At 72.6% G+C, this 55,849-nt stretch carries 52 protein-coding genes and 1 tRNA gene (1 of these 53 cut by a window edge); 30 read left to right on the top strand and 23 right to left on the bottom strand.

All coding sequences use genetic code 11. The features are described from left to right. Positions 1-589 carry the 5' portion of a GNAT family N-acetyltransferase gene (locus tag BA175_RS23325; protein WP_069173449.1) on the bottom strand. 335 nt of this gene lie to the left of the window's left edge, so only the first 589 of its 924 coding nucleotides appear in the window; it begins with the start codon at positions 587-589; the stop codon falls past the left edge of the window. A 69-nt stretch (positions 590-658) separates the two neighbouring features. On the opposite strand from BA175_RS23325, the gene BA175_RS23320 reads away from it, so the two are divergent. Continuing rightward, positions 659-1,033, top strand: coding sequence for a GntR family transcriptional regulator (locus BA175_RS23320; RefSeq protein WP_069173448.1), 375 nt, complete (start codon positions 659-661; stop codon positions 1,031-1,033). A 62-nt stretch (positions 1,034-1,095) separates the two neighbouring features. On the opposite strand, the gene BA175_RS23315 is transcribed toward BA175_RS23320, so the two are convergent. Further along, complete coding sequence (locus BA175_RS23315; RefSeq protein ID WP_069173447.1) at positions 1,096-2,190, bottom strand: DUF5925 domain-containing protein; 1,095 nt, start codon at positions 2,188-2,190, stop codon at positions 1,096-1,098. 239 nt (positions 2,191-2,429) lie between these two features. Here BA175_RS23315 and BA175_RS23310 point away from each other — a divergent pair, with 239 nt between their 5' ends. After that, complete coding sequence (locus BA175_RS23310; protein WP_069173446.1) at positions 2,430-3,239, top strand: SGNH/GDSL hydrolase family protein; 810 nt, start codon at positions 2,430-2,432, stop codon at positions 3,237-3,239. 351 nt (positions 3,240-3,590) lie between these two features. Beyond that, entirely contained in the window at positions 3,591-3,854 is a 264-nt protein-coding gene (locus tag BA175_RS23305) for a hypothetical protein (RefSeq protein WP_079159743.1), read from the top strand. 10 nt (positions 3,855-3,864) lie between these two features. On the opposite strand, the gene BA175_RS23300 is transcribed toward BA175_RS23305, so the two are convergent. From BA175_RS23300 to hmgA, 4 genes are all read right to left on the bottom strand, one after another. Continuing rightward, positions 3,865-5,097, bottom strand: a complete 1,233-nt coding sequence (locus BA175_RS23300; RefSeq protein ID WP_069173445.1) for a CaiB/BaiF CoA transferase family protein — start codon at positions 5,095-5,097, stop codon at positions 3,865-3,867. Between the two features lie 163 nt (positions 5,098-5,260). Continuing rightward, positions 5,261-6,490, bottom strand: a complete 1,230-nt coding sequence (locus BA175_RS23295; RefSeq protein WP_069173444.1) for a type ISP restriction/modification enzyme — start codon at positions 6,488-6,490, stop codon at positions 5,261-5,263. A 141-nt stretch (positions 6,491-6,631) separates the two neighbouring features. Beyond that, positions 6,632-7,408 (bottom strand): GntR family transcriptional regulator, encoded by a 777-nt coding sequence (locus tag BA175_RS23290; RefSeq protein ID WP_254667947.1) that lies wholly within the window; start codon positions 7,406-7,408, stop codon positions 6,632-6,634. Positions 7,409-7,452: 44 nt separating this feature from the next. Further along, on the bottom strand, positions 7,453-8,772 hold the full coding sequence (gene hmgA / locus BA175_RS23285) for a homogentisate 1,2-dioxygenase (RefSeq protein WP_069173442.1): 1,320 nt from the start codon (positions 8,770-8,772) through the stop codon (positions 7,453-7,455). Positions 8,773-8,874: 102 nt separating this feature from the next. Here hmgA and BA175_RS23280 point away from each other — a divergent pair, with 102 nt between their 5' ends. The 6 genes from BA175_RS23280 to BA175_RS23255 all read left to right on the top strand — a co-directional run bounded on the left by BA175_RS23280 (position 8,875) and on the right by BA175_RS23255 (position 17,597). Beyond that, positions 8,875-9,510, top strand: coding sequence for a TetR/AcrR family transcriptional regulator (locus tag BA175_RS23280; RefSeq protein ID WP_069173441.1), 636 nt, complete (start codon positions 8,875-8,877; stop codon positions 9,508-9,510). A 166-nt stretch (positions 9,511-9,676) separates the two neighbouring features. Beyond that, on the top strand, positions 9,677-11,857 hold the full coding sequence (locus tag BA175_RS23275) for a molybdopterin oxidoreductase family protein (RefSeq protein ID WP_069173440.1): 2,181 nt from the start codon (positions 9,677-9,679) through the stop codon (positions 11,855-11,857). Between the two features lie 121 nt (positions 11,858-11,978). Then, complete coding sequence (locus BA175_RS23270) at positions 11,979-13,451, top strand: CitMHS family transporter (RefSeq protein ID WP_069173439.1); 1,473 nt, start codon at positions 11,979-11,981, stop codon at positions 13,449-13,451. After that, a complete protein-coding gene (locus BA175_RS23265; RefSeq protein ID WP_079159742.1) occupies positions 13,448-14,755 on the top strand; it encodes an MFS transporter in 1,308 nt (435 codons plus the stop codon). The genes BA175_RS23270 and BA175_RS23265 overlap by 4 nt, the downstream gene beginning before the upstream one ends. Positions 14,756-15,025: 270 nt before the next feature. Continuing rightward, a complete protein-coding gene (locus tag BA175_RS23260) occupies positions 15,026-16,420 on the top strand; it encodes an aldehyde dehydrogenase family protein (protein WP_069173438.1) in 1,395 nt (464 codons plus the stop codon). 82 nt (positions 16,421-16,502) lie between these two features. Continuing rightward, positions 16,503-17,597: a Zn-dependent alcohol dehydrogenase gene (locus tag BA175_RS23255; RefSeq protein ID WP_069173437.1), complete on the top strand. Its 1,095-nt coding sequence runs from the start codon at positions 16,503-16,505 to the stop codon at positions 17,595-17,597. A 72-nt stretch (positions 17,598-17,669) separates the two neighbouring features. Here the strand turns inward: BA175_RS23255 and BA175_RS23250 are convergent, their stop codons facing one another. Genes BA175_RS23250 through BA175_RS23240 form a run of 3 tightly spaced genes read right to left on the bottom strand, consistent with a single transcriptional unit; the run spans position 17,670 to position 20,110 of the window. Further along, positions 17,670-18,647: a DMT family transporter gene (locus tag BA175_RS23250; RefSeq protein WP_069173724.1), complete on the bottom strand. Its 978-nt coding sequence runs from the start codon at positions 18,645-18,647 to the stop codon at positions 17,670-17,672. 44 nt (positions 18,648-18,691) lie between these two features. Then, positions 18,692-19,420, bottom strand: a complete 729-nt coding sequence (locus BA175_RS23245) for an ArsR/SmtB family transcription factor (RefSeq protein WP_069173436.1) — start codon at positions 19,418-19,420, stop codon at positions 18,692-18,694. Between the two features lie 15 nt (positions 19,421-19,435). After that, entirely contained in the window at positions 19,436-20,110 is a 675-nt protein-coding gene (locus BA175_RS23240) for a TetR/AcrR family transcriptional regulator (protein ID WP_069173435.1), read from the bottom strand. Between the two features lie 63 nt (positions 20,111-20,173). Between BA175_RS23240 and BA175_RS23235 the strand changes: the two genes are divergently transcribed. The 3 genes from BA175_RS23235 (at position 20,174) to BA175_RS23225 (ending at position 22,436) form a co-directional block, all read left to right on the top strand. Continuing rightward, positions 20,174-21,325 (top strand): acyl-CoA dehydrogenase family protein, encoded by a 1,152-nt coding sequence (locus tag BA175_RS23235; protein ID WP_069173434.1) that lies wholly within the window; start codon positions 20,174-20,176, stop codon positions 21,323-21,325. A 97-nt stretch (positions 21,326-21,422) separates the two neighbouring features. Further along, positions 21,423-21,713 (top strand): YiaA/YiaB family inner membrane protein, encoded by a 291-nt coding sequence (locus BA175_RS23230; RefSeq protein WP_069173723.1) that lies wholly within the window; start codon positions 21,423-21,425, stop codon positions 21,711-21,713. A 99-nt stretch (positions 21,714-21,812) separates the two neighbouring features. Beyond that, entirely contained in the window at positions 21,813-22,436 is a 624-nt protein-coding gene (locus BA175_RS23225) for a TetR/AcrR family transcriptional regulator (RefSeq protein WP_069173433.1), read from the top strand. Between the two features lie 83 nt (positions 22,437-22,519). Here BA175_RS23225 and BA175_RS23220 read toward each other — a convergent pair whose 3' ends face one another. Beyond that, entirely contained in the window at positions 22,520-22,981 is a 462-nt protein-coding gene (locus BA175_RS23220) for a MaoC family dehydratase (protein WP_069173432.1), read from the bottom strand. A gap of 334 nt (positions 22,982-23,315) precedes the next feature. Between BA175_RS23220 and soxR the strand changes: the two genes are divergently transcribed. Then, positions 23,316-23,789 (top strand): redox-sensitive transcriptional activator SoxR, encoded by a 474-nt coding sequence (gene soxR / locus BA175_RS23215; RefSeq protein WP_069173431.1) that lies wholly within the window; start codon positions 23,316-23,318, stop codon positions 23,787-23,789. Between the two features lie 514 nt (positions 23,790-24,303). Here the strand turns inward: soxR and BA175_RS23210 are convergent. Further along, a complete protein-coding gene (locus tag BA175_RS23210; RefSeq protein WP_069173430.1) occupies positions 24,304-24,915 on the bottom strand; it encodes a hypothetical protein in 612 nt (203 codons plus the stop codon). A 251-nt stretch (positions 24,916-25,166) separates the two neighbouring features. On the opposite strand from BA175_RS23210, the gene BA175_RS23205 reads away from it, so the two are divergent. Together BA175_RS23205 and BA175_RS23200 are read left to right on the top strand one after the other, a co-directional pair. Further along, positions 25,167-27,998 (top strand): penicillin acylase family protein, encoded by a 2,832-nt coding sequence (locus BA175_RS23205; RefSeq protein WP_069173722.1) that lies wholly within the window; start codon positions 25,167-25,169, stop codon positions 27,996-27,998. Positions 27,999-28,229: 231 nt separating this feature from the next. After that, a complete protein-coding gene (locus tag BA175_RS23200; RefSeq protein ID WP_079159741.1) occupies positions 28,230-30,857 on the top strand; it encodes a peptidoglycan recognition protein family protein in 2,628 nt (875 codons plus the stop codon). 85 nt (positions 30,858-30,942) lie between these two features. Here BA175_RS23200 and BA175_RS23195 read toward each other — a convergent pair whose 3' ends face one another. Further along, a complete protein-coding gene (locus BA175_RS23195) occupies positions 30,943-32,202 on the bottom strand; it encodes an exo-beta-N-acetylmuramidase NamZ family protein (RefSeq protein ID WP_069173428.1) in 1,260 nt (419 codons plus the stop codon). 173 nt (positions 32,203-32,375) lie between these two features. Here BA175_RS23195 and BA175_RS23190 point away from each other — a divergent pair, with 173 nt between their 5' ends. The 4 genes from BA175_RS23190 (at position 32,376) to BA175_RS23175 (ending at position 36,810) form a co-directional block, all read left to right on the top strand. Next, complete coding sequence (locus BA175_RS23190; RefSeq protein WP_069173427.1) at positions 32,376-33,140, top strand: SDR family oxidoreductase; 765 nt, start codon at positions 32,376-32,378, stop codon at positions 33,138-33,140. A gap of 587 nt (positions 33,141-33,727) precedes the next feature. Then, on the top strand, positions 33,728-34,321 hold the full coding sequence (locus tag BA175_RS23185) for a TetR/AcrR family transcriptional regulator (protein WP_069173721.1): 594 nt from the start codon (positions 33,728-33,730) through the stop codon (positions 34,319-34,321). Positions 34,322-34,468: 147 nt separating this feature from the next. Then, positions 34,469-35,251, top strand: a complete 783-nt coding sequence (locus BA175_RS23180; RefSeq protein WP_069173426.1) for an isoprenyl transferase — start codon at positions 34,469-34,471, stop codon at positions 35,249-35,251. A 245-nt stretch (positions 35,252-35,496) separates the two neighbouring features. After that, positions 35,497-36,810, top strand: a complete 1,314-nt coding sequence (locus tag BA175_RS23175; RefSeq protein WP_069173425.1) for a M28 family metallopeptidase — start codon at positions 35,497-35,499, stop codon at positions 36,808-36,810. Positions 36,811-36,864: 54 nt separating this feature from the next. Here the strand turns inward: BA175_RS23175 and BA175_RS23170 are convergent, their stop codons facing one another. Next, on the bottom strand, positions 36,865-38,079 hold the full coding sequence (locus BA175_RS23170; protein WP_069173424.1) for an acyl-CoA dehydrogenase family protein: 1,215 nt from the start codon (positions 38,077-38,079) through the stop codon (positions 36,865-36,867). A gap of 8 nt (positions 38,080-38,087) precedes the next feature. Next, positions 38,088-39,110 (bottom strand): phosphotransferase family protein, encoded by a 1,023-nt coding sequence (locus tag BA175_RS23165; RefSeq protein WP_069173720.1) that lies wholly within the window; start codon positions 39,108-39,110, stop codon positions 38,088-38,090. A gap of 185 nt (positions 39,111-39,295) precedes the next feature. Between BA175_RS23165 and BA175_RS23160 the strand changes: the two genes are divergently transcribed. Next, entirely contained in the window at positions 39,296-40,231 is a 936-nt protein-coding gene (locus BA175_RS23160; RefSeq protein ID WP_069173423.1) for an NADP-dependent oxidoreductase, read from the top strand. A 28-nt stretch (positions 40,232-40,259) separates the two neighbouring features. Here BA175_RS23160 and BA175_RS23155 read toward each other — a convergent pair whose 3' ends face one another. The 4 genes from BA175_RS23155 to BA175_RS23140 are packed head-to-tail and all read right to left on the bottom strand — an operon-like array spanning position 40,260 to position 42,379. Beyond that, positions 40,260-40,571: a DUF202 domain-containing protein gene (locus BA175_RS23155; protein ID WP_069173422.1), complete on the bottom strand. Its 312-nt coding sequence runs from the start codon at positions 40,569-40,571 to the stop codon at positions 40,260-40,262. Beyond that, positions 40,568-40,963: a YidH family protein gene (locus BA175_RS23150; RefSeq protein WP_069173421.1), complete on the bottom strand. Its 396-nt coding sequence runs from the start codon at positions 40,961-40,963 to the stop codon at positions 40,568-40,570. The genes BA175_RS23155 and BA175_RS23150 overlap by 4 nt, the downstream gene beginning before the upstream one ends. Beyond that, positions 40,960-41,475: an NUDIX hydrolase gene (locus tag BA175_RS23145; protein WP_069173719.1), complete on the bottom strand. Its 516-nt coding sequence runs from the start codon at positions 41,473-41,475 to the stop codon at positions 40,960-40,962. The genes BA175_RS23150 and BA175_RS23145 overlap by 4 nt, the downstream gene beginning before the upstream one ends. Beyond that, complete coding sequence (locus tag BA175_RS23140) at positions 41,462-42,379, bottom strand: DMT family transporter (RefSeq protein WP_069173420.1); 918 nt, start codon at positions 42,377-42,379, stop codon at positions 41,462-41,464. The genes BA175_RS23145 and BA175_RS23140 overlap by 14 nt, the downstream gene beginning before the upstream one ends. Positions 42,380-42,541: 162 nt before the next feature. Here BA175_RS23140 and BA175_RS23135 point away from each other — a divergent pair, with 162 nt between their 5' ends. The 3 genes from BA175_RS23135 to BA175_RS23125 all read left to right on the top strand — a co-directional run bounded on the left by BA175_RS23135 (position 42,542) and on the right by BA175_RS23125 (position 45,905). Continuing rightward, a complete protein-coding gene (locus BA175_RS23135; RefSeq protein WP_069173419.1) occupies positions 42,542-44,197 on the top strand; it encodes an FAD-binding dehydrogenase in 1,656 nt (551 codons plus the stop codon). A gap of 333 nt (positions 44,198-44,530) precedes the next feature. Next, positions 44,531-45,298: a molybdopterin-dependent oxidoreductase gene (locus tag BA175_RS23130; RefSeq protein ID WP_069173418.1), complete on the top strand. Its 768-nt coding sequence runs from the start codon at positions 44,531-44,533 to the stop codon at positions 45,296-45,298. Next, positions 45,240-45,905 carry a cytochrome b/b6 domain-containing protein gene (locus tag BA175_RS23125; protein WP_079159739.1) on the top strand — a complete coding sequence of 222 codons (666 nt, stop codon included), beginning with the start codon at positions 45,240-45,242 and terminating at the stop codon, positions 45,903-45,905. The genes BA175_RS23130 and BA175_RS23125 overlap by 59 nt, the downstream gene beginning before the upstream one ends. 6 nt (positions 45,906-45,911) lie before the next feature. Here BA175_RS23125 and BA175_RS23120 read toward each other — a convergent pair whose 3' ends face one another. Both BA175_RS23120 and BA175_RS23115 read right to left on the bottom strand, forming a co-directional pair. Then, positions 45,912-47,309 (bottom strand): GntP family permease, encoded by a 1,398-nt coding sequence (locus BA175_RS23120; protein WP_069173416.1) that lies wholly within the window; start codon positions 47,307-47,309, stop codon positions 45,912-45,914. An 11-nt stretch (positions 47,310-47,320) separates the two neighbouring features. Next, positions 47,321-47,830: a gluconokinase gene (locus tag BA175_RS23115; RefSeq protein WP_069173415.1), complete on the bottom strand. Its 510-nt coding sequence runs from the start codon at positions 47,828-47,830 to the stop codon at positions 47,321-47,323. Between the two features lie 142 nt (positions 47,831-47,972). Between BA175_RS23115 and BA175_RS23110 the strand changes: the two genes are divergently transcribed. The 3 genes from BA175_RS23110 (at position 47,973) to BA175_RS23100 (ending at position 50,465) form a co-directional block, all read left to right on the top strand. After that, complete coding sequence (locus BA175_RS23110; protein ID WP_069173414.1) at positions 47,973-48,674, top strand: FadR/GntR family transcriptional regulator; 702 nt, start codon at positions 47,973-47,975, stop codon at positions 48,672-48,674. 76 nt (positions 48,675-48,750) lie between these two features. Continuing rightward, entirely contained in the window at positions 48,751-49,836 is a 1,086-nt protein-coding gene (locus BA175_RS23105) for an S-(hydroxymethyl)mycothiol dehydrogenase (protein ID WP_069173718.1), read from the top strand. Beyond that, positions 49,836-50,465 (top strand): MBL fold metallo-hydrolase, encoded by a 630-nt coding sequence (locus tag BA175_RS23100; RefSeq protein ID WP_069173413.1) that lies wholly within the window; start codon positions 49,836-49,838, stop codon positions 50,463-50,465. The genes BA175_RS23105 and BA175_RS23100 overlap by 1 nt, the downstream gene beginning before the upstream one ends. Before the next feature lie 3 nt (positions 50,466-50,468). On the opposite strand, the gene BA175_RS23095 is transcribed toward BA175_RS23100, so the two are convergent. Then, complete coding sequence (locus tag BA175_RS23095; protein WP_069173412.1) at positions 50,469-51,419, bottom strand: pseudouridine synthase; 951 nt, start codon at positions 51,417-51,419, stop codon at positions 50,469-50,471. A gap of 63 nt (positions 51,420-51,482) precedes the next feature. Continuing rightward, positions 51,483-51,570: transfer RNA gene (locus BA175_RS23090), tRNA-Leu, on the bottom strand. A gap of 195 nt (positions 51,571-51,765) precedes the next feature. On the opposite strand from BA175_RS23090, the gene BA175_RS23085 reads away from it, so the two are divergent. The 3 genes from BA175_RS23085 to BA175_RS23075 all read left to right on the top strand — a co-directional run bounded on the left by BA175_RS23085 (position 51,766) and on the right by BA175_RS23075 (position 54,446). Next, on the top strand, positions 51,766-53,100 hold the full coding sequence (locus BA175_RS23085; protein WP_069173411.1) for a M20/M25/M40 family metallo-hydrolase: 1,335 nt from the start codon (positions 51,766-51,768) through the stop codon (positions 53,098-53,100). Positions 53,101-53,274: 174 nt separating this feature from the next. Continuing rightward, entirely contained in the window at positions 53,275-53,508 is a 234-nt protein-coding gene (gene chpH, locus BA175_RS23080) for a chaplin ChpH (RefSeq protein WP_069173410.1), read from the top strand. A 137-nt stretch (positions 53,509-53,645) separates the two neighbouring features. Continuing rightward, positions 53,646-54,446, top strand: a complete 801-nt coding sequence (locus tag BA175_RS23075) for a chaplin (protein ID WP_069173409.1) — start codon at positions 53,646-53,648, stop codon at positions 54,444-54,446. An 89-nt stretch (positions 54,447-54,535) separates the two neighbouring features. On the opposite strand, the gene BA175_RS23070 is transcribed toward BA175_RS23075, so the two are convergent. Further along, positions 54,536-54,724, bottom strand: a complete 189-nt coding sequence (locus tag BA175_RS23070; protein ID WP_003970138.1) for a DUF5703 family protein — start codon at positions 54,722-54,724, stop codon at positions 54,536-54,538. A gap of 47 nt (positions 54,725-54,771) precedes the next feature. Between BA175_RS23070 and BA175_RS23065 the strand changes: the two genes are divergently transcribed. Beyond that, complete coding sequence (locus BA175_RS23065; protein ID WP_069173408.1) at positions 54,772-55,431, top strand: hypothetical protein; 660 nt, start codon at positions 54,772-54,774, stop codon at positions 55,429-55,431. The last annotated feature ends 418 nt before the right edge of the window (positions 55,432-55,849 follow it).

The following is a 55,849-nucleotide window of genomic DNA, read 5'->3' as shown; positions in this document are numbered from 1 at the left end:
CCTCGTAGTCGGAGAGCTCGGCCGGGGTGTCGCTCGGCTCGTCGGCCGTCACCTCGGCATCCGCGTCGAACAGGGGGCGCGGGTCGTCCGCGAAGTCGGCCCCGGTGCGCAGCTCGGTCCCCGGTGGCGGCTCCTGGAGCGGGGGCAGCGTGCCGTGCGCCAGATCCAGGTGGAGGAAGTGCGCCGACCGGCTCGCCACGTATCCGCGCTTCTCGGCGAAGGCCCGGTTCGCCGGCTCGTCGAGCACCCACGTGTGGACGCTCCTGGCGCCGACGTCGGCCAGATACTCCTCGGCCGCGCTCACCAGCAGCGAACCGGCCCCACGCCCCGTCCGGTCCGGGTGGGTGTACGGGTTGCAGAAACCGAGGCCCGGCTGAGGGCTCTCGTGGGCGAGGCCGACCCGGGCCGTCGCGATCACCTCGCCCTCCTCCTCGGCCACCAGCGGCCGGTACCGCATGGCCGGACCGGCGCAGGCCAGGTCGCCGAGGACCTGGTCCACGGTCGTCACCATGTAGGGCAGTGCGGCGCGCCGCACCCGCACCCAGGCCTCCGCGTCGGCGGGGCGGAAGTCTCGAACGATCACCGTCATGCGGGGGACGGTACGCGGGCGGGCGGGGCGGCCGCCTCCGAATTTCCGGTGATGGGAGAGAATCGGGCCGTGACCCTGACGATCACCGTTGACCCGGACTCCGCCACCGCCCCGTACGAACAGCTGCGTGCCCAGCTCTCCGCGCAGGCGCGCTCCGGTGTGCTGCCCGTCGGCTACCGGCTCCCGACCGTACGCGGCCTCGCCGGCGAGCTGGGCCTGGCCGCCAACACCGTCGCCAAGGCCTACCGTGCGCTGGAGGCCGACGGGGTGATCGAGACCCGGGGCCGCAACGGCACGTTCGTCGCGGCGGCCGGTGACGCCGCGGCCCGCAACGCGGCGGCCGCCGCCCAGGATTACGCCGACCAGGCCCGGCGGCTGGGCGTCTCCCGCGCGGACGCGCTCGCCCTGGCCGAGGACGCGGTGCGCGCGGCGTACGCGCGGTAGCCCTCCGGCTCTCGCTCGCCTTCCGGGCCGTCCGTGATCCGCTGTGCCCGGGCGCCTCCCTCTCAGAGGTACAGCCCCGCGTCCACCCCCGCGTCCTGCTTCGGCACGGAGGCCGGTCCGCTGCCCCGGCGCAGCGCGTACAGCTCCGCGAGGGTCGCGCCCTCCCGGCCGATGCCCTCCTCGGTGCCCAGCCAGGACACCGACTCGGCGCGGGTCAGCGAGCCCACCTCGATGCGGGCGAGACAGCGGCCGGGCCTGACGACCGCCGGGTGCAGCCGCTCCAGGTCCTCGTTGGTCGTCACACCCACCAGTACCTTGCGGCCCTGGCCCAGCAGTCCGTCCGTCAGGTTCAGCAGACGGGACAGCGCCTGACCGGCCGTGTGCTTGGCCTCACCGCGGATCAGTTCGTCGCAGTCCTCCAGGAGCAGCAGCCGCCACCGCCCCTTCGCCGAGCTGTCGTCCTCCCCGATGGCGATGTCCATCAGATAGCCGACGTCGTTGAAGAGCTGCTCCGGGTCGAGCACGCAGTCGACCTGGCACCAGTCGCGCCAGGACCGGGCCAGCGTGCGCAGGGCGGAGGTCTTCCCGGTGCCCGGAGGCCCGTGCAGCAGAAGCAGCCGGCCCGCGATGTCGTCCGGGGTCACCTTCATCAGCCGGCCCATGGCGTCGGCGACCGGAGCGGTGTAGTTGGCGCGGATCTCGTCCCAGGTGCCCGCGGCGATCTGCCGGGTGGTGCGGTGCGGGCCGCGGCGCGGGGAGACGTACCAGAAGCCCATCGTCACGTTGTCCGGCTGCGGTTCCGGTTCGTCCTGCGCGCCCTCGGTCGCCTCGGCCAGCACCTTCTCCGCCAGTTCGGCGCCGGTCGCGGTGACGGTGACGTCGGCCCCGTGGTTCCACCGGGAGACGAGCAGCGTCCATCCCTCGCCCTCGGCGAGCGTGGCACTGCGGTCGCCGTCACGGGCCGCCCGCAGCACCGTGGCCGCCGGTGGCAGCAGGGTCGCCCCCGGCCGCACCCGGTCGAGGGAGCGACTGTGCGAGTAGGGCTGCTCGCCCGTCGTGAAGCGGCCGAGAAACAGCGCGTCCACGACATCGGACGGCGAATCGCCGTCGTCCACGGTGAGCCGGATCGGGAGAGCGGACTCGGGGTTGGCAGACATGGCGCCCATGATCCGGCACGGCGGGTGCCCGTGCACCCAGGTTTCGGCAGCCGTGCCGTGACGGTCGACTGGCGGGCGAGGGCCCCTCTGCCCCTTCTGCACCCATAGGGCAGAAAATCTGATGTGGCATCAGGTTGCCGTATCGGAAACTTCGTTGGACGTTCTTGGCATGAACACTTCCGGAAATCGCGCCGGTGGGCTACCACAGAGTAGGCAGAGATCCTGCCCAAGGAGGTCTCATGAAAATGTCCAGACTCGTGGCGTTCTCGTCCTCGCTCTTCCTCGGCGTCGCCCTCGCACTGACCGGCGCGAGCGTCGCCAGTGCCGGCGAATCCGTTCAGGGCGTCGACTACGTGGCGCTCGGTGATTCGTACTCCTCCGGCGTCGGAGCCGGCAGTTACGACACCGCGAGCGGTGGCTGCAAGCGCAGCACCCGCGCCTACCCGGTTCTCTGGAAGGCGGCCAACGCCCCGTCCTCGTTCGCCTTCACCGCGTGCTCGGGGGCCGTCACGAGCGACGTCACGGCCGGTCAGCTCGGCCCGCTGAACTCCTCGACCGACCTCGTGTCGATCTCCATCGGCGGCAACGACGCGGGCTTCGCCGACGTCATGACCACCTGTGTCCTCCAGTCCGAGTCCACCTGTCTGAGCCGGATCGCCACCGCCCGCGCCTACGTCGACTCCACCCTGCCCGGCAGGCTGGACTCGGTGTACTCCGCGATCAGCGCCAAGGCGCCTGCCGCCCGCGTCGTCGTCCTCGGCTACCCCCGCTTCTACCAGCTCGGCGGAGGCTGCATCGCCGGACTGAGCGAGACGGAACGGGCCGCCATCAACAGCGCCTCCGACTACCTCAACGCGGCGACCGCCAAGCGGGCCGCCGACCACGGCTTCGCCTTCGGCGACGTCACCCAGACCTTCACCGGGCACGAGATCTGCTCGGGCAGCGCGTGGCTGCACAGCGTCAACTGGCTGAACATCGGCGAGTCGTACCACCCCACCGCGGCCGGGCAGTCGGGCGGCTATCTGCCGGTCTTCTCCTCCAAAGCCTGACCGTAGGCCTCCGCACCTCCCCGTTCCTGCCCGCGGTGCGTCCCGGCGCGTCTACGCGCGTCGCCACCGGGTCACCGCCCGGCGTGCCCGGCCCGGAACGGCCACCGGGGAGGAGCCCCTCGGCAAGGGGGCTCCTCCACGGTCCCGGCGTACGTCCCGGCGTGCGCCCGCGTCCAGGCCGGGGGCCCGCCCGTCCCGCCCAACAGGCCCTGGAGCCGGTCGAATTCGGTAACGGACCGTCAACCTCCATGCACGTGTGTGCAATCCTGCGGGCGGGATACACGAGTGTCAGCGCGGGACGATAGGGTTAACCTGCCCGGGCCGGGTGCCCTCGTACGGGTGGGGAGTGACATGGAACAGATAACGGTGCGCAGCAGGCCGCGTGTGCCTGCCATCACATGCGGGAGCAGCGCGAGCAGTTCACGGCTCGACCGCCATCTCGCAGTGCTGGGCGGACCCGCCGTCCCGCAGCGGGAGTCCGCGGAAGCGACGCTGCTGATGCTCGAGCTCACTTCGCGTGACGCCGCGCACAGCCGTGGGAGCAGGAGCGCGCGTGTCTCGCTCTTCGCCCCGCTGCGACGGCTGCGGCGCTCGCTCTTCGGCAGCCGCCACTGACCGACGGCTGTCAGCACAGGTCCGGCCCACCGCTCGGTGCCGGACCAGCGATCACTCCGTCCCGGCGCAGTGCTGCTGTCTGCTCGCCCGTCATCCCCAGGGCATGCAGCGTTGCGTCGGTGTGTTCCCCCAGCGCCGGTACGGCACCCATCGGCGCCGGCGCGCCGCCCGGCAGAACGATCGGCGGCAGCAGCGCGCGCAGCGGCCCGGCCGGCGTCGCCACCTCCCGCCACCGGTCCCGTGCGGCCAGTTGCGGGTGAGCCGCCACGTCCGCGACCGTGTTCAGCCGGGCGCAGGCGATCCCCGCCGCGTCCAGCCTGGCCCGTGCCTCCCCGCTCTCGAGGGCGGCGAGAGCCGCGCCCACCACGGCGTCGGTCCGCGCACGGTTCGCCGTCCGGGCGGCATTCGTCGCGAAGTCCGGGTCCTCGGCCAGTTCCGGCCGCTCCAGCACCAGTTCGGCGAGCCGGCGCCATTCCCGGTCGTTCTGCACGGAGAGCAGCAGCCGCTGTCCGTCCGCCGTGCGGTAGGCGTCGTACGGGGCGATGACCGCGTGGGCGAGGCCCGTGCGCGCCGGGGCTTCGCCGCCGTGCATCCCGTGGTGCAGCGGATGCCCCATCCACTCGGCCAGCGCGTCCAGCATGGAGATCTCGACCGGCCCGCCGTGTCCGGTGGTGGCCCGCCGCAGCAGCGCGGCGAGCACGCCGGAGAACGCGTACATCCCCGCAGCGATGTCCGCGGCGGGCACGCCCGCCTTCACCGGCTGCCCGGGGGTCCCCGTGACGGACACCAGCCCCGCCTCGCACTGGACGAGCATGTCGTAGGCCCGCCGGTGGGCGTACGGGCCGTCCGCCCCGTACCCCGAGATGTCCACGGCGACCAGCCGGGGGTGCGCGGCGCAGAGGGCGGCTGCGTCCAGCCCGAGCCGCGCGGCGGCCCCCTGCGCCAGGTTCTGCACGAACACGTCGGCGTCCGCGACGAGCCGGCGCACCACGTCCAGACCGCGCGGGTCCTTGAGGTCGACCGCCACCGACTCCTTCCCCCGGTTGCACCAGACGAAGTGGGAGGCGAGCCCGCCCGCGGCGGTGTCGTAACCGCGTGCGAAGTCGCCCCCGTCCGGGCGCTCGATCTTGACGACTCTGGCGCCGAGGTCGGCGAGCTGCCGGGTGGCGAACGGGGCGGCGACGGCCTGCTCGACGGCGACCACGGTGATCCCGGCCAGGGGGAGGGGCTGAGTGCTGCTCATGGGACCCGTGCATACCGTCCGCAGGGCGGCTCTGTCACGCGTTCGGACGGCACCGGCCGACGGGCGTCGCCGGCGCCGCGCCCCGGACGTCCCCCGCGACGTCTCCTGGCCCGCCCCGGACGGGCCCCTCGACCCTGGCGGCCCCCGGGCGCGCCCGGGGGGTTCACAGCAGGGCGAACTGCCCCTCCGGGCCCTCCTCGTGGTGGTCCAGCACCGAGGCCGGCCGCCGTGCCGCCGCCGGAACGGGCAGCACCCCGGCCGTGCGCAGGTCGTACCGGGTCAGTGCGTCCGCCCGGTCGAGGTCGTCCCACAAGGCCGCCTGCCGGGGCCGCAGTTCGTCGAGCAGGGCCAGTACGGTGATGAGTTCGAGCAGCTCCGAGGTCCACTCCCGCGGCCAGCCGCGCGGACCCAGGGCCGCCAGACCCTCCGCCCCCTCCCGCAGGGTGCGGCGCTCGCACCAGAGCTCCAGCATCCGCACACCGTTCACCCGGAACTCCCAGGCCCCGGCCGGCACGGGTGAGATCCGTCCCCCGCCGAGCACGAGCGTCTCCTCATCGGCGTCGTAGGCCGGCGCGGCCGGCCGCACCGGGATCGCGGCCCGCACGTAGGGGCGGCGGCCCCCGGGGAGGCGCGGGCGTTCCCCGCCGCGCGCCCCGCGCAGGTGCACCCGCAGCAGTTCCCGGCCCAGCTCCACACCCCGCGCCCACAGGGCGCCGTCCGCGGGCAGCGGCACGACGGGCCCGGCGGGGGAGGGCCGGGCGGTGGCGAGGATCCAGGCCAGCACGGCACCGGCGCCGCCGGCCTCGCCGTACCGGGAGCCCAGCACACCGAGCAGACCCGGGGCGAGGTTGGGCTCACGGCCGCCGGGCCGCCGGTAGAGGGGCCTGATCCGGCCGGGCCGGCCGGCGGGCGAGTGACCGTCGGGCAGCAGCGCCGTGACGGAGAGCGCGGGCCCGGTGTCCCGCGGCAGGACACCGTGCTCGACGGCGAAGAGCTGGTGCCCGTCGGCCACGCGCCACAGTTCCGGGCGGGCCGCGTCGATCAGCCGCTGGTCGGGGACGATCCACTGCGCGTCGAAGGGACCGTGCAGGATCCGTACGGGCTCCGGGTACGGGCCGGGGTCCCGGGCGAACCCGCCCGTCCCGGTGGTGCGGCCCGGCAGCGCGGCTGCCGGAGCCAGGGGCGTACGCGCGCGGCTCGGCCGGAACAGGCGCTCCTGCTCGGCGCCTTCGGCACGTGCGAGCGCGTCCCAGCGGGCGCGGAGCGACCCGGCGTCCGGGGCCGTCACCCAGGGGCGGCCCGGCCTCAGCGGCCGTACGGACCAGGGCATGAGATCGTCCAGCAGTGGGCAGGCCCCGTCCCCGCCGGCTCCGGCCACCACCCGTGCTGCCACCGTGTCGTCCTCCCCGTCGCCACGTCCGCCGCCCAGGGCATCGTAACGACGTCGGGCGGCGTGCGCCGTGGGGCGGGCGGCTCCTGGTGCGGCCTTTTGAGCGTGGGCCCCGCGTGTGCCGTCCCGTGGGCGGGGCGTCCGTCAGTGCGCGTCCACCGTCACCGAGAAGGCGAAGCGGTCCCCCCGGTAGCGGATGCGCGCCACGTCGACGACCCGGCCCTCGTCGTCGTACGTCACGCCCGTGCAGTGCAGGATCGGGCTGAGCAGCGGCACCTGGAGGAGCTCCGCCGTGGCCGGATCGGCGAGGCGGGCCTCGACGGTGTCCGTGATCCGGGAGATCCGTATCCCGACGGCGTCCCGCAGCACCTTCGTCATCGGCCACCGTTCGAGGTCGGTGACGTCGATGCGGGCCGCGGTCTCCGGACGTACGGCGTTCTCCGCCCAGTTGGTGGGCTCGCCGGTGCTCGCGTCGCGGCGCAGCCGCCGGTAGCTGACCACCTCGGGGCAGTCCGGGAAGAACTCGGCGAGCTCCCCAGGGACGGGGGCCGGGCCGTGGCCGAGCACGGTCGTCAGTTCGCCCGACTGCTGGGCGACGATCGTGTCGATCGAACCCAGCAGCCGGACCGGCGACACCCGCCGGGCGCGCGGCTCGATGAACGTGCCGCGCCTGCGGTGCCTGCTGATCAGGCCCTCCGCCTCCAGCTCCTTGAGTGCCTGGCGCATGGTGAGGACGCTGACGCCGTAGTGCACGGCGAGCTGCTCCTCGGTGGGCAGCCGCGGCGACGCGTCCTGCGGGCGGCCCAGTATGGAGGCCCGCAGCGACTGCGAGACCTGGTACCACAGCGGCAGTTTGCGGTTGAGCACCAGGGAGTCGGGGGCGAAGGCGGGCGTACGACTCACCTCGTTCACCTGGTCCATCCCGTCCACCCGGTCTCTCTGCGCCGTGGGCCGGCCGCGCGGTGTCACGCCCGGAAGGTGCGGCTCAGACCCTGCCACACGTCGTCGTACCCGCGCTGCAGGTGGCCCGCGGTCGCGGCCTGGGCCGTCGCCGTGACCGGCCAGCGGGTCTCGAACATGAACGCGAGGCCGTCGTCGATCTTCTGCGGCTTCAGCTCCGCCGCGCTGGCCCGCTCGAAGGTCTCACGGTCCGGGCCGTGCGCCGACATCATGTTGTGCAGCGAACCGCCGCCCGGGACGAAGCCGCCCGCCTTGGCGTCGTACGCGCCCTCGATCAGGCCCATGTACTCGCTCATCACGTTGCGGTGGAAGTACGGCGGGCGGAAGGTGTCCTCGCCGACGAGCCAGCGCGGGGCGAAGACGACGAAGTCGACCCCGGCCAGTCCGGGGGTGTCGGACGGCGAGGTCAGGACGGTGAAGATCGACGGGTCGGGGTGGTCGTAGCTGATGGTGCCGATGACGTTGAAGCGGCCCAGGTCGTAGACGTACGGCGTGTGGTTGCCGTGCCAGGCGACGACGTCGAGCGGCGAGTGGCCGTACGTCGCCGACCAGAGGTTGCCGCAGAACTTGTTGACGACCTCGACCGGCCCCTCGCGGTCCTCGAACGCGGCGACGGGAGCCAGGAAGTCCCGTGCGTTGGCAAGGCCGTTGGCGCCGATCGGACCGAGGTCGGGAAGGACGAACGGCTGCCCGTAGTTCTCGCAGACGTAGCCGCGGGCGGTGGGGTCCAGCAGCTCCACACGGAAGCGGATCCCCCGGGGGATCAGCGCCACGTGGCCCGGTTCCGCCCGCAGCAGGCCGAGTTCGGTACGCAGCAGCAGACCGCCGCGCTCGGGCACGATCAGCAGCTCCCCGTCGGAGTCGCTGAACACCCGGTCCGTCATGGACGTGTTGGCGTGGTAGAGGTGCACGGCCATGCCGGTGCGCCGCGTCGCGTCGCCGTTGCCCCCCAGTGTCCACAGGCCCGCCAGGAAGTCCGTCCCGGGCGGGGCCTCGGGCAGGGGGTCCCAGCGCAACCGGTTCGGGTCGGGGACCGTCTCGGTGAACGGGGCCGAGCGCAGGGCGCCGTTGCCGATGCGCACGAAGGCGGGGTGGGCCGCGGAGGGGCGGATCCGGTAGAGCCAGGAGCGGCGGTTGCGGGCGCGGGGCTCGGTGAAGGCCGAGCCGCTCAGCTGCTCCGCGTACAGACCGAGGGGTGCGCGCTGGGGGGAGTTGCGGCCGTGCGGCAGGGCTCCGGGAACCGCCTCCGAGCTGTGCTCGTTACCGAAACCGGCGGAGTGACCGAGCCGCTCCGCCGTCTTCCTCGCCTGCTCGATGCCGCTCATCCTGCGCTCCCGGTGGAAGGGGGACCCATGGAGCCCCCGACGAAGAATCCTATGGGCAACCGTAGGAATGGAAACGCGGCCCGTCAACGGCATACGGGCATCATGGGGACCGTGTCCCATGTGCATACGAACCTCAGGCGCGTCCCCGTGCAGCAGCGCAGTGCCGAACGCCTCGCCCGGATACTCGACGCCGGCGCCGGACTCCTGGACGAGACCGGCTACGAGCAGCTCTCCACCCGGGCGGTGGCCGACCGGGCCGGGGTGCCCATCGGTTCCGTCTACCGGTTCTTCCCCAACAAGCGGGCGCTGGTCGACGCGTTGGCCGCCCGGAACCTCGACCTCTACGCCGAACGTGTCGTCGCCCGGCTCGTGGCCGTCCCGCACCGGGAGTGGCGCGCCGCCATCGACGCCGTGCTCGACGAGTACCTGGCGATGAAGCGCTCGGTCCCCGGCTTCACCCTCGTCGACTTCGGGCCTCCCGCCCCGGTCGCCGGCCCGCTCGACGAGTCCAACCAGCGGGTCGCGGCCCGCCTGACGGAGCTGCTCGCGGGGCATCTCGGCCAGGGGGAGGCAGGGCCCGTCGCCGACGCCGGTCTCCAGCGGACGGTGCTGGTCTGCGTGCAGGCCGCCGACGCGCTGCTCCAACTCGCCTTCCGCGGCGACCCGTCGGGCGACCCGGACCTGATCGCGGAGACCCGGGTCCTGCTGGAGGCCTATCTGGTCCGGACGCTCGAATGAGGCCGTTCCGGCCGGCCGGATCCCGTGACGCCACCACCTCGCCACCATCCGTACCGGTCGGTATGCTCGGTCGCGCGGGAGACCGGAGACCGCGCCCGCCGCGCGGGCCGGGGTCCGCACCACCGCGTACCCGCGCGCCACCGCTGCCGCCGCCCCGGGAGGGCCCATGTCCAGCGAGACCCGCACCGCCCTGCGCGTCTGCCCGCTCTGCGAAGCCACCTGCGGACTCACCCTCACCGTCGAGGGCACCACCGTCACCGGCGCCCGCGGCGACCGGGACGACGTCCTCAGCCGCGGCTTCATCTGCCCCAAGGGCGCCGCCTTCGGAGCGCTCGACGCCGATCCCGACCGGCTGCGCACCCCCCTCGTGCGCACCGACGGCGTCCTGCGCGAGGCGACCTGGAGCGAGGCCTTCGACACGATCGCCGCGCACATCCCGGCCCTCACCGAGACGTACGGCAGCCAGGCGGTCGGCGTCTACCTGGGCAACCCCAACGTCCACACGACGGCCGGCGCGCTGTACCCGCCGGTGCTGCTGTCCGCGCTCGGCACCCGCAACGTCTTCACCGCGAGCACCCTGGACCAGATGCCCAAACACGTCTCCAGCGGGCTCCTCTTCGGCGACGCCCACGCCATCCCCGTACCCGACCTGGACCGCACCGGGCACCTCCTGCTGATCGGCGCCAACCCGCTGGAGTCCAACGGCAGTCTCTGCACCGCGCCCGACTTCCCCGGCAAGCTCAAGGCCCTGCGCCGGCGCGGCGGCACCCTCACCGTCATCGACCCGCGCCGCACCCGCACCGCGCGCCTCGCCGACCGGCACGTCCCCATCAGGCCCGGCACCGACGCCCTGCTGCTCGCCGCGCTCACCCAGGTCCTCATCGAGGAGAAGCTCACCGACCCCGGCGCACTGGCCGGGCACCTCGACGGCTACGACGAACTCGCCGAAGCCATCGCCGGCTTCACCCCCGAAGCCGTGGCCGCCGCCTGTGACGTGGAACCCGAAGCCGTCCGCGCGATCGCCCGCGAACTCGCCGCCGCCCCCGCGGCGGCCGTCTACGGGCGCATCGGCAGCTGCACCGTCGAGCACGGCACCCTGGCCAGCTGGCTCGTCGACGTACTCAACATCCTCACCGGCAACCTCGACCGGCCCGGCGGCGCGCTCTTCCCGCTCTCCGCCACCGCACGCGCACCCCGCCCCGCGGGCCCCGGGAAGGGCTTCGCCCTGGGGCGCTGGCGCAGCCGCGTCTCCGGGCATCCCGAGGCGAAGGGTGAACTGCCCGCCGCCGCGCTCGCCGAGGAGATCGAGACCCCGGGGGAGGGGCGGATCCGCGCCCTGATCGTCATCGCGGGCAACCCGGTGCTCTCCGCACCCGACGGCGACCGGCTCGACCGGGCGCTCGCCGACGGCCTCGACTTCATGGTCAGCGTCGACCCGTACCTCAACGAGACCTCACGCCACGCGGACGTCGTGCTGCCCCCGCCGCCGCCCTCGCAGAGCGCCCACTTCGACTTCGCGTTCAACTCCTTCGCCGTCCACAACCAGGTCCGCTACAGCCGTCCCGCCGTGCCCCTGGAGGAGGGCCGGATGGACGAGAACGAGATCCTCGCCCGGCTCGTCCTCGCCGTCGGCGCCCGGCACGGCGCACCGCCCGAGTCCGTCGACGACCTGGTCATCGCCACGACGCTCGCCCGGGCCGGCGCACCGGAGTCGCTCGCCGCCGAACTGACCGGCCGCGACGGGGCCGAGCGGCGCCTCGACCTGATGCTGCGTCTCGGCCCGTACGGGCTCACGCTGGAGCAGCTCCTCGAGCACCCGCACGGCATCGACCTCGGACCGCTGAAGCCGCGCCTCCCGGAGTTGCTGAAGACCCGCAGCGGCCGCGTCGAACTGTTCCCCGCACCCCTGGCCGCCGATCTGCCCCGGCTGCGGGCCGCCCTCGACGAGCGTCCCACCGGTCTCGTCCTCGTCGGCCGCCGCCATCTGCGGTCCAACAACAGCTGGATGCACAACGTCGCCCCGCTCCGCGGCGGTTCCAACGTCTGCACCCTGCAGATCCACCCCGACGACGCGGCCCGTCTCGGTCTCGCCGACGGCGACACGGCCCGCGTCACCGCGGCCGGTGGCGAGGTCGAGGCACCCGCCGAGATCACCGACGCGGTACGCCCCGGGGTCGTGAGCCTGCCGCACGGCTGGGGACACAGCCGTCCCGGTACCCGTACGACCGTCGCCGGGAGGGACCCGGGGGTCAACGTGAACCAGCTGCTGACCGGTGCCCTCCTGGATCCGCTCTCCGGCACCGCTGTACTCAACGCCGTGCCCGTCTCCGTATCACCAACTCGCTGACCTGGGGTTTTGCTCGTATTGCTCACACGTCGACATCTTGTTAACACCTCTGCGAGGCCCCTAACGTCATCCGGGCCGCCGAGTCCGGCGCGCGTTCAAAGGTGAACGTTAGGTATCCCATATGCTGACCATCCTCGGATTTGCCATGATCGCGACCTTCCTGGTCCTGATCATGATGAAGAAGATGTCGCCGATCGCGGCGCTGGTTCTGATCCCCGCCCTCTTCTGCGTAGCCGTCGGGCAGGGTGCGAAGCTCGGCGACTACGTCATCGAAGGCGTCGGCAACCTCGCGCCGACGGCGGCGATGCTGATGTTCGCCATCGTCTACTTCGGGGTGATGATCGACGTCGGCCTCTTCGACCCGATCGTCCGGGGCATCCTGCGCTTCTGCAAGGCCGACCCGATGCGGATCGTCGTCGGTACGGCCGTGCTCGCCGCGATCGTCTCGCTGGACGGCGACGGCTCCACCACCTTCATGATCACCGTCTCGGCCATGTACCCGCTCTACAAGCGGCTGAAGATGAGCCTGGTCGTGATGACGGGTGTCGCCGCCACGGCGAACGGTGTCATGAACACCCTGCCCTGGGGCGGGCCCACGGCCCGCGCCGCCACCGCGCTCCACGTGGACGCGGCCGACATCTTCGTGCCGATGATCCCGGCCCTCGCCGTCGGACTGCTCGCCGTCATCCTGCTGGCCTGGGTCCTGGGCCGCCGCGAGCGCGGGCGGCTCGGCACCCTCACCCTCGACGACGTGCTCGTGACCGAGTCCGAGACCGTGCTCGTCGGCGCCGGGGCCGGCGGCGACCGGAAGGGGGCGGCGCGTGGCACCGGATCCTCCCTCGGCACGGCGTCCGCGGGGTCCTCCACCGGCGCCGTCCCCACCGGCGAGGACGGGCTGCGGGCCGAGAGCGGGAAGATCGGCACGGACGGCGCGGACACCGGCGAGGGGTTCAAGGGGCTCGACCCGAACCGGGCCACGCTGCGGCCCAGGCTCTACTGGTTCAACGCCGGCCTCACCCTGGCCCTCCTGACGGCCATGATCCTGGAACTCATGCCGATCCCGGTGCTCTTCCTGATCGGTGCCGCCCTCGCCCTCACCGTCAACTTCCCCCGCATGCCCGACCAGCGGGCCCGCATCGCGGCCCACGCCGACAACGTCCTCAACGTCTCGGGCATGGTCTTCGCCGCCGCCGTCTTCACCGGCGTCCTCACCGGCACCGGCATGGTGGAACACATGGCCGACTGGGTCGTCGGTGCCGTCCCCGACGCCATGGGCCCGCACATGGCGCTCGTCACCGGGCTGCTGAGCCTGCCCCTGACCTACTTCATGTCCAACGACGGCTTCTACTTCGGTGTCCTGCCCGTCCTCGCCGAGGCCGGCGCCGCCCACGGGGTCTCCCCGCTGGCGATCGCCCGCGCCTCCATCGTGGGACAGCCGCTGCACATGTCGTCCCCGCTCGTGCCCGCCGTGTACGTCCTGGTCGGCATGGCCAAGGTCGAGTTCGGCGACCACACCAGGTTCACCGTCAAGTGGGCCGTGCTCACCTCGCTCGTGGTCCTCGGCGCCGGCATCCTCTTCGGCACCCTCGGATGACACCCCCGGATCCACGGCCCGGCAGGGGCTGGCTGCTGCGCCTCGTCATCGCCTTCGCCTTCGCACAGGCGGCGGTGTCGATGGCGCGGCCCGCCGTCTCCTACCGGGCCCTCTCCCTGGGTGCCGACGAGCGGGCGATCGGCGTCATCGCCGGGGCGTACGCGCTGCTCCCGCTCTTCGCCGCCGTACCCCTCGGCCGCCGGACCGACCACGGCCGCTGCGCACCCCTGCTGCCCGCCGGCGTGCTCCTGATCGCCGGCGGCTGCGCGCTCGGCGGTGGCTCGGGGTCGCTCACCGCGCTGGCGGCCTGGAGCGGGGTCATGGGCCTGGGCCACCTCTGCTTCGTGATCGGCGCCCAGTCCCTCGTCGCCCGGCAGTCGGCGCCCGCCGACCAGGACCGGAATTTCGGCCACTTCACCATCGGTGCCTCCCTCGGCCAGCTCATCGGCCCGATCGCCGCCGGATACCTCGTCTCCGGGCGGGACGGCGCGATGGCCCGTACGAGCGCGCTCGCCCTGCTCGTCTCCGCGGCCGTCGCCGCCGTCTCCCTCGCCGCCCTGTGGCGCGTCGAACACCGCACGGGCCGCGGCTCCCGCCCGCCGGCGGCGCGGAAGGTCCCGGTGGGCCGCATCCTGCGGAGCCGCGGCGTACCGGCGGGCATCTTCGTCAGCCTCGCCGTGCTGTCCGCCACCGACATCCTGACCGCCTACCTGCCGGTCGTCGGCGAGCACCGCGGCATCGCGCCCGCCACGGTCGGACTGCTGCTCAGTCTCCGGGCCGCAGCCACCATCGCCTGCCGGGTGGTCATGACCCCGATGCTGCGCCTCCTCGGCCGTACGGCGCTGCTCTCCTCGACCTGCCTGCTCGGGGGCCTGCTCTGCGCGGCTCTCGTCCTGCCCGTACCGGTGTGGGGGCTCGCCCTGATGCTGGCCGTCCTGGGCTTCTGCCTGGGCGTCGGCCAGCCGCTGTCGATGACCACCGTCGTCCGGGCCGCCCCCGCCGGGGCCCGCTCCACCGCCCTCGCGCTCCGGCTCACCGGCAACCGCCTCGGCCAGGTCGCGGCCCCCGCCGCGGCGGGGCTGACGGCGGGGGTCGCGGGGACCGCCGCGCCGTTCGTGATGCTGGGCGCCCTGCTCCTCGCGGCGGCGGGACTGGGCCTGCGCGGGGACGGCGGGGCGGCCGGCCGGGAAGCTGGTACCGGCCCCGAACCGCACCCGAGCCGCCCGCCCGGCTGTCCCGCCGAGCCCGCCGGGGAGGACGTCGCGGGGGAGGGGGCCGTGCGGGAGAGCGGATCCCCTGCCTGACCCGGGCCGCGCGACGCGGCGGCGATCCACCGGAGGAGCGCGCCCCGGCGGGCCACCATGACGCCGGGCGCACTCCCGCCCCGGGACCTCCCGGCCCTCGGCGTGCGCCGGGTGCCGGCAGCCCTGCGTGACCCGCGTCTCCGGCCGTTCCCTGGCGCCTGAAAACTAACAGCGCTAGTTTGGGCGGGGCCGCATCCGTCCAGGACGCAGGACGTGGACGCGGAACGCACGGCTTCGGCGGCAGGCACAGCGAGCCCGGAAGGGGCAGTCATGAAGGCGCATGACGGGATGTACATCGGCGGCGCGTGGCGACCCGCCGCGGGCCAGGACACGATCGCGGTCGTGAACCCGGCGGACGAGCAGGTCATCGGCCACGTCCCGGCGGGCACCGCGCAGGACGTCGACGACGCGGTGCGCGCCGCGCGCGCCGCGTTCCCCGGCTGGGCCGCGACCCCGCCCACCGAGCGCGCCGCGCGGATCGCCGCCCTGCGTGACGTGCTGGCCGCCCGCAGGGGCGAGATCGCCGAGACGGTGACGGCGGAGCTCGGCTCCCCGCCCGGGCTGTCCCAGGTGGTGCACGCGGGCGTCCCCGTCCTGGTCGCCGGCTCGTACGCCGAACTGGCAGCGACGTACGCGTTCGAGGAGAAACTGGGCAACTCGACCGTCCTGCTGGAACCCGTCGGCGTCGTCGGGGCGATCACCCCCTGGAACTACCCGCTTCACCAGATCGTCGCCAAGGTGGCCCCCGCGCTCGCCGCCGGCTGCACCGTCGTCCTCAAGCCCGCCGAGGACACCCCGCTCGTCGCCCAGCTCTTCGCCGAGGCCACCGAGGAGGCGGGCCTGCCGGGCGGTGTGTTCAACCTGGTGACCGGCCTGGGCCCGGTCGCCGGACAGGCCCTCGCCGAGCACGAGGACGTCGACATGGTCTCCTTCACCGGTTCCACGGCGGTCGGCAGGCAGATCGGCGCCACGGCGGGCGCGGCCGTCAAGCGGGTGGCGCTGGAGCTCGGCGGGAAGTCCGCCAACGTGATCCTGCCCGGTGCCGACCTGGCCAGGGCGGTCAACGTCGGCGTCGCCAACGTGATGTCCAACTCCGGCCAGACGTGCAGCGCCTGGACCCGGATGCTGGTCGACGCCGAGCGGTACGAGGAGGCCGTGGCCCTCGCGGCGGCGGCCGTCGCCAAGTACGTGCCCGGGGAGCGGGTCGGCCCCCTCGTCAACGCCAAGCAGCAGGCCCGGGTGCGGGGTTACATCGAGAAGGGCGTCGAGGAGGGCGCCCGCCTCGTCGCCGGCGGCCCCGAGGCGCCCAGGGAACAGGGCTACTACGTCCGCCCCACCGTGTTCGCCGACGTGACGCCCGACATGACCGTCGCACGGGAGGAGATCTTCGGTCCGGTGCTCTGCCTCCTGCGCTACGAAGACGTCGACGACGCCCTGCGGATCGCCAACGACACCGTGTACGGGCTGGCCGGGGCCGTCTGGGCGGCCGACGACGCGGAGGCCGTCGCCTTCGCCCGCCGCATGGACACCGGACAGGTGGACATCAACGGCGGCCGCTTCAACCCCCTGGCGCCCTTCGGCGGCTACAAGCTATCCGGAGTGGGGCGCGAACTCGGCCCGCACGGCCTGGCCGAGTACCTCCAGACCAAGTCCCTCCAGTTCTGAACGCCTCGGCCGCCCAGTCGATCGGCCTTCCCCTACCTCAGCCGTCCAGCCCCTCTCCGATCCTTGACCGAGGAGTCCGTTCGTGGTCCGCGCCGCTGTACTGCCCGCCGTCGGAGCTCCCCTGGAGATCACCGACATCGAACTCCCGGAGCCGGGACCCGGCCAGGTGAGCGTCAGGCTCGCCGCCGCGGGTGTCTGCCACTCCGACCTGTCCCTGTCGAACGGCACCATGCGGCTGCCCGTCCCGGCCGTCCTCGGCCACGAGGGGGCCGGGACGGTTCTGGCCGTCGGCGAGGGCGTCACCCATGTCGCCGCCGGCGACCCCGTCGTCCTCAACTGGGCGCCGTCCTGCGGGGAGTGTTTCCACTGCGGGATCGGTGAGGTCTGGCTCTGCGCCGACGCGCTCAAGGGGGCCGGCAACATCCACGCCCGTACGGCCGACGGCACGGAGCTCCACCCCGGACTCAACGTGGCAGCCTTCGCGCAGGAGACCGTCGTCGCCGCGAACTGCGTGCTGCCCGCCCCGGCCGGCATCCCGCTGGACGACGCCGCCCTGCTCGGCTGCGCGGTGCTGACCGGATACGGGGCGGTGCACCACTGCGCCCGGGTCCGTGAGGGCGAGAGCGTCGTCGTCCTCGGCATCGGCGGGGTGGGCCTCGCCGTCCTGCAGTCGGCGCGCCTCGCGGGCGCCTCGCAGGTCATCGCCGTCGACGTCTCGCCCGAGAAGGAGGAACTTGCCCGGCGGGCCGGAGCCACCGACTACGTGGTCGCCTCCGACACCACCCCGCGCGCCGTCCGCAGGCTCACCGGCGGCCGGGGCGCGGACGTCGCCGTGGAGTGCGTGGGACGGCCCGCCACGATCCGCGGGGCGTGGGAGTCCACCCGCCGCGGCGGCCGCGCGACCGTCGTCGGTATCGGCGGCAAGGACCAGGTGGTGAGCTTCAACGCCCTGGAGATCTTCCACTGGGGCCGCTCGCTGACCGGATGCGTGTACGGCAACAGCGACCCCGCGCGTGATCTGCCCGTCCTGGCGGAACACATCCGCGCCGGGCGGTTCGACCTCTCCATGATGGTGACGGAACGCATCACCCTGGACGGTATCCCCGCGGCCTTCGACACCATGGTCGCGGGCCGGGGCGGCCGCGCGCTGGTGGTGTTCCCCGACGCGGCGGCCTGACCCGCCCGCTCCTTCGCCCGTTGCGGCGAACGCGTCCCGTGCCGGCCGGTCCCGGCCGGCACGGGCGCGGGCTCACTGCGGGGAGTCCGGCCGGGGGACGGACGTCACGGGTGCCGGCCCGCTGCCGGGCAGCCCCTCGTCCCGCGCGGTCCGGGCCCTGGTGCGCGAGACGGCGACACCGGCGAGGCAGAGCAGCCCGCCGCCGACGGTGAGCGCCGCGGGCACCTCGTCCAGCAGCAGCCACGACATCAGGACCACCAGCGCCGGTACCGCGTACGTCGTCGCGCCCATCCGGCCCGCGGTGGTGCGGGCCAGGGCGTAGGCCCAGGTGGTGAAGGCGAGCGCGGTCGGGAAGACGCCGAGATAGATCATGTTCAGCGTCGCGGAGGCGGGGGCGCGGGCCGCCTCGGAGACCAGCACGCCGGTGAACGGCAGGCAGGCGACCGTACCGGTCAGGCAGCCGAGCGTGGTGATCTGGAGCGGAGAGCCGTGCCGGAGCGCGGGCTTCTGGATGACGACCCCGCCCGCGTACGACACCGCGGCCAGCAGGCAGAGCAGCACACCGAGCACGGACGAACTCCCGTGCCCGGACATCGAGAGGCCCACGACGACGGCCCCCGCGAACGAGACGGCCATGCCGGTCAGGAGCCGGCGCGGCAGGCCCTCTCCCAGCAGCCGGGCGCCCAGCAGGGCCATCAGGATCGGCCCGATGTTCACGATCATGGCGGCCGTGCCCGCGTCGACCTGCTGTTCTCCCCAGTTGAGCACCACCATGTACAGCCCGAACCACAACAGCCCGGACCCGATGATGCCGGGCCACGCCCCCTTCGCGGGCAGCCCTTCCCGGCGTACGAGGAGGATCACGCCGAGTGTCAGCGTGCCCGCCAGCAGCCGGCCGAGGGCCAGCGCGCCGGGGGAGTAGGCCTCGCCCGCGCTGCGGATGGAGACAAAGGCGGAGGCCCACAGCACCACCGTGGTGGCGGCCGCCGCCGGGGCACGCCAGTCGCGGGCCGGCGGGGCGGTCGCCGGTGGGATCGGTGTCGTCGTCATGGTCACGACCGTAAGGCCGTCACGTGTCGGCACCCACCGAATTGTCAGGGCCCGTCAAGCGTCGCGGGGTCGACGCCCATGTGCTGCGACAGCGCCCGCCGCCCCTCGGGCGTGGCCCGTACCGCGCGGCCCGAACCGATCCGCTCGCACCAGCCGGCGTCGAGGACATGCGTGCACAGGGCGGCGCCCGCGGCCCCCGCCAGGTGCAACCGTCGTTCGGTCCAGTCCAGGCAGCCGCGCGCCAGGGGCCGCCGGGCCGCGGTGTCCAGGGGGACACCGAGCGTGGCGAACCACCGCACCCCGTCGTCGGTGAGCGCGAAGCCGGTGTCCTGGCGCAGCAGGCCGCGGGCGGTCATGGCGTCGGTGATCGTGATGCCGAGCCGTCCGGCGAGATGGTCGTAACAGGTGCGTCCCCGGGCCAGCGCGCTGCTGAGGCCAGCCGCGCCCAGGGTGCGGGGCCGCGCCTCGTCGGCCCCGGGGACGAGAGGGGCGGCGAGTTCCTCGACCAGCCGTGCCGTACGGGCGCCGGCGAGCCGCACATAGCGGTGGCGGCCCTGCCGCTCCTCGGCCAGCAGTCCGCCCGCGACCAGTTTCCCCAGGTGTTCGCTCGCGGTGGAGGGTGCCACCCCCGCGTGCCGGGCCAGCTCGCCCGCCGTCCAGGCGCGCCCGTCGAGCAGCGCGAGGCAGAAGGAGGCGCGGGTCTCGTCGGCGAGCAGTGCCGCGAACGAGGTGAGCCGGCGCGCGGCCGGATCTCCCGGTGTCCTGCGTGTCATGCCGTCCAGGATGCCTCAGGCACCGTTCGGTGCCGGCCGAACCGTGCCGTCGCCGACCGTCTGCTCGTACTGGAGCACGAGGCCGTCGAGGAGGGCCCGCAGCCCGGTCCCGAAGGCCCCCTCGTCGACCTGCTGGCGCCGGTCGGCGAGCAGGTGGGCCTGGCCGAGGTGGGGGTAGTCGGCGGGGTCGTACGCCGTCTCGTCGTCCACGAAGCCGCGGGCGAAGGAGCCGAGGGCCGAACCGGTGATGAAGTACCGCATCAGCGCGCCGATGTACGTCGCCTGGGCGGGCGGCCAGCCCGCCCGCACCATGGCCCCGAAGACCGCGTCGGCGACCCGGAGACCGGCCGGGCGGCGGCCGGGGCCCTGGGCCAGCACCGGGACGATGTGCGGGTGGGCGGCGAGCGCGGCGCGGTAGGAGACCGCCCAGTCGTGCAGGGCGGCGGGCCAGTCCCGCGGGTCCGACGCCTCGAACATCGACAGGTCGACCTGGGCGGACACCGCGTCGGCGACCGCGTCGAGGATCTCGTCCTTGTTCCGGAAGTGGTTGTAGAGCGAGGGCCCGCTGACCCCGAGCTCGGCCGCGAGCCGGCGGGTCGAGACGGAATCGAGCCCCTCGGCGTCCACGAGCGCGCTCGCCGCCTCGACGATGCGGTCTCTGCTGAGGAGGGGCTTGCGCGGTCGGGCCATGCGGCTCATAGTAGGCCCTGCAAGCATAAAACTAGCAGTGCTAATTAAAGTGGGTGTCACGGGATGAACCTGGAGCTGAGCGAGGAGCAGGAAGCCGTCCGGCAGCTCGCCGAGGACTTCGTCGCACGGGAGATCACTCCGCACGTCGTCGAGTGGGACCGCGCGGAGAGCGTCGACAAGTCGATCGTGAAGAAGCTGGGGGCCCTGGGCTTCCTGGGTCTGACGGTCCCTGAGGAGTACGGCGGCTCCGGCGGCGACCACCTCGCGTACTGCCTGGTGACCGAGGAACTCGGCCGCGGCGACTCCTCCGTGCGCGGCATCGTGTCCGTCTCGCTCGGCCTGGTCGCCAAGACGATCGCCTCGTGGGGCACCGAGAGCCAGAAGCGGCAGTGGCTGCCGAAGCTCACGGCGGGAGAGGCCGTCGGCTGCTTCGGGCTCACCGAGCCGGGCACCGGATCGGACGCCGGGAACCTGACGACCCGGGCCGTGCGGGACGGCGACGACTACGTCGTCAACGGCTCCAAGATGTTCATCACCAACGGCACCTGGGCCGACGTGGTCCTGCTCTTCGCGCGGACCGGAGACACCCCGGGCCACCGCGGCGTCTCCGCCTTCCTGGTCCCGGCCGACGCCCCCGGTCTGACCCGGCGCGCCGTCCACGGCAAGCTCGGGCTGCGCGGCCAGGCCACGGCCGAACTGGTGCTGGAGGACGTCCGGGTCCCCGTCACCGCGCTCCTGGGGCCCGAGGGCAAGGGCTTCTCCGTCGCCATGTCCGCCCTCGCCAAGGGGCGCATGTCGGTCGCCGCCGGATGCGTCGGCATCGCACAGGCCGCCCTGGACGCCGCCGTCCGGTACGCCGGCGAGCGCGAGCAGTTCGGGAAGTCCATCGCGAGCTACCAGCTCGTCCAGGAACTCATCAGCGACATCTCCGTGGACGTGGACGCCGCCCGCATGCTGACCTGGCGCGTCGCCGACCTCGTCGACCGCGGCCGGGACTTCGTGACCGCCGCCTCCACGGCGAAGCTCTTCGCCTCCGAGGCGGCCGTGCGCGCCGCCAACAACGCGCTCCAGGTGTTCGGCGGTTACGGCTACATCGACGAGTACCCGGTGGGCAAGCTGGTCAGGGACGCCCGCGTGATGACCCTGTACGAGGGCACCAGCCAGATCCAGAAGCTGATCATCGGCCGGGCGCTCACCGGAGTGTCCGCCTTCTGAACCCCGCCGGGCAGGCGGCACCGACGGACGCGCCTGAGTACCGGCTGAGTACGCCGACGGATGCCGGGGCGCGCCGCCGCGCCCCATGCTGTGCGGCATGAGTGACACAGCATCGGTCAAGCAGCAGAGCACCGCCGCCTTCTACGGACAGGCCGTCCTCTCCTTCGCGGTGGCCTTGGGCGCGGTGGCCCTCGGCATCTTCTTCCTCGACGCCGACGCCTGGGTACGCGCCTTCCTCGCCGTCGGCGTGCTCTACCTCGTCACGTCGTGCTTCACCCTGGCCAAGGTCGTCAGGGACCGCCAGGAGGCGGGGCAGATCGTCAGCCGCGTCGACCAGGCCCGGCTGGAGAAGATCCTCGCCGAGCACGACCCCTTCCAGAAGCTCTGACGGTCCCGGCCCGCCAGGGCCTCGCGCCGGCCATCCCCTAAGCGCTTGCTCAGGTTCGCGGTATGGTGTGCGTCCTGCGAAGGAGAGGGGCACGTGAGCATGAGCACGGCAGAGGAGACCGACGGCGGGAGCGCCCCGTGGAGTGAGGTCACGCCCGAGGCGGCCCGGCGACTGCTGGTCGCCGCCGTCGAGGCCTTCGCCGAGCGCGGCTACCACGCGACCACCACCCGGGACATCGCCGGCCGGGCCGGGATGAGCCCGGCGGCGCTCTACATCCACTACCGGACCAAGGAGGAGCTGCTCCACCGGATCAGCAGGATCGGTCACGACCGGGCCCTGCTCCTGCTGGAGACGGCGGCGGACAGTGGCGGTACGGCCGCCGAGCGCCTCGCCGACGCCGTGCGGTCCTTCGTCCGGTGGCACGCCGAGCGCCACACCACCGCGCGCGTCGTGCAGTACGAGCTGGAGGCCCTCGGTGAGGAGCACCGTGCCGAGATCGTGGCGCTGCGCAGGAAGAGCGACGCGGCGGTGCGCCGGATCATCAGCGAGGGAGTGGCGGCGGGGGAGTTCGACGTCCCCGACATCCCGGGTACCACGCTGGCCGTACTGTCGCTCTGTATCGACGTGGCGCGCTGGTTCAACGCGCAGGGGAGCCGCACGCCCGACGAGGTCGGGGCGCTCTACGCCGACCTGGTCCTGCGGATGGTCGGCGCCCGGAGGTAGTGCCGGGCGCCGGGCGGGCGGTGCCGGTGGGCGCTTCGGGCCCGCGGAGGCCGGTCCGCGTCCCGGGGTGTGTCCCCGCGGGTTCAGAAGTAGTAGCGCGACACGGACTCGGCGACACAGGCGGGCTTGTCGCCGCCCTCACGCTCGACCGTGACGAGCACGGTCACCTGTACGCCGCCACCGGTCTCCTCGACGTTCCTGAGCGCCGCGGTGGCACGCACCCGGGAGCCCACCGGGACGGGCGACGGGAAGCGCACCTTGTTGGTGCCGTAGTTGATGCCCATCTTCGCGCCCTCGACCCGCAGGATCTGCGGGACGAGCACGGGGAGCAGCGAGAGCGTCAGATAGCCGTGCGCGATCGTCGTGCCGAAGGGGCCGGCCGCGGCGCGCTCGGGGTCCACGTGGATCCACTGGTGGTCGCCGGTGGCCTCGGCGAACAGGTCGATCCTCTTCTGCTCGATCTCCAGCCAATCGCTGTGACCGAGCTCCTGGCCCACCCCGTCCCGCAGTTCCTGCGCCGAGGTGAAGATCTTCGGCTCTGCCATGTCCCTGGTCCCTGCCTTCCGGCTGTCCGCCGTCGTCGCCGCATGCTGTCCAAGCGCTTGCTCAGCATGCTGGGGGGGTGCCCTCCTGTCAACGACGGTCCGCCCGACCCTGCCGGAACCGGCCGCAGGAGGCCGCTCCAGGCCCTGTTGCGAGAGGAGCGTCGTCTGCCCGAAGGGCGGGTCCGGGGGTGTCCGGCGCGTGCGAGCGCACGGCGGAGGGTCGTCCCGACGGTGGACATACCGGGATGATCCGGACGGCGTGGCGAGTGCGCGTGCCGACCTCCGATCGACCGTGCAGACAACCCTGCGAGTGCATACACCTAGGGTGGGAGAGGTGCCCCAGATCCCGCAGACACTCCACGAACTCACGGTCGGCCAGCTCTCCGCGCGCAGTGGTGCGGCCGTGTCCGCCCTGCACTTCTACGAGGCCAAGGGCCTGATCACCAGCAGCCGCACCAGTGGCAACCAGCGCCGGTACGCCAGGGACGCCCTGCGCAGGGTCGCGTTCGTGCGGGCGGCGCAGCGGGTGGGGATCCCGCTGGCCACGATCCGGGACGCGCTCGCCGAACTTCCGGACGAGCGCACCCCGAGCCGCGAGGACTGGGCGCGGCTCTCGCGGGCGTGGCGCTCGGAACTGGACGAGCGGATCGCCCAGTTGGCGCGGTTGCGGGATCATCTCACCGACTGCATCAGCTGCGGCTGCCTGTCGCTGGAGACGTGCGTGCTGTCCAATCCCGACGACATCTCCGGGCAGCGCATGGCCGGTTCTCAGCTGATGCCCGAGCGGAAGCCGTCCGGCCGCGCCTGAGGGCCCCGGCTCCACGGGCCGTGGAGCGACCCCGCCCCGGCCGCGTGCGTCCACCCTCCGGCTCCGCGCGCACGGCAGGACCCACCGCCCGCGCGCGTACCGCACGGGCTTGTGCCTCCGCGGACTCCGGGTGGGGCCCGTGTTCTCTTCGTCCGTGCGGCGCCGGGGTGGTGAGGCCGTCGCACGTGTCGCTCGGGCCGGTGTGCTTCGCGGACTCCGGGTGGGGTCCGTGTTCTCTTCGTGCGTGCGGTGCCGGGGTGGTGAGGCCGTCGCACGTGTCGCTCGGGCCGGTGTGCTTCGCGGACTCCGGGTGGGGTCCGTGTTCTCTTCGTGCGTGCGGTGCCGGGGCCGTGAGGCCGTCGCACGTGTCGCTCGGGCCCGTGCCCTTCGCGCACTCCGGACCGGGCCCGTGGCCGCTTCGTGCGTGCGGCGCCGGGCCGTGGCGCCTGCGCGCCTCCCGCGCCGGGCCGTGGCGCCTGCGTGCGGACCGCCGGGCCCGTGTGCCCGTCGGCGTTCAGGCCACCCAGGCCAGGTCTCTCGTCCGGGATGCCCGTGCCTTCGCCAGTGCCCGTTCCGTCAGGGCCGGCCTGGGGACCACGATGCCGCACCCTGTGCAGACGGGGCCGGACCAGGGCTCGCGGTGAAGATCCTGGCGCCAGACGATCGCGTCGCCCGCGCACACCGGGCACGAGCCGCCGGGCCCGGTCCCCAGTGCCGCGATCAGCCGGCCCAGGGCCTCGGCGAGAGGCGCGGTCGGATGCGTGCCCGGGTCCTCGCAGAGTGCGATGCCGTTGCCGCCCCACGTCCGCCTGTGCCAGTCGTCGAACGAACCGGGACGGCGGAGCCCGTCGTGCTTCTCCCGGCGGCGGCGCTCGGCGAACCCGGACTCGTAGGCGAGCCATACGGCCCGCGCCTCCTCCAACTCCTCCAGCGCGCGGACCAGGCGGGCCGGATCGGGGGCCCGGTCCTCGGGGCCGATACCGTGCCGGGCGCACAGATGGTCCCAGGTGGCCCGGTGGCCGTAGGGGGCGAAACGTTCCAGGCATTTGCGCAGCGAGTACCGCCGCAAAGCCAGATCACTGTGCGGATCGCGGACCTGTCTCGCAAGACTTCGGAATCCGGCCATGGCACTGCCACCTCCGTCGCTCGTACTTCGGCGTCAAGGGATGGACGTACGACTGCCCGATTCGGCTCCATCGAAAGGTGTATTCAGTCCGAAGAGTGAGACGGTGCTCATGCGCCGGGTCTGCGGGGGCAGGGGTGTGCCGATGGGGCGCCCGGCGTGTGACGGTTCGGAAAATGTGACTGATGTTCATCTTTCCGAGGCGCCGTACCGCCGGTAACCTCCGGCGCATCGGCCTCCCGGAGGAGCACTGCATGCCCCCACGCACCCGCACGCTCTCGGCCGCCGCAGTCGCGGCCGTACTCGCCCTCGGTACCTCCCTGCTCGCCGCCACGGTCCCCCCGGCCGGCGCGGCGCAGCCGCAATCCGCCGCCGTCACCGATCACTGCCAGGGCCGGTGTGCCGACATCCTGCCCCCGGGCGAGAACGGCAACGCCACCCTCGTCGAGATACTCGGCAACAAGGCGTTCGGTACGCATCCCGCACACAGCGACGACCAACTCGACCGCTACAACGGCCTGGTGGCGGGGCACACGAACCTCACCGACCAGAAGCTGACCGACTTCTTCAACGACGCCTCGTTCGGGGTCGCCGCGGACCAGGTCGAGTCCGTCATCTCGCCCCGCGAGGACGTCACCATCACCCGCGACAAGAAGAGCGGCGTCCCGCACATCAAGGGCACCACCCGCTACGGCACCGAGTTCGGCGCCGGCTTCGCCGCCGGGCAGGACCGGCTGTGGCTGATGGACCTGTTCCGGCACATCGGACGCGGCCAACTGACCTCCTTCGCCGGAGGAGCGCTCGCCAACCAGGGGCTGGAGCAGCAGTTCTGGCCCCAGGCGCCGTACACCGAGGCGGATCTCGAGGCCCAGGTCGAGCGGATCAGGACCACCGAGGGAGCGCGCGGTGAGCAGGCGATGGCCGACGCGCAGGCCTACACCGACGGCATCAACGCCTACCGCGAGAAGGCGAAGAAGGGCCGCTACTTCCCGGGAGAGTACGTTCTCACCGGCAAGATCGACGCGGTCACCAACGTGGGCGAGATCCAGCCGTTCAAGCTGACCGACCTGATCTCGATCGCCTCGGTCGTCGGCGGGCAGTTCGGCGGCGGAGGCGGCGGCGAGGTGCAGGCCGCCCTGTCCCTGCTCGCCGCCCAGCAGAGGTACGGGGTCGAGGAGGGCACCCGGGTCTGGGAGTCCTTCCGCCAGCGCAACGATCCCGAGGCCGTCCTCACCGTGCACGACGGCACGTCGTTCCCGTACGCGGGCAAGCCCGACACCGCGCGCGGCACCGCCCTCCCCGACCCGGGCACGGTCACCGCCGAACCGCTCGTGTACGACCGCACCGGCGCGGCGGGCACGAACAGGAAGGACCCGGTCGAGGCACCCGCCCGCCTGGCACCCGCCCAGGGCATGTACGACGACGGAGTCGTCCCGGAGGGGACGCTGCCCGGGTCCGGCGACGGTGCCGCGAAGCGCGGGATGTCCAACGCCCTGCTGGTGTCGGGCGAGCACACCGCGAGCGGCAACCCGATCGCCGTCATGGGCCCCCAGACCGGGTACTTCGCCCCGCAGCTGATGATGCTCCAGGAGCTCCAGGGGCCCGGCATCAGCGCCCGCGGCGTCTCCTTCGCCGGCGTCGGCATGTACGTCCAGATGGGCCGCGGTCAGGACTACGCCTGGAGTGCCACTTCGGCGGCCCAGGACATCACCGACACGTACGCCGTCGAGCTCTGCGAGCCCGACGGCTCCGCCCCCACCAAGAACTCCACGCACTACCGCGCCCACGGCGCCTGCACCGCGATGGAGAAACTGGAGCGCACCAACTCCTGGAAGCCCACCGTCGCCGACTCCACCGCCGAGGGTTCCTACCGCATGCAGGTCTGGCGCACGGACTACGGCATCGTCACCCACCGCGCCACGGTGGGCGGCACACCCGTCGCCTACACCTCGCTGCGCACCACCTACCGTCACGAGGCCGACTCGATCATCGGCTTCCAGTTGTTCAACGACCCCGCGTACGTCATCGACGCGGCCTCCTTCCAGCAGGCGGCCGCCCGGATCGACTACGCGTTCAACTGGTTCTACGCGGACTCCCGCACCGCCGCCTTCTACAACAGCGGCATGAACCCCGTGCGCGCCGCCGGGGTCGATCCCGCGCTGCCGGTCAAGGCCGAGAAGGCGTACGAGTGGCAGGGGTTCGATCCGGCCGCCAACACCGCCGACTACACCCCGTTCGCCGCGCACCCGCACTCCAGCGGCCAGGACTACTACATCTCCTGGAACAACCGCCAGGCCAAGGACTACGCCACGGCCGCGTTCGGCTTCGGCGCGGTGCACCGGGGCGACCTCCTGGACGACCGGGTGGCAGCCCTCGTCGCGGACGGCGGAGTGACCCGCGCCTCCCTCACCCGTGCGATGGCCGAGGCCGCCGTCACCGACCTGCGGGGTGAGCAGCTGCTGCCGGAACTCCTGAAGGTGATCCGCTCCCGGCCGGTCACCGACCCGGAGCTCAACGCGGTGGTCCAGCAGCTGGATTCCTGGCGGGCGGCCGGTGCGCAGCGCAAGGAGACCGGCGAGGGGTCACACCGGTACACGCACGCGGACGCGGTACGGATCATGGACGCGTGGTGGCCGGAACTGATCGAGGCGGAGTTCCGCCCCGGTCTGGGCGACGGTCTCTACTCGGCGTTCACCGCGAGCCTGGCCACCGACGAATCCCCGGCCGCGAGCCACGGGCCGAGCGGGGCGCACAGCGGATCGGCCTTCCAGTACGGGTGGTGGGGTTTCGCGGACAAGGACCTGCGCCAGGTACTCGGACAGCGGGTGGAGGGGCCGCTGGCGAGGACGTACTGCGGCGACGGTGATCTCGGCGCCTGCCGCGACGCGCTGCTGACCACGCTGAAGAAGGCGGCCGCCGTGCCCGCGGCGGCCGTCTACCCGGGCGACGACAGCTGCGGGGCGGGGGACCAGTGGTGCACCGACGCCATCGTGCACCGCCCGCTGGGCGGGATCGGCCACCGGACGATCCACTGGCAGAACCGGCCCACGTACCAGCAGGTCGTGGAGTTTACCTCGCACCGCTGAGCCCCTGCCCGCAGGGCGTGCACGCCCTGCGGGCCGGCCGGGCCCACGCGGCCGAATTGAACTGATGTAGCGTCAGAAAAGGCCCTCCGTAACGCCGTTCGCGGCCGCACCGGGGCCTTCGGCATTTACGGACGGATGGGACCTCCGCCGCCCCCGCGCTCCCCGATCCGTGTATGAGCCAGTAGCATTCCGCCGTTCAACCATGTCATGTGCATAAAGGGTGGGGGTTACGTGAGAGTGAAACGAGTCCGCGGCACGGCCGTGGCCGCCGCACTCGGGGTCGTCGCGGTTCTGGGGTTCCAGAGCGTCGCGAACGGCACCGGGGCGGAAGAGGCGCACAACCCCGGGGGGCAGCGTGCGGGCGCGGGGCTGTACAGCGCCGCGACCGGGAAGAACGGGCCGGTCAAGAGCGAGGTGCACAAGCTCGCCCTGAAGAACGAGGGGCGTGGCGAGGCCTCCCTCTCGCGGCGCACGACCGAGCCGTTCGGCATGCTGGGGGTCTCCTGGCCCGACGCCCACGCCGCGGTCGAGGGCACGATCGAGGCCCGGACCCGCAGCGTGGAGACCGGCGAGTGGTCCGACTGGATCACCTTGGAGCCGTACCGGCCCGGCCTCGACGGCGAGCGGCCCACCGAACGCGGCTCCACGGAGCCCGTGTGGGTCGGACGTTCGGACGGTGCCGAGGTACGGGTCGGTGACGGCGCGGCCTCCGGCACGCTGCCGGCCGGCCTCCGGCTCGACATGGTCGACCCGGCCGCCGGGTACGGCAAGGCCCCGATCGGCGCGGCGGACGCCGAGCCGGCCGCCTTCGCCGCCCCCGCTGTCGACCCGGGCCCGCCGTCGACGGTTCCGCAGCCCCCGGTCGTCACCCGCGCCGAGTGGGGCGCCGACGAGTCCCTGAACAACGAGGGGCCGATCTACCTCGAGGGCGGCGTCATCAAGGCCGTCTTCGTGCACCACACCACGGACGGCACGTACAACTGCGCGGACTCCGCGGCCGTCGTGCGGGCGCTGCACGTCTACCACGTGAAGACGAACGGCTGGCGCGACCTCGGCTACAACTTCCTGGTCGACAAGTGCGGGAAGATATTCGAGGGCCGTCAGGGCGGCATCGACCAGCCCGTCATGGGCGCGCACACCTACGGCTTCAACAGCCAGTCGACCAGTGTCGCGATCATCGGCAACTACACGGACGCCGGTGCGCCGAGCGCCGCTCTCGAGGCGACCGCCCGGATGGCCGCGTACAAGCTCGGGCAGTACGGCGGTGACCCGGCCGGCACCACCACGCTGCTGGCGGGTGCCACGCAGAAGAACTACGCGGGCAAGTCCTTCACAGCCGGGCAGTCCTACACGTTCGACCAGATCTCGGGCCACCGGGACGGCTTCAACACCGAGTGCCCGGGCATGCAGCTCTACCCGCAGCTTCCGGCCATCCGGACGCTGGCGGCCGGACCCGTGCAGGGTCTCAAGGTCTCCTCGGTCGGCGGCGGGGCGTTCGCCGTGGACTCGGGCTACGAGACGCCCGGTCCGGTGACGGTGAACTGGTCGACGACGACGCCGTCCTCGCTGATCAGCGGGTTCGAACTCCTCGTCGACGGCCGTACCGTGAACAACGTCGCGGGCAACGCCCGCAGTGCCTCCACGACGCTCCTGCCCGGCAGCCACAAGGTCGCCGTGAAGGCCGTCCACCAGTCGGGGAAGGCCACGACCACCGCCGCGGTGAACGTGAACGTCCCGAGTCCGAAGAAGTTCGTGCCCGTCACCCCGCAGCGGCTGATGGACACCCGGGTCGGCCTCGGTGTGCCGAAGGCACAGGTGGGCCCGGCGGGTGTGGTCACCCTCCAGGTGACCGGCGCCAACGGCATCCCGGCCACCGATGTGGGCGCCGTCGTGCTGAACGTGACGGCGACGCATGTCTCCTCCACCAGCTTCGTGTCGGTCTACCCGGACGGCACGACGCGTACGAGCGCGTCGAACCTGAACGTGGTGCAGGGCCAGACGGTCCCGAACCTGGTCGTCGTGCCCGTGGTGAACGGCAGGGTGAGTTTCTACAACAACGCGGGCACGCTCGACCTGATCGCGGACATCACCGGCTACTTCACCTCCGCCGGAGAGGGTTCCACCCACGTCAACCTGGGGCCGAAGCGTGTGATGGACACCCGTGAGGGTCTGGGTGTCCCGCAGGCGCAGGTCGGTCCCGAGGGTGTGGTGACCCTCCAGGTCGCGGGTGTCAACGGGGTTCCGGCCGAGGGTGTCTCGGCGGTCGTGCTGAACGTGACGGCGACGCGTGTGTCGGCGACGAGCTTCGTGTCGGTCTACCCGGACGGCACGACGCGCACGAGCGCGTCGAACCTGAACGTGAAGCAGGGCCAGACGGTTCCGAACCTCGTGATCGTGCCGGTCGTGAACGGCAGGGTGAGCTTCTACAACAACGCGGGCACGCTCGACCTGATCGCGGACATCACCGGCTACTTCACCTCCGCCGGCGAAGGTGCCACGCACATCAACCTCGGCCCGAAGCGTGTGATGGACACCCGTGAGGGTCTGGGTGTCCCGCAGGCGCAGGTCGGTCCCGAGGGTGTGGTGACCCTCAAGGTCGCCGGCGTCAACGGGGTCCCGGCCGAGGGTGTCTCGGCGGTCGTGCTGAACGTGACGGCGACGCACGTCTCGGCCACGAGCTTCGTGTCGGTCTACCCGGACGGCACGACGCGCACGAGCGCGTCGAACCTCAACGTGGTCAAGGGCCAGACGGTTCCGAACCTCGTGATCGTGCCGGTCGTGAACGGCAAGGTGAGTTTCTACAACAACGCGGGCAGCCTCGACCTGATCGCGGACATCACCGGCTACTTCCGCCGGTGACCTGACGGAGGCGGGGTGGTACGGGCCCGGCCCGTACCACCCCGCCTCCGTGTGTGGGCCCGGGCCGGGCCCGCCTCCCGGCTGCTCAGCGGTACAGCAGGTACTTCCGCCGCACCGCCCGGAACGCCGCGAGGTCCGCCGCCCAGGCGGCCACCACCTCGTCCGTGTCCGCGCCCGCGTCGATCATCGTGCGGACCCGGCTGTTGCCGGTGAGCTTGTCGATCCAGTTGTCCGCACGCCACGCGAAGCCGCTCCACGTCCGCTTCGCCGTCACCAGCAGGGCGATGCCGGTGCGGACCGGATCGAAGGCCTCCCGGTCGTGGACGTGCAGCTGCACGCCTCCCACCGTCTTCCCCTGGAACTTCGAGAACGTCGGCGCGAAGTACGCCTCCCGGAAGGCCACGCCCGGCAGGTCCAGGGCGTTCGCCGCAGCCGCCCACCGGTGGTCGATCCCCTCGGCACCCAGCAGCTCGAAGGGCCTGGTCGTGCCCCGGCCCTCGGACAGGTTCGTGCCCTCGAAGAGACACGTCCCCGGGTAGACCAGTGCCGTCCCGGGCGTGGGCATGTTCGGGCTGGGCGGCACCCACGGCAGGCCCGTCCCGTCGAAGAAGTCGGACCGTCGCCAGCCGGCCATCTTCACGACCTCCAGCTCCACGGGCCGGGCCGCCAGGAACTCCGCGTCGAACAGCAGCGCCAGCTCGGCGACCGTCATCCCGTGCGCCTGCGCGATCTCGCGGCGCCCCACGAACGTGGCGAACGCCGGATCCAGCACCGGCCCGAGCGCGGCCCGCCCGCTCACCGGGTTCGGGCGGTCCAGGACGACGAACCGCTTGCCCGCGAGCGCCGCCGCCTCCATGCAGTCGTACAGCGTCCAGATGTACGTGTAGAAACGGGCTCCGGCGTCCTGGATGTCGAAGACGACCGTGTCCACGCCGGACGCGGTGAACACGTCGGCCAGCGCCTGCCCGCTCTTCAGGTAGGTGTCGTACACCGGGAGACCCGTCGCCGGGTCGTCGTACCTGCCCTCCGAACCGCCCGCCTGCGCGGTCCCCCGGAAGCCGTGCTCGGGTCCGAAGACGGCGGTCAGGTCCACCCGGCCGTCGGCGTGCATCACGTCCACGATGTGCCGTACGTCCGCGGTGATCCCGGTGGGATTGGTGACCACCCCGACCTTCCGGCCGGCCAGCAGCCGGTAGCCGTCCGCGGCCAGCCGGGCGAAGCCGGTGCGGACCGCCGGGCGCCCGCCGCCGTCCCCGGGGGCGGCGGCGGCCGGACCGGCCCCGGTGACCGCGAGGGCCCCCGCCGCGCCGCCGGCCGTCAGCACACCACGTCTGGACAAGGTCATTCCGCTACCTCCACGATCGCGCCGACTGTCATGGTCACGCACGCTAGCGCGGGCGCGCGCACCACGGAACGCCCACGGCCGGGGAGATCGCCGGTTCTGTCCCGGACCCCTTCCCGGATCACATACCGACTGGTTAGTCTGCCGTGGAGGACGGCGGAGAGAGGCGGGACCCGATGAGTGCGGTGCAGGACGCCGGCGTAGTGGTGACCGGGGCCGGAGGTGGCATCGGTGCCGCTCTGGCCCGCAGATTCGCCGCGGAGGGTGCCCGGGTCGTCGTCAACGACCTCGACCGCCACCGCGTCGAGGCACTCGCCGAGGAGATCGGCGGCACCGTCGTGGCCGGTGACGCCTCGGGCATCGTGGACGCCGCCCGCGACGCACTCGGCGGCAGGGTGGACGTCTACTGCGCCAACGCCGGCCTCGGCTCGGGCGGCGACGCCTTCGCCGACGAGGAGGTATGGGCGGCGGCCTGGGACGTCAACGTGATGGCGCACGTCCGTGCGGCCAGGCAACTCCTGCCGGACTGGCTGGAGCGGGGCGGCGGCCGCTTCGTCTCCACCGCGTCGGCGGCCGGCCTGCTGACGATGATCGGGGCCGCCCCGTACAGCGTCACCAAGCACGGCGCCGTCGCCTTCGCCGAATGGCTCTCCCTCACCTACCGGCACCGGGGCGTCAAGGTGCACGCGATCTGCCCGCAGGGCGTGCGTACGGACATGCTCACCGCGGCCGGCTCCGCGGGTGAGCTGGTGCTCGCCCCGACCGCGATCGAACCGGAGGTGGTCGCCGACGCCCTGTTCGACGCCATGGACCAGGACCGCTTCCTGGTCCTGCCCCACCCCGAGGTGGCCGGGTACTACCGGGCGCGCGCCGAGGACCCCGACCACTGGCTCGGCGGAATGAACCATCTGCAGCGGAAGTGGGAGGAGACCGGGGCGTGACCGGCTCCGCCCACGCGGCCGGGCCCCGGACCGCCCTGCTCGGCGAGGCCCGGCTCCCCGACGCCCGGCACGCCGGGAGCACGGTCCACGCCTTCCGGAAGGCGGACGAGTCGCCGGAATCCGTGGCCGGACACCTCGCCGCCGAGGAGTGGCGGTGGGGCGCTCCGGACGCCCACGGGGGCGGGACCGTGCGGGCCTGGGCCGGTCCGCGCCTCGACCGGGTGCCGGACCGCCCCGCGCCCGCCTGCATCGACGGGCGCGTCGGCGGCCGCGAGGCGGACGAGTCGCCGGAATCCGTGGCCGGGCACCTCGCCGCCGAGGGGTGGCGGTGGGGCGCTTCGGACGCCTACCTGGGCGGGACCGTGCGGGCCTGGGTCGGCCGCCCCGGAGCGGCGGCGGAGCCCCCCCCGGGCCGAGCGCGTACTGCGGGGCGCGCCACGCCGCGTACACGGACCCGCGCGAGGTGGAGGTCCTGGCGGAGCTCGGCGGGGCGGCGAGTGGGAAGATCCTCGGGCGGGGACGCCGTTCCCCCGGTAGAGGCTTCACGGCAGACGGTTCACGCACGGACGAGAGAGCAGGTGGCGGCCATGGCCAAGGTGACGGAGGGGAGCGGTACGCCCGTCCCCCAGAGGCTGCTGGCCGCCGCCACCCGGCTCTTCGCCGAGCGCGGTTACGACCGCACCTCGGTCCAGGAGATCGTCGAGGCGGCGGGCGTCACCAAGGGGGCCCTCTACCACTACTTCGGCTCCAAGGAGGATCTCCTCCAGGAGGTCTACGCCCGGGTCCTGCGCCTCCAGCAGGAGCGACTGGACGCCTACGCGGACGCCGAGGCGCCGGTCGAGCAGCGGCTGCGGGACGCGGCGGCGGACGTGGTGGTCACCACCATCGACAACCTCGACGACGCCTCGATCTTCTTCCGCTCGATGCACCACCTGAGCCCGGAGAAGAACAAGCAGGTCCGGATGGAGCGCCGCCGCTACCACGAACGCTTCCGCGCCCTGATCGAGGAGGGTCAGCGGGCCGGTGTGTTCTCCGACGCGACCCCGGCGGACCTGGTCGTCGACTACCACTTCGGCTCGGTCCACCACCTGTCCACGTGGTACCGCCCGGACGGGCCCCTCACGCAGCGTGAGGTCGCCGACCACCTGGCGGACCTGCTGCTGCGTGCCCTGCGGCCCTGAGGGCGGGCGCCTGGCAGAGCGCCGGCGGGGAGCGCGGGCCGGGCCAAGTCGCCTGTGCGCAGGCGCTTTTGGGGGGCACCCGGACAGGTGGGGCGGGGCCCCTGGTAGGGTCCGCCGAGGGTCCCACGACGTGACGGATATGGTTCCATGAAGCTGCTTCCCCTGTTCATCCGACGCCCGGTAGAAGCGGTGTACACCCGCAGGCTGGCCACCACCCTGGTGGGGCTGCCACGGCCGCGGCACGTCGGGATCATGCTCGACGGCAACCGGCGCTGGGCGCGGCAGGCGGGGCTCACGGACGTCCGGGACGGGTACCGCGCGGGCGGGGCCAAGGTCAGCGAGTTCCTGGGCTGGTGCACCGCCGCCGGGATCGAGCACGTGACGCTCTTCATGCTCTCCGACGACAACCTCCAGCGGCCCGCCGAGCAGCTCGGCCCGCTGATAGAGATCATCGAGGAGACCGTCCGGGACATCACGGCCGAAGGCCGCCCCTGGCGGGTGCAGGTGATCGGCTCGCTCGACATGCTGCCCGGCGCGGGCGCCGGTGTGCTGAAGGAGGCCACCGCCGCGACCGAGGGGCGCACCGGACTCAAGGTCGACGTCGCGGTCGGCTACGGCGGGCGGCGGGAGATCGTCGACGCGGTCAAGAGCGCCTTCGCGGAGCACATCGCGGCCGGGGGTGATCCGGCGGAACTGGCCGAGCGGTTCGACATCGACGACGTCTCCCGTCACCTGTACTCCCCGACCGCCGACCAGACGGACTTCATCATCCGCACCTCGGGCGAGCAGAGGCTGTCCGGCTTCCTGCTCTGGCAGTCCGCCTACGCCGAGATGCACTGGGTCGACTGCTACTGGCCGGCGTTCCGCAGGGTGGACTTCCTGCGCGCCCTCCGCTCGTACGCGACCCGCGAACGCCGCTTCGGCAAGTAGAGCCGGCGCAGGCACAGGTCCCCGCGTCGGCGCCGGGTCCCCGTACCGTGACGTGCCCGCCCTCCGCACGTCCCGGCGTGTCCGATTAACGAACAATCATGTCCGGATTCCACCCTTGACGGTACGCGGTCACTGGCGCCAGCATCGGTCCCGCACTTCGCCCCGCCGCTCCAGGCCCCTGCCGTGCACGGCAGCGGACCCCCCGCACGTTCCGTCAGTCCCCGAACGGAATCCGGAGCCATCCGATGAGTCCTGTACGCCCCAGATCCCTGCTCGCCGCCGCGGTCGCCGCGACGGCCCTGCTGTCGGCCGCCGCACCCGCCGTCCAGGCGGCACCCGCCCCCGTGGCGGCGGTCGCGGCCCCCGACATCCCGCTCGCCAACGTCAAGGCGCACCTCACCCAGCTCCAGTCCATCGCCACCGCCAACGGCGGCAACCGCGCCCACGGCCGGACCGGATACCGGGCGTCCGTCGACTACGTGAAGGCCAAGCTGGACGCGGCCGGATACACCACCACGCTCCAGCAGTTCACCTCCGGCGGAGCCACCGGCTACAACCTGATCGCCGACTGGCCGGGTGGAGACCCCAACCAGGTGCTCATGGCCGGCTCCCACCTCGACTCGGTGACCTCGGGCGCCGGCATCAACGACAACGGCTCCGGTTCCGCCGCCGTACTGGAGACGGCCCTCGCGGTCTCCCGGGCGCAGCTCGCACCGGACAAGCACCTGCGCTTCGCCTGGTGGGGTGCCGAGGAGCTGGGCCTCGTCGGCTCGAAGTACTACGTCAACAGCCTGGGCACCACCGAGCGTTCCAAGCTCGCCGGATACCTCAACTTCGACATGATCGGCTCACCCAACCCCGGATACTTCGTCTACGACGACGACCCGGTCATCGAGCAGACCTTCAAGGACTACTACGCGGGTCTGTCGATACCCACCGAGATAGAGACCGAGGGTGACGGCCGCTCCGACCACGCCCCGTTCAAGAACGCGGGTGTCCCGGTGGGCGGCCTCTTCTCCGGAGCCGATTACACGAAGACGAGTGCCCAGGCCCAGAAGTGGGGCGGCACGGCGGGCCAGGCCTTCGACCGCTGCTACCACTCCTCGTGCGACACCACGGCCAACATCAACGACACCGCCCTGGACCGCAACAGCGACGCGGTCGCCCACGCCGTCTGGACCCTGTCCGCCGGATCGGTCACCCCGCCGGCCGGCACGGTGTTCAGCAACGCCACCGACGTCGCCATCCCCGACAACGGAGGGGCCGTCACCTCGTCCGTCTCCGTCACCGGCCGTACGGGCAACGCCCCTTCGGCCCTCAAAGTGGGCGTCGACATCAAGCACACCTACCGCGGTGACCTCGTCGTCGACCTCCTCGCGCCCGACGGCAGCGCGTACCGGCTGAAGAACTCCAGCGGCAGCGACTCGGCCGACAACGTGATCACGACGTACACGGTCGACGCGTCCACCGAGACCGCCAACGGCACCTGGCGGCTCCGGGTGCAGGACATCGCCGCACAGGACACCGGCTACATCGACAGCTGGCAGCTCACCTTCTGACCCGCCGCCGGGGAGGCGCACCCCGCGCCTCCCCGCGCGTCCGCCCGTACCGGGTCAGAGGTACTGCCTGATCTCACGGCGGGCCAGCGACCGCTGGTGCACCTCGTCCGGCCCGTCCGCGAGCCGCAACGTCCTGGCGGAAGCCCAGAGTTCGGCCAGCGGGAAGTCCTGGCCGACCCCGCCGGCGCCGTACAGCTGCACCGCCCGGTCGAGGATGTCGCAGACCGCGCGCGGAGTGGCGATCTTGATCGCCTGGATCTCGGTGTGCGCCCCGCGGTTGCCCACGGTGTCCATCAGCCAGGCGGTCTTCAGCACCAGCAGCCGCAGCTGCTCCACCGTCACCCGGGCGTCCGCGATCCAGTTCTGCACGACCCCCTGCTGGGCGAGCGGCTTGCCGAAGGCCGTACGGGAGACGGCCCGACGGCACATCAGCTCGATCGCGCGCTCGGCCATCCCGATCAGCCGCATGCAGTGGTGGATCCGGCCCGGCCCCAGCCGCGCCTGCGCGATGGCGAAGCCGCCGCCCTCCTCGCCGATCAGGTTCGACGCGGGCACGCGCACGTCGGTGAACACGACCTCGGCGTGGCCGCCGTGCGCGTGGTCCTCGTAGCCGTACACCTGCATCGCACGGCGCACCTCCAGGCCCGGGGTGTCACGCGGGACCAGGATCATGGACTGCTGGCGGCGCATGTCCTCACCGTCCGGGTCCGTCTTGCCCATCACGATGAACACGGCGCACTCCGGGTTCATCGCCCCGGAGATGTACCACTTGCGCCCGTCGATGACGTAGGAGTCGCCGTCCCTGGCGATCCGGGTCTCGATGTTCGTCGCGTCCGACGAGGCCACGTCCGGCTCCGTCATCGCGAACGCCGAGCGGATCTCGCCTGCCAGCAGCGGCTCCAGCCACTGCTTCCTCTGCTCCTGCGAGCCGAACTGGGAGAGCACCTCCATGTTCCCGGTGTCCGGCGCCGCGCAGTTCAGCGCGGTCGGCGCGAGGTGCGGGCTGCGGCCGGTGATCTCCGCGAGCGGGGCGTACTGCAGGTTCGTCAGCCCGGCACCGTACTCCGCGTCGGGCAGGAAGAGGTTCCACAGGCCCTGCCTGCGCGCCTCCGCCTTCAGGTCCTCCACCACCTGCGGGGTGCCCCACGGGGTGGCGAGCCGGGCGCGCTGCTCCTCGGCCACCTGCTCGGCCGGATACACGTGCTCGTCCATGAAGGCGAGCAGCCCGGTGCGCAGCTCGTCGGTCCGGGCGTCGAATGCGAAGTCCATGGAGTGGATCAGCCTTCCTGGAGGGTGGTGAGGCCGTGCGCGATGAAGACCGGGACCAGTTCGCCGATGCGGTCGAACCCGGTGCCGACGGTCCGGCCCAGCGTGTAGCGGTAGTGGATGCCCTCCAGGATCACGGCGAGCTTGAACCACGCGAAGGCCGTGTACCAGGAGATCGACGAGGTGTCCCGGCCGGAGCGGGCGGCATAGCGTTCGATCAGCTCGGCGGGGCTCGGGTGGCCCGGGGCACCGCTCGTGGTGGAGACCGGCGACCGCGGCAGACCGAGGTCGGAGCTGTACATGGCCAGCAGGCCGAGGTCGGTCAACGGGTCGCCGAGCGTGGACATCTCCCAGTCCAGGACCGCCCTGATGCGGTCGTCGGGGCCGACCAGCACGTTGTCCAGGCGGTAGTCGCCGTGGACGACGGCCGGGGCGGGGGACTCCGGGAGCCGCCGGCCGAGTGCGGCGTGCAACTCGTCGATCCCGGCCAGCTCTCGGTTGCGCGAGGCGTCCAGCTGCTTGCCCCAGCGCCGCAGCTGCCGGTCCAGGAAGCCGTCCGGCCGGCCGAAGTCGCCGAGCCCGACCGCCGCCGGGTCCACCGCGTGCAGATCCACCAGGGTGTCCACGAGCCCCAGCACGACCGCCCGGGTGCGCGCGGCACCCAGGGGTGCGAGCTGCTCGGCGGTCCGGTACGGGATCCCCTCGACGTACTCCATGACGTAGAAGGACGAGCCGGTGACGGAGTCGTCCTCGCAGAGCAGCACCGGCTCGGGCACCGGGACGGCCGTGGCGTGCAGGGCGCTGATCACCCGGTGCTCGCGCTTCATGTCGTGCGCGGTGGCCAGCACGTGACCGAGCGGAGGCCGGCGGACGACCCACTGCCCGGTACCGTCGGTGACGACGTAGGTGAGGTTGGAGCGTCCCCCCTCGACGATCCGGGCCTCGAGCGGTCCGTTCACCAGGCCGGGCCGCTCGCGGTCGAGACGGCCGCGCAGCAGGTCGAGGTCGAGGCCTGGCGGGTGGACTGGGCTCATGGTGCGCACCTCCGGGATCGGGACGGTCGGCACCATGATGCCGACCAGTCGGTATGTCGTCCAGTCTCCGCCCCGGATCGCCCGGGAGGCCCGGGCCTCGCGCTGTTCCCGCTCCCGCGCGCACGCGGGAGGAACGGCGTCCCGGCCGAGTTGCGGAGGCCCCGGCCCGCGCCGATCGTCGAAGGATGAAGGCGATCAGCTACAGCAGGTACGGCACGGCCGACGTCCTGGAGTACGGCGAGCGGCCGGACCCGAAGGTGGGGCCGGACTCCGTCCTGGTCAAGGTGCGGGCCGCGGCCGTGAACCCGGTCGACTGGAAGGCCCGTGAGGGCTACCTCCAGGCGGGGCTGGAAGCCGTCTTCCCGGTCATCCCCGGCTGGGACGTCTCCGGCGTCGTCGTCCAGCCCGGCGCCGCGGTGTACGAGTTCGAGGTGGGCGACGAGGTCATCGGCTACGTCCGCGAGGACTTCCTCTCGCGCGGGACGTTCGCCGAGTACGTCGCGGCCCCCGTGCGCACCCTCGCCCGCAAACCACTCGGCCTGAGCTTCGAGGAGGCGGCCGGTCTGCCCCTGTGCGGCCTGACCGCGTACCAGGTCCTGCACCGCGTCCTGAAGGTGCGGAACGGCGAGACCGTCCTCGTCCACGCGGCCGCCGGCGGCGTCGGCTCACTCGCCGTCCAGCTCGCCCGGCACGCCGGCTGCCGGGTCGTCGGCACGGCAGGGCCGCACAACCACGACTACGTACGGCGGCTGGGCGGTGAGCCCGTGGAGTACGGCGACGGCCTGGCGGGCCGGCTGCGGGAACTGGTACCCGGCGGGTTCGACGCAGCGTTCGACACGGTCGGCGGCGAGGCGCTCCGGGTCTCCGCGCAGACGCTCGCGAGCGACGGCCGGCTCGCCTCCATCGCCGACGCGGAGGTCTTCTCCTACGGCGGCCACTACGCCTTCGTACGGCCCGACGCCCAGGAACTCGCGCACCTCGCGGAACTGGCCGAGCAGGGCATCATCTCCGTCCACGTGGACCGGGTGTTCCCGCTGGAACAGGCCGCGGAGGCCTACCGGCTCAACGAGCAGGGGCGCACCCGGGGCAAGATCGTCGTCACCGTCGGCGAGGAGAGCTGAGCCGCAGGACCGCCCCCGGGCCCGGTGCTCAGAACAGCATCGCTGCGGCGAACACCGCGAGCGCGACCGTACAGGCGGCGGCCGTCAGCGCGAGCCGCGGGGACAGCGGCGCGGGCTCGGCGGTCGCCGTGCCCGCCACGCGCAGGTGCGCCGCCCGCAGGAAGACCAGCCAGGCCAGCAGGGTCAGCGCCACCGCGATCAGCGCCGCGGGGCCCGCGCCGCCGTGCAGCGCCTGCCGGCCGGCGAGCAGCGTCACCACCGTGCAGGTCAGCGTCGTACGCCGCCACGCCAGCCGCGTCCGCTCGGGCTGCAGTCCGGGGTCGCGGGCCGGCGTGGTCACCGCCCCTCCCAGCCGAACAGGACCACCACCACCATCGTCACCGCGACCAGGGCGACGGCCAGGCTCAGGAACGCGGGGAAGCGTGACGCCGGCAGGTCCTCGCCACGCCGCATCGCCCGCTCGCACCGCACCCAGTGGTTGACCGCCCGCAGTGCGCAGAGCACACCGGCGGCCAGCAGGGCGACGGAGAGGCCGGTCCGCACGCCCCGGACGAGCCCGGGCAGGAACTGGTCCACGGCGAACCCGCCGCCGATCAGCGCGAGCGCCGTCCGGAGCCAGGCGAGGAAGGTGCGCTCGTTGGCGAGCGAGAAGCGGTAGTCCGGGGTGTCACCCTCCTCGCGGAGTTCCCGCGGCGCGAACCACAGCCGCAGCCCGCGCGGGAAGCCGCTCACGCGCCACCCGCCCGCACGCTCCGCAGCCGGTGGTACGTCTCCAGCCCGTCGGGCACCCACAGCCGTTCGCCCAGCTGCCGCTCCAGCTCCGCGTCCGTCAGGAAGGTGTACCAGGCCACCTCCTCGGCCTGCGGACGCACGGGCGGCTCGCACCGCACCTGGTACACCGCGGACCACCAGCTGTGTCCGCCGCTCTCGTACAGGAACCTGAAAAGAGGCTCCGGGCGCGGCAGGCCCCGGACGCCCAGCTCCTCCTCGGCCTCCCGCAGCGCCGCGTCGTCGTAGGACTCACCCGCGCCCACGACCCCGCCGACGAACATGTCGTAGTGCGAGGGGAAGACCAGTTTGGTGGCCGTCCTGCGGTGCACGAAGACTCTTCCCTCGGCATCCCTGGCCTCGACGAACACGCAGCGGTGGCGCAGGCCCCGCGCGGTCGCCTCGCCGCGCGGCGCCTGCCCCACCACCACGTCGTTCTCGTCCACGATGTCCAGGATCTCGTCAGCGGGAGTCATGACGTCCATCCAACCCCACCCCGCGGACCTCCGTGGAGCCGTGCCGTTCCTTGCCCGCCGGCATCGCCGGATGCAGCCCGAGCAGCACGATTCCCACCACGATCGCCGCGAGCCCCGCCGCCTGCCAGGCGAGCGCACCGACGTCGGTCCGTACCTGGTCACCGAGGAACCCGATCCCGCAGACGATGCCGGCCAGGGGCTGGGCGGCGGTCAGCGCGGGCAGCGACATCCGCAGCGGCCCGGCCTCGAAGGCACTCTGGACGATGATCAGGCTGGTCACACCCATGACCACGAGCGCGTACGGCTGCCAGCTCGTGAAGAGCGCCCCCCACCCGCCGTCGGCCAGCCGCAGTCCGGAAACCCGGGTCAGGGCGTCCTGGAGCCCGTAGAGCAGTCCTCCCGCCAGCCCCAGCAGCGCGGGGGACCACGGGGCGCGCGGGTGCCGGGCGAAGGCGGTCAGGGCCAGGGCGAGCCCCGCCACCAGGCCGATCACCAGCCAGTGGCGCAGCGGCTCCGTCACCGCCTCGCCGCCGCTCGGCCTGCCGCCCAGCAGGAACGCGGTGACGCCGCCGGCCAGCAGCCAGAGCCCGCCCCAGCCCTGCCGGCCGAGACGCTGCGCGGTGAAGTAGCGCGACAGGGCGAGCGCGAAAAGCAGGTTGGTGGCCAGCAGCGGCTCGACGACCGACACCTCGCCCTGCCCGAGCGCCAGCGCCCCGAGGACCATGCCGCAGATCATGAAGCCGATGCCGGCCAGCCAGCTCGGTACCCTCATCAGGTCCAGCAGGAGCCGGGGGGACAGGAAATCGCTCGGCGGCGCGCGGCGGGCCGCGTCCTGCTGCAGGACGAAACCGAAGCCCATGCAGCACGCGGCGCCCACGGAGAGCAGGAGTACCAGCAACGACACGGTCCGACGATAGCCCCGCGGCCGTACCGGGAGCGTGAGGCCGCCGTCGACCGGACGGTTGACGTGGGGGGCGAGCCGTACCGAAGATCTGACGCACGAGTAACGTCGCCCCGGCCCGGGAGCCCCCGCCGGGCCGCCCCGCATGCCCGAAGGACGGAACCCATGGCGTACGACGCTGATGTCATCGTGATCGGGGCGGGGCTGGCGGGGCTGGTGGCCACCGCCGAGCTCGTCGACGCGGGCCGGACGGTGCTCCTGCTCGACCAGGAGCCCGAGCAGTCCCTCGGCGGCCAGGCGCACTGGTCCTTCGGCGGGCTCTTCCTCGTCGACTCACCCGAACAGCGACGGATGCGGATCAAGGACAGTCACGAGCTGGCCCTCCAGGACTGGTACGGCACGGCCGGCTTCGACCGCGAGGAGGACCACTGGCCGCGGCGGTGGGCCGAGGCGTACGTCGACTTCGCGGCCGGTGAGAAGCGGTCCTGGCTCCACGCCCAGGGGCTGCGGCTCTTCCCCGTCGTCGGCTGGGCCGAACGCGGCGGCTACGACGCGAACGGCCACGGCAATTCCGTCCCCCGCTTCCACATCACCTGGGGGACCGGACCCGGCGTCGTCGCCCCCTTCGAGCGCAGGGTGCGCGAGGGCGTCGCCAGGGGACAGGTCCGGCTCCGGTTCCGCCACCGGGTGACCGGCCTCGGACGCTCGGCGGGGACGGTCGACACCGTCACCGGTGAGATCCTCGAGGAGAGCGACGCCGAACGGGGCACCGCGAGCACCCGAGAGGTCACCGGTGCCTTCGAGCTGAGGGCCCAGGCCGTGATCGTCACCTCCGGAGGCATAGGCGGCAACCACGACCTCGTACGCGCCCAGTGGCCCCGGCGGCTCGGCACGCCGCCGGAGAAGATGCTCTCCGGGGTCCCCGCGCACGTCGACGGTCTGATGCTGGGCATCACCGAGGAAGCGGGCGCGCACCACATCAACCGCGACCGGATGTGGCACTACACCGAGGGCATCGAGAACTGGAACCCGATCTGGGCCAGGCACGGCATCCGCATCCTGCCGGGCCCGTCCTCCCTCTGGCTGGACGCCCGGGGCAAGCGGCTCCCCGTCCCGCTGTTTCCCGGCTTCGACACCCTGGGCACCCTCGAACACATCATGCGGTCCGGGTACGGCTACACCTGGTTCGTCCTGGACCGGAAGATCATCGGCAAGGAGTTCGCGCTCTCCGGATCCGAGCAGAACCCGGACCTCACCGGGAAGTCGGTGCGCGACGTGATCGGCAGGGCCCGCGCCGACGTCCCCGCCCCGGTGAGGGCGTTCATGGACAAGGGCGTCGACTTCGTGGTCGAGAAGGACCTGGGCGCACTGGTCCGGGGAATGAACGCGCTGACGGGCGACACACTGATCGACGAGGACGCGCTGCGCCGCGAGATCACCGCGCGCGACCGGGAGATCGCCAACCCGTTCACCAAGGACCTCCAGGTCACCGCGGTCCGCGGGGCCCGCGCCTACCTCGGTGACAGGCTGATCCGCACGGCCCGCCCGCACCGCATCCTCGATCCGGCGGCGGGCCCGCTGATCGCCGTACGGCTCAACATCCTGACCCGGAAGTCCCTCGGGGGCCTGGAGACGGACCTGTCCTCCCGCGTACTGACGCCGGGCGGCGCCCCGCTGCCCGGGGTGTACGCGGCGGGCGAGGCGGCGGGCTTCGGCGGCGGCGGGGTCCACGGCTACCGCTCCCTGGAGGGCACGTTCCTCGGCGGCTGCATCTTCTCGGGCCGGGTCGCGGGCAGGGCGGCGGCCGAGGCGACCGGCTGAGCCCCCGGGCGGGCGGCGGCCTCGTCCGGGCCCCTACGGGACGGTAGGCCACCCGCCCGCCGGAGCCGCCCGGGCTGCTCCGGCACCTCGCGCGGCACGTCGGCCGCCCCACCACCCGGGAGCTCTCCGCCACGCGTGCCCCGCTCGTCCACGGTGAACGACGGGTCGCCCCGCGCTTCCCGCGCTTCCCGCGCTTCCCGCGGGGAGAGGCGCGCACGTCACCCCGGCCACCGTCGGGGCACCACGCCCTCAGCCCGGTCACGGTCCTTACCGAAGAGTGACGGCCACCCGCAGACCCTGGTGACGGACGGCCGCGAGTGTTCGAATGGCCGGGTGAACAGTCCCTCTCCCGGCCCCGGCGGCCTCGCTCCCGGCCCGGACAGTCCTCCTCCCGGCCCCGGTGGCACGCCCGTCGGCCGCCGCCTCGTCCTGGCCATGCTCGGCCTCGGCGCCGCCGGAGTGGCAGCGGCCCCCGTCCTGCAGCGTGCGCTGGAGAACGGACTGGGTGCCGTCGCCGACAAGGACCCCACCGGCCTCACCGGCCTGCTGCCCAACGGCGGCGGCTTCCGCTACTACTCCGTCGCCACCTCCGTCCCCACGAGGACCGCCGCCGACTACCGCCTCGCCGTGGACGGTCTGGTCGACAGCCCCTCGACGTACACGCTCGACGCCCTGCGGGCGCTGCCGCAGACCCGCACGGTGCGCGACGTCCAGTGCGTCACCGGCTGGCGGGTGCCCGCGACCCCCTTCGAGGGGGTCAGGCTCTCGGCGCTGCTGGACGCGGCGGGGGTACGGCCCGGCGCGAAGGCGGTCCGTTTCACCTGCTTCGACGGCACCTACAGCGAGAGCCTCACGCTGGAACAGGCCCGCCGCCCGGACGTCCTGGTCGCCCTGCGCATGCGGGACGAGCCGCTGGCCCACTCGCACGGCGGCCCGGTCCGGCTGTACGTGGCCCCCATGTACTTCTACAAGTCGGCGAAATGGCTCTCCGGGATCACCGTCACCGACTCCGTGCACCCCGGATACTGGGAGGAGCTCGGCTATGACGTCGACGCATGGGTCGGCCGGTCCAACGGCCGGGACGACGCCCCCACCGTCTGACCTCTGCCCGAGAGTGCGGCGCTTCACCGCCGCCGAGCGCTGGGTGCACCGCACCACGGCCTGGCTGACGCTGCTCTGCGTGGCCACGGCCGCCTGTCTGTACGTACCCCAGCTCGCCGAACTCGTCGGCCGCCGCCACCTCGTCGTCACCGTGCACGAATGGTCCGGACTGCTCGTCCCGGTACCGCTCCTGGCCGGGCTCGCCTCGCGTGCCCTGCGCGGCGACCTGTCCCGGCTCAACCGGTTCGGGCCGCACGACCGGCAGTGGCTGCGCGCCGCCCTGCGCCGCGACCGGACGCCCGGCTCACGGCCGGCCGGGAAGTTCAACGCGGGGCAGAAGCTCTACGCCGCCTGGATCGCCGGCGCCCTGCTCGTCATGCTCGGCACCGGGCTGCTCATGTGGTTCACCGGCCTCGCCCCGCTGGTGTGGCGCACCGGGGCGACCTTCGTCCACGACTGGCTGGCGCTCGCGATCGGCATCGTCCTCGCCGGCCACACGGCGAAGGCGCTCGCCGATCCGGAGGCACGCCGTGGCATGCGCACCGGGTCGGTCGAGCGCCTCTGGGCCCGTGCCGAGCACCCGCTGTGGCGGGAGCCGGAGGAGTAGCGCCGGCTACAACACCAGCGACAGCAGCAGGATGAAGGCCAGCGAGACGACGGAGATGATCGTCTCCATCACCGACCATGTCTTGATCGTCTGCGGCACGTCCATGCCGAAGTACTCCTTCACCAGCCAGAACCCCGCGTCGTTGACGTGGCTGAAGAAGAGGGAACCGGCACCGACCGCGAGGACGAGCAGAGCGGCGTGCGACGTGGACATCTCGGCGGCCAGGGGGGCGACGAGACCGGCGGCGGAGATGGTCGCCACCGTCGCGGAGCCCGTCGCCAGCCGGATCGCCACGGCGATCAGCCAGCCGAGCAGCAGGGCGGGGATCGACCAGTTCTCGGAGAAGTCCAGGATCATCCGGCCGACACCGGCGTCGATGAGAGTCTGCTTGAAGCCGCCGCCGGCGCCGACGATCAGGAGGATGCCGGCGATCGGGGCGAGCGACTTCTCGACGGTGGTGGAGAGGCGGCCCTTGGTGAAGCCGGCCGCCCGGCCCAGGGTGAACATACCGACGATCACCGCGGCGAGCAGCGCGATCAGCGGCGAGCCGACGACGTCGGTGACCCGCTGGACGTGGTTGTCCGGGTTGTCCACCACGATGTCGACGAGCGCCTTGATCAGCATGAGCACGACGGGCAGCAGGATCGTCGCCAGGGTCGCGCCGAAGCCGGGGCGGCGGTCCAGGTCCTCGGAGGGACGCTGCGGGACCATCTTCTCCGGCGGCTCGATGTCCACCCAGCGGGCGGCGTAGCGGGAGAAGACCGGGCCCGCGATGATCACCGTCGGGACGGCCACCAGTACACCGAGGGCCAGCGTGACACCGAGGTTGGCGCCGAGCGCGTCGATGGCCACGAGCGGGCCGGGGTGCGGCGGGATCAGTCCGTGCATGACGGAGAGACCGGCCAGCGCCGGGATCCCGATGCGCATCAGGGAGTAGTTGCCGCGCTTGGCGACCAGCAGCACCACCGGGATCATCAGCACGATCCCGACCTCGAAGAAGAGGGGGAGCCCGATGATCGAGGCGATCAGGACCATCGCCCACGGCATCGCACGTCCGCTCGCCTTCGCGAGGATCGTGTCCACGATCTGGTCCGCGCCGCCGGAGTCGGCGAGCAGCTTGCCCAGGATGGCGCCGAGCGCGATGAGCACGCCCACACCCGCGACGGTCGAGCCGAGGCCCGCCGTGAAGCTGGCTATCGTCTTCGCCGGGTTGGCGCCGGCGAAGGAGCCGAGCGCGAGCGAACCGATGGTCAACGCGAGGAACGCGTGCATCTTGAGCTTGGTGATGAGCAGAACGATGACGGCGATGCCCGCCAGGACGGCGATGCCCAACTGTGCGTTGCCGGCCGATGTGATCGGTTCGACTGCATCGGCCGCCAGCATCTCGACGCTGAGACTGGTCACGGTGATGATCCTTAAGAGTCGAGCCGGCGCAGCGCGGCGACGGCCCGTTCGGTGATTTCCTCGGGGGTGCCGGACACGTCGACGGCCACGCCGGTCTCGTCCTCCTGCAGCGGCTGGAGGGTCGCGAACTGGGAGTCGAGCAGCGCGGTCGGCATGAAGTGGCCCTTGCGGTCCGCCATCCGGCGCTCGATGAGCGCACGGTCGCCGGTCAGATGCAGGAAGACGGCGTCCGGGGCCTCGTGCCTCAGCCGGTCGCGGTAGGCGCGCTTGAGCGCCGAACTGCTGACGACCCCGCCGAGCCCCGCCCTGCCGTGCGCCCACTGCCCTATGGCGTCCAGCCAGGGCCAGCGGTCGTCGTCGTCCAACGGTGTTCCGGCCGACATCTTGGCGATGTTGGCCGGCGGGTGGAAATCGTCGCCCTCGGCGTAGGGGACGCCGAGGGCGGCGGCGAGCAGAGGGCCGATCGTGGTCTTACCGGTCCCTGCTACGCCCATCACCACGACGACGTGGGGGGTGCTCATTGGTGCCTCGCTGTCTTCATCGACATCGGTCCGACGTCGGTCCGTCGCGCTACTGAAACGCATTACATACGACTTATTCAAGAGGCTGTGACATAAACGTCGTACTTTTTCTCGCCGCAGGCCGCCCCGTAGGCTTGTGGGCATGACCACACCTGCCCAGGGGCTCCATACGCATGTGCTGGACACCCTGGGTCTGGAGATCGCCGCGGGGGACTGCCCGCCCGGCCGTGTCCTGCGTACCGACGAGCTCGCCCGGCGCTTCGACGTCTCGCGCACCGTCGTACGCGAAGTGATCCGCGTCCTGGAGTCCATGCACCTGGTCGAGTCCCGGCGCCGGGTCGGAGTGACCGTGCGGCCCACCGAGGAGTGGAACGTCTACGACCCGCAGGTCATCCGCTGGCGGCTGGCCGGCTCGGACCGGCCCCGGCAACTGCGCTCGCTCACGGTGCTGCGGTCCGCCGTCGAACCCGTCGCCGCGGGCCTCGCGGCCCGTAACGCCACGGCCGAACACTGCGCCGCGCTCACGGAATGCGCCCTCGGCATGGTCGCCACCTCGCGCGGCCAGCAGCTGGAGGGCTACCTCCGGCACGACATCGCCTTCCACCGCATCGTGCTCAACGCCTCCGGCAACGAGATGTTCGCGCGCCTGGGCGACGTCGTCGCCGAGGTCCTCGCCGGCCGCACCCACCACCAGGTGATGTTCGAGGACCCCGACCCCGCCGCCGTCACCCTCCACGTCCGGCTCGCCGAGGCCGTACGCGAAGGGGACGCCGAGGGAGCCGAACGGCTGACCAAGGAGATCGCGGTCGGCGCGCTGCACGAACTGGACGTGCTCGCCCCGTGACCGGCCGCCCGCCCGGGTACGGTGGGCGGGTTCGATCTTCGGAGATCACGGGGCATTCGGGATGGGAGACCACGGCATGGCGCAGCAGGTACAAGGGGTCATCGCACCCGGGAAGAACGAGCCCGTCCGGGTGGAGACGATCCTGGTCCCGGACCCCGGCCCGGGCGAGGCCGTGGTGAAGATCCAGGCGTGCGGCGTCTGCCACACCGACCTGCACTACAAGCAGGGCGGCATCAACGACGAGTTCCCCTTCCTGCTCGGCCACGAGGCAGCGGGTGTCGTGGAGTCCGTCGGGGAGGGCGTCACCGACGTCGAACCCGGCGACTTCGTCGTCCTCAACTGGCGTGCGGTGTGCGGACAGTGCCGCGCCTGCCTCCGGGGCCGCCCCTGGTACTGCTTCGACACCCACAACGCCCGGCAGAAGATGACCCTGCTGGACGGTACGGAGCTCTCCCCGGCGCTCGGTATCGGCGCCTTCGCGGAGAAGACCCTCGTCGCCGCCGGCCAGTGCACCAAGGTCGACCCCGAGGTCTCCCCGGCCGTCGCCGGACTGCTCGGCTGCGGTGTCATGGCGGGCATCGGCGCCGCCATCAACACCGGGCAGGTCGGCCGCGGCGACTCGGTCGCCGTCATCGGCTGCGGAGGCGTCGGCGACGCCGCGATCGCCGGTGCCCGGCTCGCCGGCGCGGCGCGGATCATCGCGGTCGACATCGACGACCGCAAGCTCGAGACGGCGAAGAAGATGGGCGCCACCCACACCGTCAACTCCCGTTCCGACGACCCCGTCGAGGCGATCCGCGCACTGACCGGCGGCAACGGCGCGGACGTCGTCATCGAGGCGGTCGGCCGCCCGGAGACGTACCAGCAGGCCTTCTACGCCCGTGACCTGGCCGGCACCGTCGTCCTCGTCGGTGTCCCCACCCCGGAGATGCGGCTCGAACTCCCGCTGCTCGACGTCTTCGGCCGCGGCGGCTCCCTCAAGTCCTCCTGGTACGGCGACTGTCTGCCCTCACGCGACTTCCCGATGCTGATCGACCTGCACCAGCAGGGACGCCTCGACCTCGGCGCCTTCGTCACCGAGACCATCGGGATCGGCGACGTCGAGCACGCCTTCGCCCGGATGCACGACGGCGACGTGCTGCGCTCGGTGGTGGTCCTCTGATGGCCGCCCGCATCGACCACCTCGTCACCTCCGGCACCTTCGCCCTCGACGGCGGCGAGTGGGACGTCGACAACAACGTGTGGATCGTCGGCGACGACACCGAGGCGGTCGTCATCGACGCCGCCCACGACGCCTCCGCCATCGAGGCCGCACTCGGCGGCCGTACGCTGCGCGCCATCATCTGCACCCACGCGCACAACGACCACATCGACGCGGCGCCCGCGCTCGCCGACGCGACCGGGGCGCCGATCCTCCTGCACCCCGACGACCTCGGACTGTGGCGGCAGACCCACCCGGACCGCACCCCCGACGCCGAACTGGCCGACGGCCAGGAACTGGAGATCGCCGGAACGCGTCTGACGGTCATGCACACCCCGGGCCACGCCCCGGGAGCGGTCTGCCTGCACGCCCCGGAACTGGCCACCGTCTTCACCGGCGACACCCTCTTCGAGGGTGGTCCCGGCGCGACCGGCCGTTCCTTCTCCCACTTCCCGACGATCGTCGACTCGATCAGGGACCGGCTGCTCACCCTGCCGCCGGAGACCACCGTCCGCACCGGCCACGGGGACTCCACCACCATCGGCGCGGAGGCCCCGCACCTGGACGAGTGGATCGCCCGCGGGCACTGACCCTCAGCGGTCCTCCCGGCCGTCCGGCCACGCGGTGAGCCGCCGCCCGCTCTCGAAGCGGCGCGGCCCACCCGTGACCGGATCGGTGAACTCCAGAACCCTCGCCACCAGTTGGAGAGGTCGGGAGTAGTCCTCGCGACGGGGCTCCGGCTCCACCACCGGATAGACCGGATCGCCGGCCAGCGGCAGCCCCAGCGCGTTCATGTGGACCCGCAGCTGATGGGTGCGGCCGGTCGCCGGCAGCAGCCGGTAGCGGCCGAGCCCGCCCCGGTACTCCAGCAGCTCGATCCGGCTCTCGCTGTTGGCCTCGCCCGGCTCCTCGCGGGCGGCGATGACCCCGCGCTCCTTGACGATGCGGCTGCGCACGGTACGGGGGAGTGCCACCCCGGGGTCGTACGGCGCCACCGCCTCGTACTCCTTGCGTACCAGCCGGTCCCGGAACAGCGTCTGGTACGCGCCGCGGTCCTCCGGCCGTACGACGCAGAGGACCAGCCCCGCCGTCAGCCGGTCGAGCCGGTGCGCGGGCTGGAGCAGCTCGAGCCCCGGCTCGCGGCGCAGCCGGGCCACCAGCGTCTCCGTGATGTGGCGACCGCGCGGTGTGGTGGCCAGGAAGTGCGGCTTGTCCGCGACGACGAGGTGCTCGTCCCGGTGGACCACGCCCACCGGGAAGGGCACCGGCTCCTCCGGGACGACCTCGCGGTGGAACCAGAGGTAGCGGCCCACCGCGTACGGCTCGTCCCCGCCCACCGCGCTCCCGTCCGCCCCGACGAACCGGCCCCCGGCCAGCATGGCGTCCACCTGCCCGGCCCCGACCGCTCCGGCGAACCGGGCCCGCAGGTGGTCCCCCACGGTCGGCCAGGCGCCCGCCGGGTCTGCGGGGAGCCGCACCCGCACCGGGTCGACGCCGTCACGCGGTGGCAGCGGTGCGGCCGGGGGCTTCGCCCGTCCTCTCATCGGTCCCGCCTCTGTGGCTCTCCGGGGAAAAGCAAAAAACCCCAGATCGACTGGGGTTTGTGCTGGTGTCCGAGGGGGGACTTGAACCCCCACGCCCGATAAAGGGCACTAGCACCTCAAGCTAGCGCGTCTGCCATTCCGCCACCCGGACAAGGTGTCTGTCTCGCGGGCCCCTGGCCCGTTCCGACGTGGAAAACCATAGCAAACATTCGGGGGTGCTCGATCACGCCCCAGGTCACGCCCGGAGCTGTGAACGGCGCATGACGGCGCGCGGGTGGTCTTGGGCGCACGGGTCCGGCGCGCGAGGATGAGGGGGAGCACCACCGTGACAGTGGAAGGAACCAGCATGAGCGAGGCCGACGCGGCCCGGACCGGCATCGGTGAGTCCGCCGAGAACGAGGTCGTGGACCTCTGCCGCGACCTGATCCGGATCGACACCAGCAACTACGGCGACCACTCGGGCCCCGGGGAGCGGCTCGCCGCCGAGTACATCGCCGAAAAGCTCGCCGAGGTCGGGCTGGACCCCACGATCATCGAATCCCACAAGGGCCGCGCCTCCACCGTCGCCCGGATCGAGGGCGAGGACCCCTCCCGGCCCGCGCTGCTGATCCACGGGCACACCGACGTGGTGCCGGCGAACGCCGCGGACTGGACGCACGACCCCTTCTCCGGGGAGATCGCGGACGGGTGCGTGTGGGGGCGCGGCGCGGTCGACATGAAGGACATGGACGCCATGACCCTGGCGGTCGTCCGTGACCGGATGCGCAGCGGGCGCAAGCCCCCGCGTGACATCGTCCTGGCCTTCCTCGCCGACGAGGAGGCGGGCGGCACGTACGGCGCGCGCCACCTCGTCGACCACCACCGCGATCTCTTCGACGGCGTCACCGAGGCCATCGGCGAGGTCGGCGGCTTCTCGTTCACCGTCAACGAGAACCTGCGGCTCTACCTCGTGGAGACCGCGCAGAAGGGCATGCACTGGATGCGGCTCACGGTGGACGGCACCGCCGGCCACGGCTCCATGACGAACGACGACAACGCGATCACCGAGCTCTGCGAGGCGGTCGGCCGGCTGGGGCGGCACACCTGGCCGGTGAGGATGACCAGGACCGTACGGTCCTTCCTCGACGAGTTGTCCGACGCCCTGGGCACCCCGCTCGACCCGGAGGACATGGAGGCGACGCTCGCCAAGCTCGGCGGGATCGCCAAGATGATCGGCGCCACCCTGCGCAACTCCGCGGCGCCCACCATGCTCGGTGCCGGTTACAAGGTGAACGTGATCCCGGGGCAGGCCACCGCGCATGTGGACGGGCGCTTCCTGCCCGGCCACGAGGACGAGTTCCTGGCCGATCTCGACCGGATCCTCGGCCCGCGCGTGAAGCGGGAGGACGTGCACGGCGACAAGGCCCTGGAGACCAGCTTCGACGGCTCCCTCGTGGACGCCATGCAGCTGGCACTGAAGGCCGAGGACCCGATCGCCCGCGCCGTGCCCTACATGCTCTCCGGGGGCACCGACGCGAAGTCCTTCGACGACCTCGGCATCCGCTGCTTCGGTTTCGCCCCGCTCAAGCTGCCCCCGGAGCTGGACTTCGCGGGCATGTTCCACGGGGTGGACGAGCGGGTCCCGGTGGACGGCCTGACCTTCGGTGCCCGCGTGCTGGACCGGTTCATCGACCACGCGTGAACGGACGCCGGGGCACGGCCGCGTGCGTATCCCGGGCCCCTGGATTCGACAGCGTGTACGCACGTGCCCGGAAAGAGTGAAAGGCGTCGCGCACTCGTAGCTCCGTCACCCCCTCCTCGTTACAGGTGGTGCGGTCCGCGGCTGGGACCGCACTTGTCAACCAGGAGGAATCTCATGATCAAGAAGATTGTCGCCATCGCGGCAGCTACCGGTGGTCTCGTTCTCGCGGGTGCGGGTCTCGCTTCCGCCGACGCCGGCGCCCAGGGTGCCGCCATCGGCAGCCCCGGCGTGCTCTCGGGCAACGTCGTCCAGGTGCCGGTCCACGTTCCGGTCAACGTGTGCGGCAACACCATCGACGTGATCGGGCTGCTGAACCCGGCCTTCGGCAACACCTGCATCAACGACTGACGAGGCGAGTCAACCCGTAAGGGTGTGAGTCCGGCCGGCCCCGGAGTGCGCGCCATGCACTCCGGGGCCGCTGGACATTCGGCCCCGCACCGTGGTGTCCGGGGCATTTCGGTAGGCAGAAGGCAGGAAAGCAACCTATGCGACAGGTCACACGTAAAGGCCTGATCACCATGGCAGCGGCGGGCGGCGTGCTCGCGCTCGGTGGCGGCTACGCGCACGCCGACGCGGGAGCGGCCGGCGGCGCGTCGAACTCACCGGGAGTGCTCTCGGGGAACTCGGTCCAGGTCCCGGTCGACGTCCCCGTCAATGTCTGCGGAAACTCCGTGAACGTCGGCGGTCTGCTCAATCCCACGAGCGGCAACGACTGCGGAAACGGGTCCGCGAGCGCCGCCCACGAGCGCGGGGCGGACGAGAGCGCCTCGTCCGGCCACGGCTCCGGAAGCCAGGCCTCCGACAGCCCGGCCCCGTCCGGTCGCGGCTCCGCGAGCGCGGCCGACGGCGGTCGCACCGCCGGACCCGACGCCCGGCAGGGCGGAGCGGGAACGGGCAGGCACCGGGCCTCCGGCACCTCGGCCCGGGCGGTGACGGCCGGTTCGCCCGGCATCCTCTCCGGGAACCAGGTGCAGGCACCGGTGGAGATTCCGGTCAATCTCTGCGGCAACAGCATCACCATCGGCGGGCTGCTCAACCCGGTCTTCGGCAACAGCTGCGAGAACGACACGCAGGCGCCCCCGCCCGTCGTGCCGCAGACGCCGCACACCCCCGGGAAGCCGGCCGTTCCGCACACGCCGCAGGCTCCCGAGCCCCAGCTGGTACCCGGTGAGCACCTCGCCCAGACCGGTGCCGACGGGCTCGGTGTGCTGGTCCCGGCGAGCGCCGGTCTGCTGCTCGCAGGGGCGGGCGCGGTCCTGTACCGGCGCTCGCGCAGCGCCGCGTAACGGCGGCGTCCCGGAGCGGCACCGCCGCCCGGGGGGCGACCGGCGCGTGAATGAGGAGCGGGTTCCGCGGCTGCGGGGCCCGCTCCGTCCTACCAGGTGGCCCGGAGCTGGCGGATGATCCGGCGGCGCAGCCGCACACGGCGGCTGCCGTCTCGGCGCAGCGTCAGCCGGTCCAGCTCCCAGTGCCCGTACTCGGCATGGTCGGTCAGCAGGCGGGCCGCCTCCTTGCGTGAGACCCCGCGCGGCACGTACACATCGACAAATTCGTATTCCGGCATCGCATCTATTGTGCAAGCAGAGGCCCGGTACGGATAGCGTCTGCTCCATGTCTGATGCTGCGCAGCCCACGGCTGCCGAGGTACGCGCCGCCGCCGAAGCGGTCAAAACCGCGCTCGACCGCCACCTCGAGGCCGTCGAACGCCGTACGGGGGACGACGACCCCGCCGTCTACGACGCGTTCAACGCACTGGCCGCCGCGGCCGAGGTCTACGACGAACTCCTCTACGACCGCTACGACGAGGTCACCCCGTTCGAGATTCCCGGTGCCCGGGACTCCCTGCCGCCGTACGCGGGACCGGAGGAGCCGCACGCCCTCAGCGTGCTGATCAGGCGCGACTACGCGGTGGCGGAGCCCGCACGGCTCCTCGCCCAGGCGCAGCGGATCGCCGACCTGGATCCGGACGGTCAGGACGGCGAGGCGGAGTCGGCGCCGGGCGTGGGGGTGCACGCCGCACTGGGTGTCCTCTTCGGGGAGTACGAGGCGGACGAGATCGCCTCGCGGCACCAGGAGTTCGGGCTGGAGGAGGGGGACTCCACTCTCTGGGTCACCGCCGCCGAGGAGCTGCCCGAGCCCGGGGAATGGCTGGAGGAGCCTTTCGAGGACGCGGACCCCTCGCTGGTGGTCTGCCGCTTCGACGTGAGCGCGGTCTTCGACGACGAGGACGGGCCGGAGGGGGACCCGGACGCCGCCGCGGACCGCTCCTGACCCCCGGCGCCCGCGCCGTCGACGGACGGGTCCCTCCGGACGGCCGGAGGACCCGTCCGTCATGGCCCGTCGGCCCCGTGCGCGCGCACCGGGCCGACGGACGTCCGGCGACGGCCGGCCGGACCCCGTACGGCGCGCCCGGGGCCGTACGGGGTGTCAGGGCGTGTGTCGAAAGTGGCGTCGTCTGCCCGGAGGGCAGGCCCGGCGGCGTCCGGTGCGTGCGATCGCAAGGCGGAGGGTCGCCTCGATACCGGTGTATCGGGGCGATCCCGACAACGCGGCGAGTGTGCGTGCCAGGCGTCGCCCGGCAGACGGGACTTCCGAAACGCGCCCTAAAGGTTGTTGCAGAACGCCTGGGATAGGGCATTCCTCTTCTATGGGTGGGGTGTTGCGGGCTGAGCCGTTGTGGGTGGAGACG

The sequence above is a fragment of the Streptomyces griseus genome (assembly GCF_001715295.1).
In the GTDB taxonomy this organism is placed as follows: Bacteria; Actinomycetota; Actinomycetes; order Streptomycetales; family Streptomycetaceae; genus Streptomyces; species Streptomyces griseus_G.
This window is presented reverse-complemented; position numbering and strand designations above follow the sequence as displayed.

Excerpts from the sequence above, each read along its gene's own strand:
- BA175_RS23315 (WP_069173447.1), bottom strand. The coding sequence starts at position 2,190 with ATGTCTGCCAACCCCGAGTCCGCTCTCCCGATCCGGCTCACCGTGGAC.
- BA175_RS23310 (WP_069173446.1), top strand. The coding sequence starts at position 2,430 with ATGAAAATGTCCAGACTCGTGGCGTTCTCGTCCTCGCTCTTCCTCGGC.
- BA175_RS23305 (WP_079159743.1), top strand. The coding sequence starts at position 3,591 with ATGGAACAGATAACGGTGCGCAGCAGGCCGCGTGTGCCTGCCATCACA.
- BA175_RS23300 (WP_069173445.1), bottom strand. The coding sequence starts at position 5,097 with ATGAGCAGCACTCAGCCCCTCCCCCTGGCCGGGATCACCGTGGTCGCC.
- BA175_RS23290 (WP_254667947.1), bottom strand. The coding sequence starts at position 7,408 with ATGGACCAGGTGAACGAGGTGAGTCGTACGCCCGCCTTCGCCCCCGAC.
- hmgA (WP_069173442.1), bottom strand. The coding sequence starts at position 8,772 with ATGAGCGGCATCGAGCAGGCGAGGAAGACGGCGGAGCGGCTCGGTCAC.
- BA175_RS23280 (WP_069173441.1), top strand. The coding sequence starts at position 8,875 with ATGGGGACCGTGTCCCATGTGCATACGAACCTCAGGCGCGTCCCCGTG.
- BA175_RS23275 (WP_069173440.1), top strand. The coding sequence starts at position 9,677 with ATGTCCAGCGAGACCCGCACCGCCCTGCGCGTCTGCCCGCTCTGCGAA.
- BA175_RS23270 (WP_069173439.1), top strand. The coding sequence starts at position 11,979 with ATGCTGACCATCCTCGGATTTGCCATGATCGCGACCTTCCTGGTCCTG.
- BA175_RS23265 (WP_079159742.1), top strand. The coding sequence starts at position 13,448 with ATGACACCCCCGGATCCACGGCCCGGCAGGGGCTGGCTGCTGCGCCTC.
- BA175_RS23260 (WP_069173438.1), top strand. The coding sequence starts at position 15,026 with ATGAAGGCGCATGACGGGATGTACATCGGCGGCGCGTGGCGACCCGCC.
- BA175_RS23250 (WP_069173724.1), bottom strand. The coding sequence starts at position 18,647 with ATGACGACGACACCGATCCCACCGGCGACCGCCCCGCCGGCCCGCGAC.
- BA175_RS23245 (WP_069173436.1), bottom strand. The coding sequence starts at position 19,420 with ATGACACGCAGGACACCGGGAGATCCGGCCGCGCGCCGGCTCACCTCG.
- BA175_RS23240 (WP_069173435.1), bottom strand. The coding sequence starts at position 20,110 with ATGGCCCGACCGCGCAAGCCCCTCCTCAGCAGAGACCGCATCGTCGAG.
- BA175_RS23235 (WP_069173434.1), top strand. The coding sequence starts at position 20,174 with ATGAACCTGGAGCTGAGCGAGGAGCAGGAAGCCGTCCGGCAGCTCGCC.
- BA175_RS23230 (WP_069173723.1), top strand. The coding sequence starts at position 21,423 with ATGAGTGACACAGCATCGGTCAAGCAGCAGAGCACCGCCGCCTTCTAC.
- BA175_RS23225 (WP_069173433.1), top strand. The coding sequence starts at position 21,813 with ATGAGCACGGCAGAGGAGACCGACGGCGGGAGCGCCCCGTGGAGTGAG.
- BA175_RS23220 (WP_069173432.1), bottom strand. The coding sequence starts at position 22,981 with ATGGCAGAGCCGAAGATCTTCACCTCGGCGCAGGAACTGCGGGACGGG.
- BA175_RS23210 (WP_069173430.1), bottom strand. The coding sequence starts at position 24,915 with ATGGCCGGATTCCGAAGTCTTGCGAGACAGGTCCGCGATCCGCACAGT.
- BA175_RS23205 (WP_069173722.1), top strand. The coding sequence starts at position 25,167 with ATGCCCCCACGCACCCGCACGCTCTCGGCCGCCGCAGTCGCGGCCGTA.
- BA175_RS23195 (WP_069173428.1), bottom strand. The coding sequence starts at position 32,202 with ATGACCTTGTCCAGACGTGGTGTGCTGACGGCCGGCGGCGCGGCGGGG.
- BA175_RS23190 (WP_069173427.1), top strand. The coding sequence starts at position 32,376 with ATGAGTGCGGTGCAGGACGCCGGCGTAGTGGTGACCGGGGCCGGAGGT.
- BA175_RS23185 (WP_069173721.1), top strand. The coding sequence starts at position 33,728 with ATGGCCAAGGTGACGGAGGGGAGCGGTACGCCCGTCCCCCAGAGGCTG.
- BA175_RS23180 (WP_069173426.1), top strand. The coding sequence starts at position 34,469 with ATGAAGCTGCTTCCCCTGTTCATCCGACGCCCGGTAGAAGCGGTGTAC.
- BA175_RS23175 (WP_069173425.1), top strand. The coding sequence starts at position 35,497 with ATGAGTCCTGTACGCCCCAGATCCCTGCTCGCCGCCGCGGTCGCCGCG.
- BA175_RS23170 (WP_069173424.1), bottom strand. The coding sequence starts at position 38,079 with ATGGACTTCGCATTCGACGCCCGGACCGACGAGCTGCGCACCGGGCTG.
- BA175_RS23165 (WP_069173720.1), bottom strand. The coding sequence starts at position 39,110 with ATGAGCCCAGTCCACCCGCCAGGCCTCGACCTCGACCTGCTGCGCGGC.
- BA175_RS23160 (WP_069173423.1), top strand. The coding sequence starts at position 39,296 with ATGAAGGCGATCAGCTACAGCAGGTACGGCACGGCCGACGTCCTGGAG.
- BA175_RS23145 (WP_069173719.1), bottom strand. The coding sequence starts at position 41,475 with ATGACTCCCGCTGACGAGATCCTGGACATCGTGGACGAGAACGACGTG.
- BA175_RS23135 (WP_069173419.1), top strand. The coding sequence starts at position 42,542 with ATGGCGTACGACGCTGATGTCATCGTGATCGGGGCGGGGCTGGCGGGG.
- BA175_RS23125 (WP_079159739.1), top strand. The coding sequence starts at position 45,240 with ATGACGTCGACGCATGGGTCGGCCGGTCCAACGGCCGGGACGACGCCC.
- BA175_RS23115 (WP_069173415.1), bottom strand. The coding sequence starts at position 47,830 with ATGAGCACCCCCCACGTCGTCGTGGTGATGGGCGTAGCAGGGACCGGT.
- BA175_RS23110 (WP_069173414.1), top strand. The coding sequence starts at position 47,973 with ATGACCACACCTGCCCAGGGGCTCCATACGCATGTGCTGGACACCCTG.
- BA175_RS23105 (WP_069173718.1), top strand. The coding sequence starts at position 48,751 with ATGGCGCAGCAGGTACAAGGGGTCATCGCACCCGGGAAGAACGAGCCC.
- BA175_RS23100 (WP_069173413.1), top strand. The coding sequence starts at position 49,836 with ATGGCCGCCCGCATCGACCACCTCGTCACCTCCGGCACCTTCGCCCTC.
- BA175_RS23095 (WP_069173412.1), bottom strand. The coding sequence starts at position 51,419 with ATGAGAGGACGGGCGAAGCCCCCGGCCGCACCGCTGCCACCGCGTGAC.
- BA175_RS23085 (WP_069173411.1), top strand. The coding sequence starts at position 51,766 with ATGAGCGAGGCCGACGCGGCCCGGACCGGCATCGGTGAGTCCGCCGAG.
- chpH (WP_069173410.1), top strand. The coding sequence starts at position 53,275 with ATGATCAAGAAGATTGTCGCCATCGCGGCAGCTACCGGTGGTCTCGTT.
- BA175_RS23075 (WP_069173409.1), top strand. The coding sequence starts at position 53,646 with ATGCGACAGGTCACACGTAAAGGCCTGATCACCATGGCAGCGGCGGGC.
- BA175_RS23070 (WP_003970138.1), bottom strand. The coding sequence starts at position 54,724 with ATGCCGGAATACGAATTTGTCGATGTGTACGTGCCGCGCGGGGTCTCA.
- BA175_RS23065 (WP_069173408.1), top strand. The coding sequence starts at position 54,772 with ATGTCTGATGCTGCGCAGCCCACGGCTGCCGAGGTACGCGCCGCCGCC.